Consider the following 56,308-nt stretch of genomic DNA (forward strand, 5'->3'; position numbering starts at 1 on the left):
CCGCCTGTTCCGGCTCATCCCGGACCGTGCCGTCGTGAACCGGATGGGCTTCAACAACGCCGGAGCCGAGGCCGCCGAGAAGCGGCTGTGGAAGCTGCGCCGCCGCAGGCCTTCCGCCGTGATCGGCGTGAACATCGGCAAGAGCCGCGTGGTCGCCGTCGAGGACGCGACCGCCGACTACGTCGCCTCTGCCGTGCGCCTCGCTCCGCTCGCGGACTACCTCGCGATCAACGTCTCCTCGCCGAACACACCGGGGCTGCGCGGGCTGCAGGCCGTGGAGACCCTCGCGCCGCTGCTGCGCGCTGTGAAGGCCGCGGCCGGTTCGACCCCGCTTCTGGTGAAGATCGCCCCTGATCTTCCGGATGACGAGGTCACCGCGATCGCGGAGCTCGCGGTCGCCGAGGGGCTGGACGGACTCATCGCGACGAACACGACGATCTCGCGGGAAGGACTGACCACGGACCCCGCGAAGGTCGCCGCGGCGGGGGAGGGCGGCCTCTCCGGCGCCCCGCTCAAGGAGCGCTCGCTCGCGGTCCTGCGCCTCGTGCGCGCCGCCGTTCCCGCCGATTTCTGCGTCATCTCCGTAGGAGGTGTCGAGACCGGTGCGGAGGTGCGGGAGCGGCTCGAGGCCGGCGCCACCCTTGTCCAGGGCTACACCGCGTTCCTCTACCGCGGGCCGTTCTGGGCCCGCCAGATCCGCGCCGGGCTGCGCTCGCGCTGACCCGCAGACGACGAAGAAGGTCCCGGGCGCTCGCTGCGCACCGGGACCTTCTCGTCCTTCAGGGGATCCGGTTCAGTCCGGGTACTGCCCGCGCTTGACCTGGGGCTTCGGCAGGCGCATGAAGCGCATCTGCAGCGACCGCATGGCGGCGTACCAGGCGAGGCCGCGCTCGCGCTTGTCCTTGCCGTACTTGTCCGCGATGCGGCGGTTCACCCGGATGCCGAGGAACACCATGTCGATGATCGCGATCGCGATGAAGCCCCAGAGGCCAATGAAGGCCCAGTACGCGACCAGCGTGTTCGGGATCAGCGAGACGACGATCACGACGACCATGAGGGCCATGATCCACTCGCTGACGTGCCATCCGGCGTCGACGTAGTCGCGCACCCAGCGGCGCTGAGGGCCGCGGTCGCGGACGGGCAGGTACTTCTCCTCGCCGTTGGCCATGCCGACGCGCTGCCGCTCCTGGCGGACGCGCAGCTCGGCGCGCGCCTGCGCCTTGGCCTCCTTGGTGTCCGGCACGAGCGGCCGACGCCGGGCGGCCTCCTGCTCCGCGCGCGTCGGCGTACGGCGTCCCTTGCCGCTCGCGTCGGCCGAGGAGTCCTCTGGTGCGGGGGTGGGAGTGCTGGGCACGAAGGCTCCTGAAGTCGAGAGAAGGGGAAACGGGTGTTCTCTAAGATTACCTGCATGACTTCTCCCTCCTCCTCGGTCACCGCCCCCGGTGACGTCGAAGCCGCCGTCACCGCCGCCGTGAGCACCGGGATCCCCGCCGCGCTCAGCGATCTCGGCGCCCTCGTGCGCATCCCGGGGATCGCGTGGCCGGCCTTCGATCAGACCCAGCTCGTGCGCAGCGCCGCCGCGGTCGCCGAGCTCGCCGAGGGCACGGGCGTGTTCGACAGCGTGCGCGTGCTGCGGGCGGCCGTCCCCGGCACCGACGAGGTCGGGCAGCCCGCGATCCTGGCGCGCCGGGCCGCGCGCAACGGCAAGCCCACGATCCTGCTCTACGCGCACCACGACGTGCAGCCCCCGGGGGGCGATGAGCTGTGGGAGACCCCGCCGTTCGAGCCGACCGTTCGCGATGGACGCCTGTACGGCCGCGGGGCCGCCGACGACAAGGCCGGGATCATGGCGCACATCGCGTCCATCCGCGCGGTCGCGGAGGCGCTGGGCGACGACCTGGACCTCGGCATCGCGATGTTCGTCGAAGGCGAGGAGGAGTACGGATCCCGTTCCTTCGCGCAGTTCCTCACCGACAACGAGGAGGCGCTGCGCGCCGACGCGATCGTCGTCGCGGACTCGGGGAACTGGGACTCGGACACGCCGGGGCTCACGGTCTCCCTGCGCGGCGCAGTGCGCTTCACGCTCACGGTGCGCACGCTCGATCACGCCTCGCACTCCGGCATGTTCGGGGGAGCGGTGCCCGACGCCATGCTCGCGACCATCCGGCTGCTGAACACCCTGTGGGACGAGAACGGATCCGTCGCGGTCGAGGGGCTGACCGTGCGCGACGCCACCACGCCCGAGTACAGCGAGGAGACGCTGCGCGACGAGACGGGGCTGCTGCCCGGCGTCTCGCCCATCGGCGACGGCACGATCCTCAGCCGCATCTGGAACAAGCCGTCCGTCACGGTGATCGGTGTCGACGCCACGTCCGTCGCGGCCGCATCGAACACGCTCTCACCCGAGACCACGGTCGTGCTCAGCTGCCGCATCGCGCCGGGGCAGAGCGCCGACGACGCCTACGCCGCGCTGCAGGCGCACCTGCGGGCGCACGCACCGTTCGGGGCCGAGCTCTCCTTCTCCGACGTCGACCTCGGCAATCCGTTCCTGGTGGACACCAGCGGCTGGGCCGTGGGCCTCGTGCGCGGCGCGATGGCGGACGGCTACGGCACCGCGCCGGTCGACCTCGGCATCGGCGGGTCCATCCCGTTCATCGCGGACCTGGTGGAGAGATTCCCCGGCGCCGAGATCCTCGTGACCGGGGTCGAGGACCCGCACTCGCGGGCGCACAGCCCCAACGAATCGCTGCACCTGGACACGTTCCGCCACGCCGTGGCGACCGAGGCGCTGCTGCTCACGCGGATGAACGAGATCACCCTCTGACGACGCCGAGCGCATCGAGACGCGGTCGTGATCGGCCGCGATCGATGCCCTGCGCGTGCGCGGCGGTAGACTCGTGTGACGGAAACCGTGCCTGGCCACGGCCGATCCAAGGAGCGACATGAGCGACATCACCCTCACCCCCGAGACCACCGCCGCGCACGGCGTGAAGCTCACCGACGCCGCAGCGGCGAAGGTGAAGAGCCTGCTGGAGCAGGAGGGCCGCGACGACCTGCGCCTGCGCGTCGCCGTGCAGCCCGGAGGCTGCTCGGGCCTGATCTACCAGCTCTACTTCGACGAGCGCTACCTCGAAGGCGACGAGACCGTCGATTTCGACGGCGTCGAGGTGATCATCGACAACATGAGCGTGCCCTATCTCGACGGTGCGGCGATCGACTTCAAGGACACGATCTCGGAGCAGGGATTCACGATCGACAACCCCAATGCGCAGGGCTCCTGCGCGTGCGGCGACAGCTTCCACTGACCCGCAGAATTCCCCTCTCCCATCCCTGCGCCATCCACGCTGAACCTGCGTGGATGGCGTGAATCGGGTGTGAGGTTGCCCTAGACTGGGGGAGCCCACGTCCGTGATCTGAAAGGTGCATCGTGCCCTCGAAACGCCGCCTTCGTTGGGCCGCACTCCCCTTGGGAGTTGCGGCAGCCGTGGCCCTCGCGGGATGCTCTCCCACCGAGCTCCACGGATTCCTCCCAGGCTTCATCGAGGACGGTACGCCGGCCACCAACCAGACCGATCGCGTCGCCGCGCTCTGGGTCAACTCGTGGATCGTCCTGCTCATCGTCGGCCTCATCACCTGGGGTCTGATGGGCTGGGCCGCGATCGCCTACCGCCGCCGCAAGGGTCAGACCGGCCTCCCGGTGCAGCTGCGCTACAACATGCCGCTCGAGATCTTCTACACGATCGTTCCGCTGATCCTGATCTTCGGCATGTTCGCCTTCACGGCGCGCGATCAGACGATCATCGAGACGCAGTACGAGAAGCCCGATGTGGCGGTCACCGCGATCGGAAAGCAGTGGGCCTGGGACTTCCAGTACGACGGCAAGGAGAAGGACAACTCCGACGCCGTGTGGACCATGGGCGTCCAGGCTCAGCCCGACAAGGCGGGCAACATCGATCAGGCGGCTCTGCCCACGCTGTACCTGCCGGTCAACAAGACGGTCAAGATCACTCTGCAGTCGCGCGACGTGATCCACTCGTTCTGGATCATCGACTTCCTGTACAAGAAGGACATGTACATCGGCAAGGACAACTCGTGGTCCTTCACGCCGACCCGCGAGGGCACCTACCAGGGCAAGTGCGCCGAGCTCTGCGGCGAGTACCACTCGATGATGCTCTTCAACGTGAAGGTCGTCAGCGAGGCCGACTACCAGACGTACCTCGCCAAGCTCAAGGACGAGGGCAACACGGGTGACATCACCGATGCCTACGACCGTCTGACCAACTACCCCGGCACCGGCAAGCCCACGACCGACTCGGAAGCGAAGTAAGCAGAATGACGAGCACTCTTCCCGACACGTCTGAGGCCGGCGCGCGTCCGACGACGATCCCGCCGCGCCAGGCGGCTCTGCTCAGCTCGACCCGCGTCGAGCAGAAGGGCAACATCGTCGTCAAGTGGATCACCTCCACCGACCACAAGACGATCGGATACATGTATCTGATCGCCTCGGTGCTGTTCTTCCTCCTCGGCGGCGTGATGGCTCTCATCATCCGCGCCGAGCTCTTCGCGCCGGGCATGCAGATCATCCCGACGAAGGAGCAGTACAACCAGCTGTTCACGATGCACGGCACGATCATGCTGCTGATGTTCGCGACTCCGCTGTTCGCGGGCTTCGCGAACGCGATCCTCCCGCTGCAGATCGGCGCCCCCGACGTCGCGTTCCCGCGTCTGAACGCCTTCGCATTCTGGCTGTTCCTGTTCGGCTCCACGATCGCGGTCGCCGGCTTCCTCACCCCGCAGGGCGCCGCCTCGTTCGGATGGTTCGCCTATCAGCCGCTCGCGAGCGCGTCCTTCACCCCGGGCGCCGGCGGCAACCTGTGGATGCTCGGCCTCGGCATGTCCGGTTTCGGAACGATCCTGGGTGCCGTCAACTTCATCACCACGATCATCACGATGCGCGCTCCCGGCATGACCATGTGGCGCATGCCGATCTTCTCGTGGAACACCCTGATCACGAGCCTGCTGATCCTGATGGCGTTCCCGGTGCTGGCCGCCGCCATGCTGGCCGCCGCCGCCGACCGCGTGCTCGGCGCGCACATCTACGACCCGGCCAACGGCGGCGTGCTCCTCTGGCAGCACCTCTTCTGGTTCTTCGGGCACCCCGAGGTCTACATCATCGCGCTGCCGTTCTTCGGCATCGTCTCGGAGATCTTCCCGGTTTTCAGCCGCAAGCCGATCTTCGGTTACAAGACGCTCGTCTACGCGACGATCGCGATCGCGGCCCTGTCCGTCGCCGTGTGGGCGCACCACATGTACGTGACCGGCGGTGTGCTGCTGCCGTTCTTCGCGCTGATGACCATGCTCATCGCGGTTCCGACCGGCGTGAAGATCTTCAACTGGATCGGCACGCTCTGGCGAGGATCCGTGACGTTCGAGACGCCCATGGTGTTCGCGCTGGGCTTCCTGGTCTCCTTCGTCTTCGGTGGCCTGACCGGCGTCATCCTGGCCTCCCCGCCGTTGGACTTCTTCCTCTCCGACTCGTACTTCGTCGTGGCGCACTTCCACTACGTGGTGTTCGGCACGGTCGTGTTCGCCATGTTCGCCGGCTTCTACTTCTGGTGGCCGAAGTGGACCGGCCGGATGCTCAACGAGCGCCTCGGCTACGTGCACTTCTGGATGCTGTTCATCGGCTTCCACATGACGTTCCTCATCCAGCACTGGCTGGGCGTCGACGGCATGCCGCGTCGTTACGCCGACTACTCGGCGTACGACAACTGGGCCTGGGAGAACCAGGTGTCCACGATCGGCTCCATCATCCTGGGCGCGTCGATGCTGCCGTTCTTCCTGAACGTGTGGCTGACCGCGCGCAAGGCGCCGAAGGTTACCGTGAACGACCCGTGGGGCTACGGGGCTTCGCTCGAGTGGGCGACCTCCTGCCCGCCGCCGCGGCACAACTTCACGTCGATCCCGAGGATCCGCAGCGAGCGTCCGGCGTTCGATCTCAACCACCCGGAGGCCGCAGAGCACCCGGTTGCCGCGGCCGCTGACGGAAAGGCCCACTGACCCATGCGCGACAACATCGTTCTCTGGTGGATCCTCACCGCCTTCTTCGCCCTCGTGGGCGTGATCTACACGGTCTGGAACCTGGTCGCACACGCCGGTGAGCCGCCCGTGAGGGCGATCGAGTGGGTCGGCACCGTTGCGCTGTTCTTCTCCGCCTTCATGGGCGCGATGATCGCGTTCTATCTCGATCGCACGCACAAGGCCCAGGGGGGAAGCCTCCCCGAGGACATCCTCACGAGCGACATCGATGACGGCGATCCCGAACTCGGCGAGTTCAGCCCGTGGTCCTGGTGGCCGATCGTGCTCGCGGGAGCGGCCGCGGTCGGGATGATCGCGCTGGCCGTGGGAGTGTTCCTCTTCCCTGTCGCGCTGGCCATCTTCGTGGTCGCGATCGTCGGCTGGGTATATGAGTACTACCGCGGTCACTTCGCCCGCTGAGTCCTTCTTCATGAGGCCCCTGGAGCTCCTGCTCCGGGGGCCTCATTCTTTTGTGCTCGGGGCATGACGTTGCGGGCGTCGTGCCCAGCGGCCGTGCTCGACAGCGTCGCGTGCCGGCGATCGACGAATCGTCGAGGTGGCGTGCTGCGGGGCGATGCCGCCGCGAAGACGAGCCGGGGGAGAGCGTCCTCGTCTCAGGCACCGGTGCGGATGCGCGGGACGCCGGTGAGGGGATCGACCGGACGACGATGCACCCCGTCGGCGTTCTCGACGGGGTAGCCCTCACGGACCCAGTACTCGAAGCCGCCGATCATGAGCTTCACGTCATAGCCGAGTCTGGCGAACTCCAGGGCCCCCTTGTCGCCGGCGTTGCATCCGGGACTCCAGCAATAGACGACCACAGGCGTGCTCAGGGGGATCTCCTGCGGCGCCCTCGCGGCGATCTCGCTGTAGTGCATGTGGATCGCGTCGGCGATGCGCCCCTGGGCCCATGCCCCGTCGCTGCGGACGTCGACGACGGCGATCTGCTGGCCGGTCCTGCGGGCGGCGTGCACGTCGCTCGCATCGGTTTCGTGAGCGAGCTTGGCGGAGAAGTGGTCCACGGCAGAGGTCATGTGGACAGGCTACTCCGGCGCGGTGCGCGCGAACGACGAAGGCCCCGTCGGGTGACGGGGCCTTCGGTCGAACCGGGGGAGCGGACTACTCGCCGCTCTCCTTCGCAGGCAGCGACTCCGGCGCGAGCGCGGAGCTCGGCGTGTTCGGGGTCTCGCTGACACGCGAGTTGTCGGCGGGCACGATCTCGTCCTCGCTCACACCGGCGCGGGCGTGGGACGCCACGATCTCCTCGTGCGCGGACTCGTTCGTGTCGTGCAGCGTGTGACGCTGGTGCGCGTCTGCTGCGGCGATCTCGGCCTGCGTGAGCGGGGAGAGACGGTCCTCGAAGAACCAGCGCGACATCGAGGAACGCAGGTTCTGCGTCCACGGGATGCGGCCCTTGGCGTTCGGACGGACCACGAGCGGCTCGTACACCTCGGTGTCGATGAGCTTCCAGCGGTCGTACACGTCGACCGGCTTGTGGACCTCGATGTACTCGCCGCCGGGAAGGCGGACGATGCGACCGGACTCGTAGCCGTGCAGGACGATCTCGCGGTCCTTCTTCTGCAGGGCGATGCAGATGCGCTTCGTGATGAAGTAGCCGAGGACCGGGCCGACGAACAGCAGCGCCTGGAGCGTGTGGATCACGCCCTCCATCGTGAGCGAGAAGTGCGTCGCGATCAGGTCGGACGAAGCAGCCGCCCACAGGGTTGCGTAGAAGATGACGCCGGCGACGCCGATCGCGGTGCGGGTCGCGGAGGTGCGCGGACGCTGTGCGATGTGGTGCTCGCGCTTGTCGCCGGTCAGCCACGCCTCGATGAAGGGGTAGATGGCGACGAGGACGATGAACAGGCCCAGCACCAGCACCGGGATGATGATCCCGAACGACCAGGTGTGGTCGAGGAACACGATGTCGAGGTTCGACGGCGCCAGACGCAGAGCGCCGTCGGCGAAGCCGATGTACCAGTCCGGCTGCGTGCCGGCGGACACGGGGGACGGATCGTACGGTCCGTAGTTCCAGATCGGGTTGATCTGGAACAGCGAAGCGATCAGCACGATCACGCCGAACGTGATGAACAGGAAGCCGCCCATCTTCGACATGTAGATCGGCATCATCGGGTAGCCGACGACGTTCTCGTCCGTGCGGCCGGGGCCGGCGAACTGCGTGTGCTTGTTGATCACCATGAGCATGAGGTGCAGCACGACCAGGCCGATCACCAGGAGCGGCAGGATCAGGATGTGCAGCGTGTACAGGCGTCCCACGATCTGGTCGCCCGGGAACTCGCCGCCGAACAGCATGAACGAGGTCCAGGTGCCGATCAGGGGGAGGCCCTTGATCATGCCGTCGATGATGCGAAGGCCGTTGCCCGAGAGCAGGTCGTCGGGGAGCGAGTAGCCGGTGAAGCCCTCTGCCATCGCGAGGACGAACAGCACGAAGCCGATCACCCAGTTCAGCTCACGCGGCTTGCGGAACGCACCCGTGAAGAACACGCGCAGCATGTGCACGCCGATGCCGGCGACGAAGGTGAGCGCGGCCCAGTGGTGGATCTGGCGGACGAGGAGCCCGCCGCGCAGGTCGAAGGAGATGCGCAGCGTCGAGTCGAGCGCCGCGGACATCTCCACACCGCGCATCGGCGCGTACGCGCCGGCGTAGTGGGTGGGCACCATCGACGCCTGGAAGAAGAACGTCAGGAACGTGCCGGAGAGCAGCACGACGACGAAGCTCCACAGCGCGATCTCGCCGAGCATGAACGACCAGTGATCGGGGAAGATCTTGCGGCCGAGCTCCTTGACGAAGCCGGAGAGGCTCGTCCGCTCATCGATGTAGTTGGAGAGGCCGCCGACGAATCGGCCGCCCAGCGGCGCCTCCGAGGGCTTCTCCGAGGATTTCTGCTCGGTAACAGTTGCGGTGCTCAATGACGCTCCCAGAAGCTCGGACCGACGGGTTCGTGGAAATCGCTCTGCGCGACGAGGTAGCCCTCGTCGTCGACGGTGATGGGCAGCTGCGGCAGCGGCCGCGCGGCCGGGCCGAAGATGACCTTGGCGTGCTCGGTGACGTCGAACTGCGACTGGTGGCACGGGCAGAGCAGGTGGTGGGTCTGCTGCTCGTACAGCGCGACGGGGCAGCCGACGTGCGTGCAGACCTTGGAGTAGGCGACGATGCCGTCGTAGGACCAGGTCTTGCGGTCCTCGGCCTCGATGAGCTGCTCGGGGAGCAGACGCATCAGCAGGACGATCGCCTTGGCCTTCTCCTCGAGGTAGCCGTCCTCATGGCCGACCTTGCTGAGGGGCTCGGGGATCACGTGCACGGCCGAGCCGATCGTGATGTCGGCGGCGCGGATCGGGGTGCCGTCGGGGTCGTGCGCCAGGCGCATGCCCTTCTCCCACATGGTGTGCTTGAGCAGCTGCACCGGGTCGCCCGCGATCGGGTTCTCGGCGGTGCTGTGCGGGGCGAGACCGCGGAAGAGCGCGAGGCCGGGGACCACGGAGGCGACGACCGCGGCGATGAGCGAGTTGCGGATCATCACGCGGCGGCCGAAGCCGGACTCCTCGTTCGCGTCGGCGAACGCCTGGATCGCGGCCTCACGGGTCGAGTCGCGGCCCCGGGTGGGGTGCCGGTACTCGATGTGCTCCTTGTCGGCCATGATGGCCTTCGACCAGTGGATCGCACCGATGCCGAGCGCGAGCAGGGCGAGGGCGATTCCGAGGCCGATGAACAGGTTGTTGTAGCGCACATCGATGAGCGAGCCGCTCTCGATCGGGAACAGCATGTAGGCGGCCACCGCCCAGATGCTGCCCGCGAGGGAGAGGTAGAAGAGCGTGTAGACGGTGCGGACGGCATTCTTCATCGCCGTCGGGTCCTGGTCCGTGACGCGCTCGCGGTGCGCGGGCAGCCCCGGGTTCTGCGCAGGGTCGCTGACGTCGACGCTCAGCCCGACCGGTGCCTGATAGGTCCGGTCAAGAGCGTGCGGGTCGTCGTGTGCCATGGTTCTCCTCGTACGTTCTTCGATATGCCGGCGTCAGTTGGACTTCGCCGTGATCCACACGGTGATGGCGACGAGTGCGCCGATGCCGAAGATCCAGATGAACAAGCCTTCCGAGACGGGGCCGAGGGATCCGAGATCCATGCCGCCGACCTGGGTCGCCTTCTGCTGGAAGAGCAGGGCGGAGATGATGTCGCGCTTGTCCTCCGCCGAAAGGTTCATGTCGCCGAAGACCGGCATGTTCTGCGGGCCGGTGACCATGGCCGCGTACATGTGCAAGGCGCTGGTCTTCATCAGGCCGGGCGCGTACTTGCCCTCGGTCAGCGCACCACCGGCGCCGGCCACGTTGTGGCACATGGCGCAGTTGATGCGGAACAGCTCGGCGCCGTGCGCGACGTCGCCCTTGCCGTCGAGGATCTTCTCCTCGGGGTAGGTCGGGCCGGGGGCGACCGACTGCACCCATGCGGCGACGTTCTTGATCTGCTCCTCGGAGAACTGCGGGTGCTTCTGCGGCGCCTGCGGGCCCTGCATCTGCAGCGGCATGCGGCCGGTCGACATCTGGAACTCGACCGCGAGCTCGCCGACGCCGTAGAGGCTCGGTCCGGTGGCGGTGCCCTGCAGGTTCATGCCGTGGCAGGTGGCGCAGTTCGCCTGGAACAGCTTCTGCCCGTCCTCGGTCGAGACCGCGGCGGTGACGGACGCCGGCTCGGTCGCGGCGAACGCCGCACTCGCACCGGCGTAGACGCCGCCGGTGATCATCAGGCCTGCGCCGATCAGCGCCGCGGCAGCCAGGGGGCTGCGGCGGCCGGTACGGCGCTTCTTCTCACGTGCCATGTCGGGAATCCGCTCCGCTTCTTACTTGAGGAAATAGATGACGAAGAACAGCACGATCCAGACGACGTCGACGAAGTGCCAGTAATAGGACACCACGATGGCGGTCGTCGCCTCCTTGTGCGTGAAGTTCTTGACGGCGAAGGCGCGGCCGAGGGTCAGCAGGAACGCGACCAGACCGCCGGTGACGTGCAGGGCGTGGAAGCCGGTGGTGATGTAGAACGCCGAGGCGTAGGAATCGGCCGAGATCGGCATGCCCTCGGCGATCAGCTGCGAGTACTCCCACACCTGACCGGACACGAAGAACGCGCCCATGATGAAGGTCAGCCAGAACCACGGGACCATGCCCCAGCGCTTGCGTCCCTTGTCGTTCACCGAGGTGTAGGGCTGCATGCGCTCCGCGGCGAACACACCCATCTGGCAGGTGAACGAGGACGCCACCAGGACCAGGGTGTTGATCGCGGCGAATGGCACGTTCAGGCTCTCTGTGCGTGATGCCCAGAGCTCCGGAGAGGTGCTGCGCAGGGTGAAGTAGATCGCGAAGAGTCCCGCGAAGAACATCACTTCACTGCCGAGCCAGACAATGGTTCCCACAGCCACCGGGTTGGGGCGCTTGATCGTTCTCGCCACCGGGGCATACGTCGCTGAGGTCGTCACCTGTCCATTATGGCCGATCCTGGACGCCGATTGTCGCACCGGGGGCGGCGGTTCAGCTCGCCCGCGCCTCGGTGCAACCTCGGAACCAGCCGCGAATCCCCTGGGAGACGCGTGGTTGCGGGCGGGGTGGGAGCCGTCTCGGCGGGGATCACGACTGGATCACATCGCTAGGATCGCTGGCATGGCGGAAGCTCTGACCTGGCCCGATGTCCTCTCCACACTCCTCGCCGGACGCGATCTGAGCGTCTACGAGTCGACCTGGGCGATGCGCCAGGTGATGCGCGGCCAGGCGACCGAGGCGCAGCTCGCGGGATTCCTCGTCGGTCTGCGCGCGAAGGGCGAGACGATCGACGAGGTCGTCGGCTTCCGCGACGCGATCCTCGAGGCGGCCGTGCCGCTCCCGGTGTCCTCGGACGTTCTCGACATCGTCGGCACGGGCGGGGACCGCATCGGCACCGTGAACGTGTCGACCACGGCGGCCATCATCATCGGCGCGACGGGGATCCCTGTCGTCAAGCACGGCAACCGTGCGGCGAGCTCGGCGTCCGGATCCTCCGACGTCCTCGGAGCGCTGGGCCTCCAGCTCACCCTCGACCCGCAGGCCGTGGCCGAGATCCTCGACCGCACCGGCATCACGTTCGCCTGGGCGGGGGCCTTCCACCCCGGTTTCAAGAACGCGGGCGCCGTGCGGGCGGAGCTCGGCGTGCCGACCGTGTTCAATATGCTCGGCCCTCTCTGCAACCCGGCCCGTGCGGAGGCGAACGCCGTCGGCGTCGCCCAGCTGGACCGCGTGCCGCTCATCACCGGCGTGTTCCGCACCCGCGGCGCCACCGCGCTGGTGTTCCGAGGAGACGACGGGCTGGACGAGCTCACGACCACCGGTCACAGCCGCATCTGGGAGGTCACCCGCGGCGACATCCATGAGCACGACCTGGATCCGCGCGATCTGGGCATTCCGCTCGCGGAGCTCGCGGACCTCATCGGCGGCTCGCCCGCACACAACGCGGGTGTGCTGCGCCGCACGCTGGAGGGTGAGCGCGGCGCCGTGCGCGACATCGTGCTGCTGAACGCCGCGGCCGGCATCGTCGCCTACGAGCTCTCGCACGACCCGGCCCAGGCGCAGGTGCCGATCGTGGAGCGGCTGCGCGCGGCCCTGTCGCTTGCCGAGGCCGCGGTCGACGACGGGCGCGCCCTCGCGAAGCTGGACGCGTGGGTCGCGGCGTCCAAGGAGCTCGCCGCGGACTGAGCGGCGCAGACGGAAGGACGGGCATGGATCCGCAGGAGGCGCTGCTCGAGATCGCCCGGCTGCTCGAGCGCGAGCGGGCGTCGCGCTATCGGGCCAAGGCGTTCCGCACCGCCGCGGCGACGTATGCCGAGCTCCCCGACGACGCGAGGTCGGATCTGAACCGGATCCAGCAGGCGAAGGGGATCGGATCCTCGACCTTCGAGGTCATCCGGCAGGCGCTCGAAGGGCGTACGCCGTCCTATCTCGTGGAGCTGCGCGGCGAGGTCGAGCCGGAGATCGCCTCCGAGCTGCGCTCCCGGCTGCGCGGCGATCTGCACGCGCACACCGAGTGGTCGGACGGGACGACGCCGATCGAGGCGATGGCGGATGCGGCCCGGGCCCTGGGTCACGAGTACCTCGCGATCACCGACCACTCGCCGCGACTGCGCGTCGCACGCGGCCTCACGGCCGAGCGGCTGCGCACCCAGCTGCCGCAGGTGCGCGCGCTCAGCGGGGGCGGGCTCACGATGCTCACCGGGATCGAGGTCGACATCCTCGATGACGGGCGGCTGGACCAGGAGGACCGGCTGCTCGGCGAGCTGGACGTCGTGGTCGCCTCCGTGCATTCCAAGCTCGCCATGGAACCGGGCCCGATGACGCGGCGCATGGTCGCCGCGGTGTCGAACCCGCGCGTGAGCGTGCTCGGGCACGTCACGGGACGGCTCGTGCAGGGGGAGCGGGGCACGAGGCCGCCTTCGCGGTTCGACGCGCGCGCCGTCTTCGAGGCGTGCGCGGAGCACGGCGTGGCCGTGGAGATCAACTCGCGTCCGGAACGGCAGGATCCGCCGGACGGGCTCCTGGCGCTCGCGCTCGAGATCGGCTGCCTGTTCTCGATCGACTCCGACGCGCATGCGCCGGGACAGCTCTCGCTGCTGGATCACGGCGCCGTGCGCGCCGAGCGCGCGGGCGTCCCCGCGGAGCGGATCGTGACGACCTGGGGGCTCGACCGGCTGCTGCGCTGGGCCGGTTGAGGTCAGGCCGTGCGGCCGAGCGCCTCCAGTGCGCGCGCCATCGACGTGCCGAGGTTCCAGCGCTCCGCGACGCCGACCGCGGCCGCGGTTTCGGCGGCGTCGAGCGGTCGCAGCGGCTCGGCAGGGACCGTGATCGGCAGCGCGGTCGCGACGCGCACCACGGTGGGGGCGACGTCGAGATAGTCCGACGCGGCGAGGATCTTCTTCGCCACGCCCGCCGACATGCCCTCCGCCCCCTCTGCGGCAGCACGGATCGCCATGAGGTCGCCGTGCACGGCGAGGAGGTTCGCGGCGGTCTTCTCGCCGACCCCCGCCACGCCGGGAAGCCCGTCGGAGGCGTCTCCGCGCATCGTGGCGAAGTCGGTGTACTGGCTCGGAAGCACGCCGTACTTGCGCACCACCGCCTCCTCGGTGAGGTCTTCCAGGTTGCTCATGCCGCGACCCGTGTAGATCACCCTGACTCCACGGGCGTCGTCCACGAGCTGGAACAGATCCCGGTCGCCGGTGATGATGTCGACGGGCATGCCCGCCACGGTCGCGAGCGTGCCGATGACATCGTCCGCCTCGTGCTCCGCGACGCCGATGACCGGGATCCGCAGCGCCGCGAGCGCCTCGCGGATGATCGGGATCTGCACCTCGAGCGGATCCGGGACCTCCTCGACGTCGGCGCCGCCGGGGACGACCTCGACGACGCGGTGCGCCTTGTAGCTCGGGATGAGGTCGACCCGCCATTGTGGGCGCCAGTCGTCGTCCCAGCACGCGACGAGATGCGTGGGGCGGTAGGCCGTCACGAGCCGCGCGATCATGTCGAGCAGCCCTCTGGCCGCGTTCACCGAGGTGCCGTCCGGCGCCTTGACCGCGTCCGGCACGCCGTAGAAGGCGCGGAAGTAGAGGCTGGCGGTGTCCAGAAGGAGGAGCTTCGGCGCGGCGTCGGTCATGTCCACAGTCTGCCAGGCCCGCTGTCGCCGGCCGGGTGAGCGCGGACACGGATCCTCGGGAACACCGCTGCAGGAAGCGGTGTTGTGCCCATGGTGCAGACGGGCGGATGCTCGGAGGGCCGCGGGGAAACGCGATCACCGGAGCGCTCAGCGACCTGATAGCATGAGGTGTCACCCGTGGGGGTTTCCTCCCGCGTGCGTGACGAACAACAAACATCCACTTCGCCGCGGCGCGATCCTGTGCTCTGCTGAGAGCGCGCGCCGCAGCCCGAGTATCCATCAACAAGGACAACCCACTACATGACTACCGCAACGGCCGCTCCGGCCACCAAGCAGGTCGCGATCAACGACATCGGATCTGCCGAGGACTTCCTGGCTGCGGTCGAGAAGACCCTGAAGTTCTTCAACGACGGCGACATCATCGAGGGCACGATCGTCAAGATCGACCGCGACGAGGTCCTCCTCGACGTCGGCTACAAGACCGAGGGCGTCATCCCCTCGCGCGAGCTGAGCATCAAGCACGATGTCGACCCCAACGAGGTCGTCTCCGTCGGCGACCTGGTCGAGGCCCTCGTCCTCCAGAAGGAGGACAAGGAAGGCCGTCTGATCCTGTCCAAGAAGCGCGCCCAGTACGAGCGCGCCTGGGGCGACGTGGAGAAGATCAAGGAGAACGACGGCGTCGTCACCGGTCAGGTCATCGAGGTCGTCAAGGGTGGACTCATCGTCGACATCGGCCTCCGCGGCTTCCTGCCGGCCTCGCTCATCGAGCTGCGCCGCGTCCGCGACCTCACGCCGTACCTCGGTCAGGAGCTCGAGGCCAAGATCCTCGAGCTCGACAAGAACCGCAACAACGTGGTCCTCTCGCGCCGCGCGCTGCTCGAGCAGACGCAGTCCGAGTCGCGCACCACGTTCCTCAACAACCTGCACAAGGGCCAGGTCCGCAAGGGCGTCGTGTCGTCGATCGTGAACTTCGGTGCGTTCGTCGACCTCGGCGGTGTGGACGGCCTCGTGCACGTCTCCGAGCTCTCCTGGAAGCACATCGAGCACGCCTCCGAGGTCGTCGAGGTGGGCCAGGAGGTCACCGTCGAGATCCTCGAGGTCGACCTCGACCGCGAGCGCGTCTCCCTGTCGCTGAAGGCGACGCAGGAGGACCCGTGGCAGGTCTTCGCCCGCACCCACGCCATCGGCCAGGTCACCCCGGGCAAGGTCACGAAGCTCGTCCCGTTCGGCGCGTTCGTGCGCGTCGCGGACGGCATCGAGGGCCTCGTGCACATCTCCGAGCTCTCCAGCAAGCACGTCGAGCTGGCCGAGCAGGTCGTCTCGGTGGGCGAAGAGGTCTTCGTCAAGGTCATCGACATCGACCTCGAGCGTCGCCGCATCTCGCTGTCGCTGAAGCAGGCCAACGAGTCGGTCGACCCGTACGGCACCGAGTTCGACCCGGCCCTGTACGGCATGCTCGCCGAGTACGACGAGAACGGCGAGTACAAGTACCCCGAGGGCTTCGACGCCGAGACCGGCGCCTGGAAGGACGGCTTCGACGCCCAGCGCGAGGCATGGGAGCAGGAGTACGCCGCTGCCCAGTCTCGCTGGGAGGCGCACAAGGCCCAGGTCATCAAGGCCGCCGAGGCCGAGGCAGCTGCCGGCGACGACTTCGCCGCGAGCGCCCAGACGTTCTCGAGCGACTCCGCCGGTGCCGGCACGCTGGCCGACGATGAGGCTCTCGCGGCTCTGCGCGAGAAGCTCTCGGGCGGCAACGCGTAAGCATCACCCTTCAGAACGGGCCGTCACCTCGCCTTCGGGCGAGTGGCGGCCCGTTCCGCGTCCGCGGGCGGATCCTCGCTCGGGCGACACCCCGCCGGAGGGACGGCGCGGACGTGTGAGGATGGAGGACATGGATCCGATCGCTCCCCGTCCCGGCATCGCGCGACGGCGGATCCGTCTCCGGTGAGCTTCCCCGGTCACACTCCCGGTTCGCGTGCGTACCGGCGGCTCATCCTCGGGCTGTTCTTCGCCGGAATCGCCACGTTCGCGCAGCTGTACGCCCCGCAGGCCGTGCTGCCGCTGCTGGCGCGCGATCTCGCCGTCGACCCGGCGACCGCCGCCCTGAGCGTCTCCGCGGCCACGCTGGGGCTCGCCGCATCGGTGATCGGCTGGTCCGTCGTCGCCGATCGGATCGGGCGCGTGCCGGCGATGGCGGTCGGGGTGATCGCGGCCACGGCGCTGGGCCTGCTCGCTCCTTTCGCCGGCGACATCGGCATGCTTCTTGCACTGCGGTGCGCCGAGGGGATCGCGCTGGGCGCGGTGCCCGCCGTCGCACTCGCCTACCTGGCAGAGGAGATCGGGCCCCGTCATGCGGCCGCCGCGGCCGGCAGCTACATCGCGGGAACCACGGTCGGAGGGCTGGCGGGCCGGATCGTCTCCGGCCTCGTCGCCGAGGTCGCGGGCTGGCAGGCGGGCGTATGGACGGCGACCGCACTCTGCGCCGTCGCGGCGGCGCTCTTCCTCTGGCTCGCGCCGAGATCGCAGGGCTTCGTGCCGCTGCGGCTGCGCGCCGAACGCGGTGACGGCGTGCTGACGCGACTCCTGCGGCTGCTGCATTCGCCCCGCCAGCTCGCGCTGTACGCGCAGGCCTTCCTGCTGATGGGTGCCTTCGTGGCGGTGTACAACTACCTCGGCTTCCATCTCGCCGCACCGCCGTTCGCGCTGCCCGCGTGGCTCGTGACCCTGCTGTTCCTCGCGTATCTCGCGGGCACGGCGTCGTCGCCCTGGGCGGGCGTGCTCGCGTCGCGGGCGGGAAGATATCCCGTGCTGCTGGGGTCGGTCGCGGTGATGGCCTGCGGCGCCGCGCTCATGCTCGCACCGCTCACGATCATCGTGCTGGTCGGCCTGCTGCTCTTCACCGCGGGATTCTTCGGCGCGCACGCCGTCGCGTCGGGCTGGACACCGGTCGCCGCCCCCGCCGAGAGCCGCGCGCAGGCGTCCTCGCTGTACTACTTCGCCTATTACGCGGGCTCGAGCCTGTTCGGGTGGGCGCTCGGCATCGCTTTCGGCGCCTGGGGCTGGGCCTGGTTCGCGGGGATCGTGATCGGCATGTGCGTGCTGGCGGCTCTCGCCGCGGCGGTCGCGCTGCGCACCCCGGATCCGCTGCGGTCCTGACCGAAGCGGATCCGGTCCGGAGGTCCCCTCGGGGCTCGAAGAGGGAGTCCCGTGCGAGACTGGCAGCATGCCCCTCATCGCGCTCACCGGCGGCATCGCGTCGGGCAAGTCCACGATCGCGGCCCGGCTCGCCGAGCACGGCGCCGTCGTCATCGATGCGGATCGGATCGTCCGTGACGTGCAGGCGCCGGGATCGCCCGTGCTCGCGCGCCTCGCGACCGAGTTCGGCGCGGAGATGATCCAGCCCGACGGCGCCCTCGATCGCGCTCGGCTCGGGGCGCGGGTCTTCGGCGACGCGGAGGCGCTCGGCCGGCTCAACGCCATCGTGCACCCCGCGGTCAAAGCGGAGTCGCAGCGCAGGTTCGCTGCGGCACTGGCCGCGGACCCGTCCGCGGTCGTCGTCTACGACGTCCCGCTCCTGGTCGAGGCGCGGGTCGACGACCCCTGGGATCTGACCGTCGTCGCCGATGCGCCCGCCGCGGTGCGCGAGGAGCGGCTCGTGCACGACAGGGGCCTCGAACGCGCCGAGGCGCGGAAGCGGATCGCCTCGCAGGCGCCGGACGAGCGGCGGCGGGAGATCGCAGACGTGCTCATCGACACCGCAGGGTCGCTCGACGACACCCTTCGCCAGACCGACGCGCTGTGGGCGCGGCTGCGGGCAGGGGTGACGGCGTGACGGACTTCCTGGCCGCATACGACGCGCAGCTGCGCGGAGCGGCGGAGCTGGCGGGCGCCGAGGGAGTGCGCCGGATCGGTCCTGCGTTCGTCGGGGTGTTCCCCGGCGGCACCGGCTTCGCCAGCTACGTCGATCTCGCCGGGCTGGGGGAGCGGCGCATCCGGTCGCTGGTCCGAGAGGTGCACGCGCACTTCGAGGCGCTGCCGGATGTCGGCTCTGCGGAGTGGAAGACGCGCGGGCACGACGTCGCCCCCGGTCTCGAGGACGCGCTGCGCGACGCGGGGTTCGTCCCCGAGGAGGCGGAGTCGGTGATGCTCGGGGAGGCGGCGGCCCTCGCGGCCGATGTGCCGATCCCGGAGGGAGTGGCGCTGCGCGAGGTCCGCGACGAGGTCGACATCGTGGCGATGGAGCGGATGCAGGCGGACGTGTTCGGCCACGGCGACGGCGACGCGAGAGCGCAGCGCACGATCGCCCGCGTCGCCGCCGGCGACGACGTCGTGCTGTGGATCGCGGAGGCGGAGGGGCACGTGATCAGCGCGGGCCGCCTCGAGCCCGTCGCCGGCACCGAGTTCGCGGGCGTATGGGGCGGCGCGACCGTCCCGGAATGGCGTGGACGCGGCGTGTACCGTGCTCTGACGGCGAAGCGGGCGCAGGCCGCGCTGGGCAGGGGGCTGCGGTATCTGCACTCCGATTCCACGGAGTTCTCCCGTCCGATCCTGGAGCGCTCCGGAATGCGCAAGGTCACGACCACGACCCCGTACGTCTGGACGCGCGGGGGCTGAGGCTACTCGGCGACCGGGCGCGCCCGGCGGCGCCGGGAGCGCCGCCGCACCGCGACCACGATCGTGACGAGCAGGCCGATCAGCAGGACCGCCGCGACGAGAGGCACGATGATCGCGGCCGCGCTCAGGACGAACGCGGCGATGTCCTCCGCCGTGCTGAGCACCGGGGCGGCGACGCCGGCGGTGGCCGCGTTGGCGGCGACTCTCCCCGTGGCCTTGGCCGCGTGCACGGCGAGCGCGATGACGATCCCGGCGACGACAGGGATCCAGGTGTGTTCGGAGAAGAACGAGCCGGGGTCGTCGACCGCGACGGTCTGCGCGCTCGCACCGGCGCCGAAGGCGATTCCGCCCGCCGCCGGGCGGATGATGCTGTGCACGATGTCGTTCAGGGAGTCCAGCGCGGGGATCTTGTCCGCCACGATCTCCAGCACCAGCAGCGCGCCGATGATCCAGAGCGCGATGTCACTGCCGAGCCATGACCAGCCCGAGGGGAGCACGACCGCGGGCAGGAGCTTCGACGCCAGGCCGAGGAGGAACAGCGGGATCCACGCGTTCAGGCCCGCCGCCGCGGCGAGGCTGGAGCCGATCACGAATTCGAGCACGGGACCACTGTAGGGGAGCTTCGGCGATATGCCGCATATTGCCCTCTGAACTGGGCGAAACATCTGTCGGCGCTGGGGGAGACCGGCCGATCGGACAGTTTGTTCGTACGGTTTGCAATATTCATCAGAATGATATATCTTCACTCGTGGGGCAGCGCCGGGAAGCGCTGTGGGGACACGGGGAAAAGCTCTGGGGAACTTCTGGGTGCTGGACGCGTGACGTCTCCGTCGTGCGCGTCGACCCTGAGACGTGCGCGATCTCGGTTTCCGAGCCATGGGCTCAACCGATATCTGGAGTGCAACAACATGACCGACATCAAGAGCGGCCTGTCGCGCCGTACCGTGATCAAGGGTGCAGCGTGGTCGGTGCCCGTCATCGCCGCCGCTGTCGCCGCACCGGTGGCCGCAGCGAGCACGAAAACCGATCCGAAGAGCGTCGGATCGCTCGTCGAGTCCTCGCCGAACGTGAAGGACAGCGTGCTGTCGGCGTCCTCGTCGCGGGTCGAGGCCTGTTTCCCGAGCGACACGTTCTCCACGCCTTTCAACCTGATCGCCACGGTCACCTTCGACAACAGCGACCCCGCGTTCTCCCTCGCCGGGGCCACCGTCACGTCGGCGGGGAGCGTCTGGACCGTTGCCGGCCGCACCGCGACGTCGGTCACGCTGGCGGCGACGCAGACGGTGACCTGCTTCGTCGGGATCACCGGCTTCGACCTGGCGTACAACGCCGGTTCTGCCGTGCCCCCGTTGAACTCGCTGACCCTGGACATCTCGGGAGTGAGCACGGACGGCACCCGCAAGGTCGACGGTCTCATCTCGTCCCTCGATGGCGGCCGGGTGGTCGGACCGAAGGTGCACGACGCCTGATCCGCTGCCGCATCCGAGGGGCCTCCGACGCCAACGTCGGTGGCCCCTCGTAGTGTTAAGGGATGCAACCCACACGTTCGGTCCGGCCGTTCGAAGTCGTCTCGGAGTACGTCCCCGCCGGTGATCAGCCGCAGGCCATCGCCGAGCTCGCGACGCGCATCAACGCGGGGGAGACCGACGTGGTGCTGCTCGGCGCGACCGGAACCGGCAAGTCCGCGACGACGGCGTGGCTCATCGAGCAGGTGCAGCGCCCCACTCTCGTGCTTGCGCACAACAAGACGCTCGCGGCGCAGCTCGCGAACGAGTTCCGCGATCTCATGCCGAACAACGCGGTCGAGTACTTCGTGTCGTACTACGACTACTACCAGCCGGAGGCCTACGTCCCGCAGACGGACACCTTCATCGAGAAGGATTCCTCGGTCAACGCCGAGGTCGAGCGGCTGCGCCACTCCACGACGAACTCGCTGCTCAGCCGTCGCGACGTGGTGGTCGTCTCCACGGTCTCCTGCATCTACGGCCTCGGCGCCCCCGAGGAATATCTGCGTGCGATGGTCGCCCTGCAGGTGGGGGAGCGCTACGACCGTGACGCGCTGATCCGGCAGTTCATCGCCATGCAGTACAACCGCAACGACGTGGACTTCTCCCGCGGCAACTTCCGCGTGCGCGGCGACACGATCGAGATCATCCCGGTCTACGAGGAGCACGCGATCCGCATCGAGCTGTTCGGCGATGAGATCGAGGCGCTGTACTCGCTCCATCCGCTCACGGGCGAGGTGATCGCCAAGCTCGATTCCGTGCCGATCTTCCCGGCTTCTCACTACGTGGCGGGCACCGATGTCGTGCAGAGGGCGATCGGGCAGATCGAGGACGAGCTCACCGAGCGCCTCGCCGAACTCGAGCGGCAGGGCAAGCTGCTCGAGGCGCAGCGGCTGCGCATGCGCACCAGCTTCGACCTGGAGATGCTGCAGCAGCTCGGCTTCTGCTCCGGTATCGAGAACTACTCGCGGCACATGGACGGGCGCGAGGCGGGCGAGCCGCCGCACACGCTGCTGGACTTCTTCCCCGACGACTTCCTCCTCGTGATCGACGAGTCGCACGTGACGGTGCCGCAGATCGGCGCGATGTACGAGGGAGACGCGTCGCGCAAGCGCACGCTGGTCGATCACGGGTTCCGGCTGCCGAGCGCTCTCGACAACCGCCCGCTGCGCTGGGACGAGTTCAAGAACAGGATCGGTCAGACCGTCTACCTCTCCGCGACGCCCGGCAAATACGAGATGGGGATCGCGGACGGCATCGTCGAGCAGATCATCCGCCCCACCGGTCTCCTGGATCCGCAGATCGTCGTGAAGCCCTCCAAGGGGCAGATCGACGATCTGCTCGAGGAGATCCGTCTCCGTGTCGAGCGCGACGAGCGCGTGCTCGTCACCACGCTCACGAAGAAGATGGCGGAGGAGCTCACGGACTTCCTCGGCGAGCACGGCGTCCGGGTGCGCTATCTGCACTCGGACGTGGACACGCTGCGCCGCGTCGAACTCCTCACCGAGCTGCGGGCCGGCGTCTACGACGTGCTCGTCGGCATCAACCTGCTCCGTGAGGGACTCGACCTGCCCGAGGTGTCCCTCGTCGCGATCCTCGATGCCGACAAGGAGGGTTTCCTCCGCAGCGGCACCTCCCTCATCCAGACCATCGGTCGCGCGGCGCGCAACGTCTCGGGCGAGGTGCACATGTACGCCGACAACATGACGGACTCGATGCGCAACGCGATCGACGAGACCGAGCGGCGGCGCGAGAAGCAGATCGCGTACAACACCGCCAACGGCATCGATCCGCAGCCGCTCCGCAAGCGCATCGCCGACATCACCGACGTGCTCGCCCGTGAGGGTGCGGACACGGCCGAGATGCTCGCGAAGCGCACCCGGTCCGGGCGAGGCAAGTCGCCCACGCCTAACCTGCGCCGCGAGGGCATCGCCGCGGAGGGCGCCGAACAGCTCGAGGACACGATCGCCGATCTGTCCGCACAGATGCTCGCGGCGGCCGGGGAGCTCAAGTTCGAGCTCGCCGCCCGCCTCCGCGACGAAGTGCAGGACCTGAAGAAGGAGCTGCGCGCGATGGAGCGGGCCGGGCACGCCTGACGCGTGTCGGCGCGGAACGACGGGCGGAGGAGACGACATGGTGGATGCGGCGGTTGTCGAGCTGGCCGACCGGATCCGCGCCCTGCTGGGCGGCGCGGGCGAGATCGAGGAGCGTGCGATGTTCGGAAGTCGCGCGTTCCTCAGCCGCGGCCGGATCCTGGTCGGCGCGCGCAAGGGCGGGGTGCTGCTGGTGCGCGTCGAGGCGGAGCGCGCCGCGGCGCTGCTGACCGAGTGCGGGGTGTCCCGTGCGGTCATGGGGGCGCGCACGATGAGCGACAACTGGCTCGACGTGTCTCCCGATGCGATCGTCGACGATTCCGCGCTCATGCAGTGGATCGACGTCGCGCGGGAGGACGCCGCCGCGACCTGACGCCGGGCGGCGCCGATCGCGGGCGCACCGCGGGGCGAACTCCGGCCCGGGTGGGGCGCGAGACGGTCAGGGGCAGTGCATGAGCGGCTTCGGGCCGCTGCGATCGATCTCGTGGGCCGTCATCGGTTCGCCGCACAGCGGGCACGCGCGCTGCGCCCTCTCCGCCGCGGACGGGGGCGGCGTCGCCTCGTAGGGGCCGACGGAGGCAGGGCCGGCGAAACGGATCAGGTTCGTGTTGATCCATGCGTACAGTCCGCCCGCCTCACGGATGCGCTGCCGGAGCGGCGGGCGCTCCGCGGGAGTGTTCGTCATGATGCTTAGTGTACTAATGATTAGGGCAGTTGATAACATCGCGAGGTGACCGACTCCACCCCCGACGACCTGCTCCGCCTGGAGAACCAGCTGTGCTTCGCGCTCGTGACGGCCGCGCGCAACGTGGTCGGCGTCTACCGCCCGATCCTCGAACCGCTCGGTCTCACGCATCCCCAGTACCTGGCGATGCTGGCGCTGTGGGAGCGGTCGCCGCGGTCGCTCGGCGACCTCGCGACCGCCTTGGCGATGGATCCGGCGACGGCCTCGCCGCTCGTGAAGCGGCTCGAGTCCGACGGGCTGATCGAGCGGCACCGCAGCGCCGCCGACGAACGAAGGCTCGACATCGCCCTCACCGTGAAGGGAGCGGCGCTGCGAGCCCGGGCGCTGGACGTGCCGCGGCAGGTGATGGCGAGGCTCGGGATGACGGTGCCCGAGGTCGAGTCGGTGCGCGATGGGCTGACCCGATTCGCCGGCGCCGTCGAGCTCTGAGGACGTCGGCGAGGGTGCTCCTCCACCGGACGACGCCGCCGTCGAGCGCGGTACGAGGTCCCTGAGGACGCTCCCGGATCCAATGTCGGTGGCCGCTCCTAGACTTGTCGGGTGCCGATCGTACCCGTAACCAGCCCCGGAAGACTCAGCGTCCGAGGCGCTCGTGTCCACAATCTCCGCAACGTCGACCTCGAGATCCCGCGCGACTCCCTGGTCGTGTTCACCGGCCTCTCCGGGTCCGGGAAGTCGAGCCTCGCCTTCGACACGATCTTCGCCGAGGGGCAGCGCCGCTACGTCGAATCGCTCAGCGCGTACGCCCGGCAGTTCCTCGGTCAGGTCGACCGTCCCGACGTCGACTTCATCGAGGGGCTGAGCCCCGCTGTGTCGATCGATCAGAAGTCGACCAACCGCAACCCGCGGTCGACGGTCGGCACGATCACCGAGATCTACGACTACATGCGCCTGCTCTGGGCGCGCATCGGGATTCCGCACTGCCCGCAGTGCGGTGAGCGGATCCAGCGTCAGACCGTGCAGCAGATCGCCGATCAGCTCATGGAGCTGCCAGAACGCACCCGGTACCAGATCGTCGCACCGGTCGTGAGCCAGAAGAAGGGCGAGTTCGTCGACCTGTTCCGCGAGCTCGGGGCCAAGGGCTATGCGCGAGCGATCGTGGACGGCGAGCTCGTGCAGCTCGCCGAGCCTCCCGTGCTGAAGAAGAGTTACAAGCACGACATCGGCGTGGTCGTGGACCGCCTCGTCGCCGCCCCGGACATCCTGGGCCGGGTCACCGACTCCGTGGAGACGGCGCTGGGCCTTGCCGGCGGCGTCATCCAGGTGAACTTCGTGGACGGGGAGGGGGACGACGCCTGGCAGTCGTTCTCCGAGAAGCTGGCCTGCCCCAACGGGCACGCGATCACGCTCACCGAGATCGAGCCTCGCACGTTCTCCTTCAACGCGCCGTTCGGCGCGTGCCCCGCCTGCTCGGGACTCGGCACCCGGATGTCGGTCGACTCCGACCTCATGCTCGGCGACGAGTCGCTGTCGATCCGCGAGGGTGCGATCATCCCCTGGACGACCCAGGGCAAGGGCCTGTTCCAGTACTACGAGCGCCTGCTCGAGGGGCTCGCCGTCGACCTCGACTTCTCACTCGACACCCCTTGGCAGGATCTGCACTCCGATGTGAAGGAGGCGGTGCTGCACGGCGAGAACTACAAGGTCACGGTGAAGTGGAAGAACCGGTACGGCCGCGAGATGCGGTACTCGTCGGGTTTCGAAGGCGTGGTGCCGTACATCGAGCGCCAGTACCAGCAGGCGGAGAGCGACACCCAGCGCAGCCGCTGGGGCGAATACCTGCGCGAAGTTCCCTGCCCGGTCTGCGACGGCGACCGGCTCAAGCCCGAGGTGCTCGCCGTGCAGGTGCACGGACACTCGATCGCCGAGGTCTCGCACAAGAGCCTCGCCGAGGCGCAGGAGTTCATGCAGCGCCTCGAGCTGACCCCGCGCGAGGCGAAGATCGCGGCGCAGGTGCTGCGTGAGATCCGCCTCAGGCTCGACTTCCTGCTGCAGGTCGGCCTGTCCTACCTGAACCTGAGTCGCTCCGCCGGATCCCTCTCCGGCGGGGAGGCGCAGCGCATCCGTCTCGCGACGCAGATCGGATCCGGACTCACCGGCGTGCTCTACGTGCTCGACGAGCCGTCGATCGGCCTGCACCAGCGCGACAACCGGCGGCTCATCGAGACGCTGCTGACGCTCCGCGACCTCGGCAACACGCTCATCGTGGTCGAGCACGATGAGGAGACGATCGAAGCGGCGGACTGGGTGGTCGACATCGGCCCCGGCGCCGGCGTGAACGGCGGCCTGGTGGTGCACTCCGGTCCCTACGAGGCGCTGCTGCGCGAGAAGGGCTCGATGACCAGCGACTATCTCGCGGGTCGCCGAGAGATCGTCACGCCGAAGAAGCGCCGCCGGATCGACCGCAAGCGCATGCTCAGCGTGGTCGGGGCGAAGGAGAACAACCTCCGCAACGTCACGGCGGACTTCCCGCTCGGGGTGCTCACCGCGGTCACCGGCGTCAGCGGATCGGGGAAGTCGTCCCTCGTGAACGACATCCTCTACCGCGTGCTCGCATCGCGGCTGAACGGGGCGCGCACGGTTCCCGGCAAGCACGTCAGAGTCACCGGACTCGACAACCTGGACAAGGTGGTGCACGTCGACCAGGCGCCGATCGGTCGCACCCCGCGGTCGAACCCGGCGACCTACACGGGCGTGTTCGACCGTATCCGCACGCTCTTCAGCGAGACGCCCGAGGCGAAGGTGCGCGGCTACCAGCCGGGCCGGTTCAGCTTCAACGTCAAGGGCGGGCGCTGCGAGGCGTGCTCCGGCGACGGCACGATCAAGATCGAGATGAACTTCCTGCCCGACGTCTACGTCGACTGCGAGGTCTGCCACGGCAAGCGGTACAACCGCGACACCCTGGCCGTGCACTACAAGGGCAAGAACATCGCCGAGGTGCTCGAGATGCCCATCGAGGAGGCCGCGGAGTTCTTCGAGCCGATCCAGGCGATCCACCGCTACATGAAGACGCTCGTCGACGTGGGCCTCGGGTATGTGCGGCTGGGCCAGTCGGCGACGACGCTCTCCGGCGGCGAGGCGCAGCGCGTCAAGCTCGCCACCGAGCTCCAGCGCCGCAGCAACGGCCGCTCGATCTACGTGCTCGACGAGCCGACGACGGGTCTGCACTTCGAAGACGTGCGCAAGCTCCTCGAGGTGCTGAACGGGCTCGTGGACAAGGGCAACACGGTGATCGTGATCGAGCACAACCTCGACGTCATCAAGTCGGCCGACTGGGTCATCGACCTCGGCCCCGAAGGCGGATCCGGCGGCGGGCAGATCATCGCCACCGGCACGCCGGAACAGGTCGCGCGCAACGCCGACAGCCACACGGGCGCGTTCCTCGCGGAGGTCCTCGACGGCGCCATCGCCGCGGGCCGCCCCGGAGCGCGGCGGGTGCTCGAGCGCAAGGCGGGTTGATGGCAGAACAGCTCCCGTACAAGCCGAGACCGGGCGAGATCCCGACCGACCCCGGCGTGTACCGGTTCCGCGACGCACAGGGGCGGGTGCTCTACGTCGGCAAGGCGAAGAACCTCCGGCAGCGGCTGTCGAACTACTTCGCCCCGCTGCGCACGCTGCACGAGCGCACCCGGCGGATGGTCACGACGGCTGCGTCCGTGGAGTGGACCGTCGTGCCCACGGACGTCGATTCGCTGCAGCTCGAGTACATGTGGATCAAGGAGTTCGATCCGCCGTTCAACGTGCGCTACAAGGATGACAAGTCCTACCCGTTCATGGCGATCACGCTCGCCGATGAGGCGCCGCGGGTGATCGTCACCCGCAACCGGCGGATCCCCGGGGCCAAGTACTTCGGGCCGTATCCCAAGGTGTGGGCGGTGCACGACACCATCGACCTGATGATCAAGGTGTTCCCGATCCGCACCTGCAGCGACGCCAGCTACCGCAAGGCGATGCAGACCGGGCGTCCGTGCTTCCCCGGCCAGATCGGGAAGTGCGGCGGACCGTGCTCCATGACCGTGTCGATCGCCGAGCACCGCGCCATGGTCGACGACTTCATCGCGTTCATGGAGGGCGGGGACGAGCGGTTCACCCGCGATCTGACCCGGCGCATGCACGAGGCGTCGGCGGCGATGGACTACGAGAGCGCGGCGAAGTACCGCGACCAGCTTGCGTCGATCGACGCGGTGCTCGGCCGAAGCGCCCTGGTGCTCCCGCAGGACGAGGACGCGGATCTGTTCGGCATCGCGGAGGACGAGCTGTCCGCAGCGATCCAGCATTTCGTGATCCGCGGAGGACGCGTGCGCGGCGTGAGGGCGTCAACGCTCGACAAGGAGATCGACATCTCGGGCGCCGAGCTCGTGGACCAGATCCTGCAGCGCACGTACGGCGAGGCGAGCGGGGAGCAGGTGCCCCGGCGGGTGCTGGTGCCGGCGCTGCCGGACGACGCCGCGGAGCTCGAGGAGTGGCTGCGCGCACGACGCGGCAAGAGGGTCGAGATCGCGGTCGCCCAGCGCGGTCAGCGCGCAGAGCTCATGCGCAACGCCACGCTGAATGCGCAGCAGGCGCTGATCCGCCACAAGACCCGCCGCTCCAGCGACTACTCGACGCGCACGCAGGCGCTCACCGATCTTCAGGACGCGCTCGGCCTCGACGACGCGCCGCTGCGGATCGAGTGCTTCGACATCTCGCATCTCGGGGGTACGAACGTGGTGGCCTCGATGGTCGTGTTCGAGGACGGCCTGCCGCGCAAGGACCAGTACCGGTCGTTCAACATCGCCGAGACCACCGACGACACCGACTCCATGTACCAGGTGCTGCGTCGCCGCCTCGCCCACATCGACGCGCCGGAGGAGGTCGAGGCGACGGCGGTGATCGCCGATGCCGGCGACGCTCTCGGAGACGCGGAGGAGCTGGTCGTCACCGAGCGCCGCAAGCCGCGCTTCGCGTACCCGCCGCAGCTGCTCATCGTCGACGGAGGCAAGCCGCAGGTCGAGGCGGCGGCACGCGCACTGCGCGATGCCGGCCGCACCGAGATCGGCCTGTGCGGCATCGCCAAGCGGCTGGAGGAGCTGTGGCTGCCGGGGGAGGAGTACCCCGTCATCCTGCCGCGCACGAGTGAGGCGCTCTACCTCGTCCAGCGCCTGCGCGACGAGGCGCATCGCTTCGCGATCACCCATCAGCGCAAGCGCCGCAAACGCGACATCGCCTCGATCCTCGGTGAGGTGCCCGGCCTCGGCGCGGCACGGATCAAGGCGCTGCTGCGGCACTTCGGATCCGTCGCCGCCCTGCGACGTGCGGGCTCCACGGAGATCCAGGAGGTGCAGGGGATCGGACCGGCCCTCGCAGAGGCGATCCGCGCCCACCTTGCGGGATCCTCGCCGGCGCCCGAGACCAGGGACGACGTCGAATCCGTGCTCGTCGGCGCCGGATCCGATTCCGATGCCTCGGAGACCCCGCCTACTGGCTAGGCTGGACGCGAGCGAGGAGGAGAGCAGATGAGCGCCGACCAGGGTGAGTTCCTGATCGTCACCGGGATGTCGGGCGCGGGGCGCTCGACCGTCGCGAACGCTCTCGAGGACCTGGGCTGGTACGTGGTGGACAACCTGCCGCCGCAGATGCTCCGCCCGCTGCTCGATCTCGCCAACCTCGGCGGCGCGGCCCTGCCCAAGGTGGCCGCCGTGGTGGACGTGCGCGGGCGCGATCTCTTCGACGGCTTCCCCGGCGTGGCGCGTGCGCTCCGCGAGCACGGATCCGTGCAGGTGGTGTTCCTCGACGCCGTCGACGACGTGCTCGTGCGGCGCTTCGAGTCCGTCCGGCGCCCGCACCCGCTGCAGGGCGACGGCACCCTGCTCGACGGCATCCGCACCGAGCGGACCAGGGTCGCGCCTCTGCGCGAGGCCGCCGACATCATCATCGACACGTCGAACCTGAACGTGCACCAGCTGGCCACCAAGGTCAACGAGGTCTTCGCGGAGGAGGGCGCCGCGCGCCACAAGCTCACGGTCATGAGCTTCGGCTTCAAGTACGGTCTGCCCTCGGATGCGGACCTCGTGGCCGATATGCGCTTCCTGCCCAACCCGTTCTGGATCGACGAGCTGCGCGGCTCCACGGGGCTCGACTCCGAGGTCCGCGACTACGTCCTCACCCGAGACGGCGCGCAGGAGTTCCTGGACGCCTACACGGCCGCACTGCGCCCGGTGCTGGAGGGCTACCAGCGCGAGAACAAGAGCCACTCGATGGTCGCCATCGGCTGCACGGGCGGAAAGCATCGCTCGGTCGCGATGGTCGAAGAGCTCGCGGCGCGTCTGGGACAGATCCCGGGCATCGCAGTGACCGTACGACACCGCGATCTCGGGCGAGAGTGAGGCGGGCCGGGCCGGTGGTGAGCGCCTCGGCCGGGTAAGCTGATCCCTTGTGCCGAGATCCGGCGCCGCCCGTGAGAAGGAGACCCGTGGCACTCACCACCGACGTCAAGGCCGAGCTCGTCAGCATCCGGAACGCACCTCCCTCGGTGCGCGTCGCGGAGGTGACGGCGGTGCTGAGGTTCGCCGGGGGGCTGCACCAGATCGCCAACCGCATCGCGGTCGAGGCCGAGGTGGATGCGGAGCTGCTGGCGCGTCGCGTCGCGCGGGACCTCGCCGAGCTGTTCGGGGTCCGTCCCGAGATCGCCCCCATCCAGGGTGCGTCCAGCCACGACGGCGCCAAGTTCGCGGTGCGCGTGATCGCGGCCGGTGAGACCCTCGCCCGCCAGACCGGTCTGCTCGACCAGCGCCGCCGCCCCGTGCGCGGCCTGCCGAACCGTCTCACGACCGGATCCAGGGAAGAGCTCGCCGGCCTGTGGCGTGGCGCCTTCCTCGCCGCCGGTTCGCTCAGCGAACCCGGCCGCTCCGCCGTGCTCGAGGTGGCCTGCCCGTCGTCCGAGGCCGCCATGGCCCTCGTCGGGGCCGCGCACCGGATCGGCATCGCCGCGAAGGCGCGCGAGGTCCGCGGCATGCCGCGCGTCGTGGTCCGCGAGCCCGAAGGCATCCGTGCCGTGCTCGCCCTGATGGGCGCGTCCAAGACCGCCGCCGCGTGGGAGGAGATGCGCCAGCGTCGCGAGGTGCGCGCGGGCGTCAACCGTCTCGTGAACTTCGACGACGCCAACCTGCGCCGCTCCGCGCAGGCCGCGGTCGCCGCCTGCGCGCGCGTCGAGCGCGCGCTGGAGATCCTCGGCGAGGACGTGCCGGAGCACCTGCGCACGGCGGGTGCCCTGCGCCTCGCGCACCGTGACGCGAGCCTCGACGAACTCGGCCACCACGCCGACCCGCCCCTCACGAAGGACGCCGTCGCGGGCCGCATCCGCCGCCTTCTCGCGATGGCCGACAAGCGCGCGCAGACCGAGGGGATCCCCGGCACCGAGGCCGCAGTGCCCGCCGGTCTCGACGTCTGAGACGCCGTATCGAGGGCCTGCGTTCCGGTCTGTGGAAACACGCCCGGACGCAGGCCCTCGATGCCGTCACATCCGGAAGGTTCCGGACAATCCGCGCGTTGCCGTCATTAGGATGAAAGACGTCCGCCCCGTGCGCACCACCGCGTTCCGGGGGACCGGCAAGCGCCGCGAGCGCGGCGCGGATTGGATGAAATCGACATGGCGATCTACACGCTGCCCGACCTTCCGTACGATTTCGCGGCCCTCGAGCCGCACATCAGCGGCAAGATCATGGAGCTGCACCATGACAAGCACCACGCTGCCTACGTCGCCGGAGCGAACGCGGCGCTGGAGCAGCTGGCGGAGGCCCGTGAGAGCGGCAGCTTCGCCAACGTGAACCGGCTCGAGAAGGACCTCGCTTTCCACCTCGGCGGCCACGTCAACCACTCGATCTTCTGGACCAACCTGTCGCCGAACGGCGGCGGTCAGCCCGAGGGCGAGCTGAAGGCGGCCATCGAGGAGTTCTTCGGCTCGTTCGAGAAGTTCCAGGCGCACTTCACCGCCGCGGCCATGGGCATCCAGGGCTCCGGGTGGGCGGTGCTGAGCTGGGACCCGATCGGGGCCCGCCTGATCATCCAGCAGCTGTTCGACCAGCAGGGCAACACCGCGCAGGGCACGGTGCCGCTGTTCCAGCTGGACATGTGGGAGCACGCCTTCTACCTGGACTACCTCAACGTCAAGGCGGATTACGTCAAGGCGGCGTGGAACATCGCGAACTGGGAGAACGTCGCCCAGCGCTTCGCCGCCGCGCGTGAGAAGACCAACGGACTGCTGGTACTGTCGTAAAAGATGGGCGTCCTGATGGGCGAAAATCCCATCAGGACGCCGTTGTCCGTGTAATCCGCAAGAATCACGCCCTTCCTTGAGTAAGAACCAGGAGACTTTCGTGTCTGTCAAGATCGGTATCAACGGCTTCGGCCGAATCGGACGCAACTACTTCCGCGCAGCCCTCGAGCAGGGTGCCGACCTCGAGATCGTCGCGGTCAACGACCTCACCGACAACAAGACCCTCGCGCACCTGCTGAAGTACGACTCCGTCGGCGGCGTGCTCAAGGCGGACGTGAGCTACGACGACGAGAGCATCACCGTCGACGGCCACCACATCAAGGCGTTCGCCGAGCGCGACCCCGCGAACCTGCCGTGGGGCGAGCTGGGCGTGGACATCGTCATCGAGTCGACCGGGTTCTTCACCAAGGCCGAGCTCGCGAAGAAGCACATCGAGGCCGGCGCCAAGAAGGTGCTGATCTCCGCTCCCGCGACCGGCGACGACGCGACGATCGTCATGGGCGTCAACGAGGAGACCTACAACCCGGAGACGGACCACATCATCTCCAACGCCTCCTGCACGACGAACTGCCTCGCACCGCTGGCCAAGGTGTTCAACGACGAGTTCGGCATCGTCCGCGGCTTCATGATGACCGCGCACGCGTACACGGCCGACCAGAACCTGCAGGACGGCCCGCACGGCGACCTGCGCCGCGCCCGCGCCGCCGCGATCAACATCGTCCCGGCCTCGACCGGTGCCGCCAAGGCCATCGGCCTCGTGCTGCCGGAGCTCAACGGCAAGCTCAGCGGATCCTCCTACCGCGTGCCCGTCCCCACCGGCTCGATCGTCGACCTGACGCTCATCACGGACCGCGAGGACCTGACGGCCGACGAGGTCAACGCGGCGTACGCGAAGGCCGCCGCCGAGGGTCGCCTCAACGGCTACCTGCAGTACAACGAGGACCAGATCGTCTCGAGCGACATCCAGGGCAACCCCTTCTCGTCGATCTTCGACTCGACCCTCACCAACGTCTCCGGCAACCTGGTGAAGGTCTCCAGCTGGTACGACAACGAGTGGGGCTACTCGAACCGTCTGGTCGACCTCACCGAGTACGTGGCCGAGCGGCTCTAAGCTCATATCCATGACTCTGCGCACCCTCGAATCCCTGAAGGAATCGGTCGGTTCGCTCGACGGAACACGCGTCATCGTCCGTTGTGACCTCAATGTCCCCCTGCGGGACGCGGTCATCACGGACGATGGCCGTGTTCGGGCGTCGGTGCCGACCCTCAAAGCCCTCATCGACCAGGGGGCCCGCGTGATCGTGTGCTCCCACCTCGGTCGTCCTGACGGCGCCCCCGACCCGCGGTACAGCCTGGCGCCCGTCGCGGAGCGCCTGGGCGAGCTGCTCGGCCAGGCGGTCGCGTTCGCGGCCGACACCGTTGGCGCCTCGGCGCAGGACGCCGTCGCGGCCTTGCAGCCGGGTGGTGTGGTGGTGCTGGAGAACCTCCGCTTCAACCCGGGGGAGACCTCGAAGGACGACGCAGAGCGCCGCGCCTTCGCGGAGCAGCTCGCTGCCCTCGGCGACGCGCTCGTCTCGGACGGCTTCGGCGTCGTGCACCGCAAGCAGGCCAGCGTCTACGACCTCGCGCAGATCCTGCCGTCCGCGGCCGGCCTGCTCATCGAGGCCGAGCTGACCGTGCTCGACCGCCTCACCGAGAACCCCGAGCGGCCCTACACGGTCGTGCTCGGTGGATCCAAGGTCTCCGACAAGCTCGGCGTGATCTCGCACCTGCTGCCGCGGGTCGATCGTCTGCTCGTCGGCGGCGGCATGCTGTTCACGTTCCTCGCAGCCCAGGGCCACGCGGTCGCCGCCAGCCTGCTGGAGAAGGATCAGCTCGACACCGTGCGGGGTTACATCGCAGAGGCGGCCGAGCGCGGCGTGGAGCTCGTGCTCCCCACCGATGTGGTCGTCGCGGCATCGTTCTCCGCCGATGCGGCGCACGAGGTCGCCGCGGCCGACGCGATCGAGGCGACGTCCTTCGGGGCCTCGGGCATCGGGCTCGACATCGGGCCCGACAGTGCCGCACGCTTCGCGGAGGCGATCCGCGGATCCAAGACCGTGTTCTGGAACGGGCCCATGGGCGTGTTCGAGTTCCCCGCGTTCGCCGCGGGCACCAAGGCCGTCGCGCAGGCGCTGACCGAGACCGACGGCCTCAGCGTCGTGGGTGGCGGCGACTCCGCCGCAGCCGTGCGCCAGCTCGGTTTCGCGGACGACCAGTTCGGTCACATCTCGACAGGCGGGGGCGCGAGCCTCGAGTTCCTCGAAGGCAAGAAACTTCCCGGACTGGAGGTCCTCGGATGGCAGTGAACACCCGTATCCCGCTGATCGCGGGCAACTGGAAGATGAACCTCGACCACTTGCAGGCGGTCGCGTTCGTGCAGAAGCTGCACTGGACGCTCAAGGACGCGAAGCACGAGGACGGAACGGTCGAGGTGGCGGTGTTCCCGCCGTTCACCGATCTGCGCAGCGTGCAGACGCTGATCGACGCGGACAAGATCCCGTTCGCCTTCGGCGCGCAGGACCTGTCGCAGCATGACTCGGGCGCGTACACCGGCGAGATCTCCGGCGCGTTCCTGGCCAAGCTCGACGCGAGCTACGTCATCATCGGCCACTCGGAGCGGCGCGAGTACCACGCCGAGAGCGACGAGATCGTGGCAGCCAAGACCAAGGCTGCCCTCACGCACGGCCTGGTGCCGGTCATCTGCGTCGGCGAGACGGCGGAGGACCTGGAGAAGTTCGGCGCGAGCGCCGTTCCCGCCGGTCAGCTCGAGACGGCACTGCAGGGTCTCGACGCGAAGGCGGACATCGTCGTCGCGTACGAGCCGGTCTGGGCCATCGGCTCGGGCCAGGCTGCGACCCCGCAGCAGGCGCAGGACGTCTGTGCGGTCCTGCGCGGCGTGATCGCCAAGGTCCTCGGCGACGAGGCGGCGGCGCGCACCCGGATCCTCTACGGCGGATCGGTGAAGTCGGCGAACATCGCCGGCTTCATGCGCGAGCCCGACGTGGACGGCGCGCTGGTCGGCGGGGCGAGCCTGGTCGTCGACGAGTTCGCCGCGATCGTGCGCTATCAGAAGCACGTCGGAGTGTGACACGCGTCCCCGCCCGAAGGGGCGGGGACGTCTCGACGTATAATTGACCGTTACCCGGGATCCCGCACGCCCGTGCGGGCCCGAGCGAAAGGCCGATCCGTGGATATTCTCCAGTTCATCCTGCAGGTGCTGCTGGGCATCACCAGCGTCCTGCTGACCCTTCTGATCCTGCTCCACAAGGGGCGCGGCGGAGGCCTCTCCGACATGTTCGGCGGTGGCATGTCCTCCGCCGTCGGGTCCAGCGGTCTCGCCGAGCGGAACCTCAACCGGTTCACGGTCGTGCTCGCGCTGGTCTGGTTCGTCGCGGTCGTGGGCCTCGGCCTGATCACGAAGTTCGAGGCGATCTGATGGCGACCGGCGGCAACGCGATCCGAGGAACGAGGGTCGGATCCGGCCCGATGGGCGAGCAGGACCACGGCTACCACGCCGACCGCATCGCGATCTCGTACTGGGACGGACTCGGCAACGAGACCGTGCGGTACTTCGCGGCGGGCCTTCCTGAGGAGGAGATCCCGGACATCATCGACCACCCGCACTCCGGCCTGCCGGCCGGGCGCGACAAGGAGAACCCGCCGGAGATCGCGAAGGCGGAGCCCTACAAGACTCACCTCGCGTACGTGAAGGAGCGCCGCACCGACGAGGAGGCCGAGCAGCTGCTCGGCGACGCCCTCGCACAGCTGCGCGAGCGTCGCGGCCAGGCCTGACGCCTCCCGCCACGACCGACGACGAGAGCCCCCGCTTCGGCGGGGGCTCTCGTCGTATCCGGGGTCGTGATGAACGATGCAGGAGCGGTCGGCGCGGGCCGTCGGCTCAGCGGCAGCCCGCGGCGGTCTGCACGAGAGTGTCAGGGGGAGCGCCGTAGGCGGAGGTTCCGTTCGCCTCGTCGGTGAAGCCCATGCTGATCGCCCACGCCGTCGCCCAGGCCTCCGCGGTCTGATCGTTCGACGTGTCGTACATCGTCCGGCAGCGGATGGTGATCGCGTGGCCGACCTCGTGCGCGACGATCGCACGCGCGGAATCGTCCGGCCACTCCTGCGCGATCGAGTTCGACAGCCGGATCGTGGCGTGGCCGCCGCGGTCGTACCACCACGAGGTCTCGCCCGACAGGTAGCCGTTCGACTCGCCCATGCCGTTGATCAGATCTGCCCATTCGAAGTCCATCAGGATCCCGGGCGCCAGGGAGCGCGCGAAGGCTTCGAGGTCGAGGCGGGACGGTGCGAGCGGACCGGATTCGGCGGCGAGGGTCGCCGCGTGAGAGTCCTGCAGCCTCTGCACGGCCTGAGCGAGGGCGCCGTAGTCGGCGGACACCCGGGGCTGGAACGGCGACGCACGCTGCGTGACCTCGGCAGCGGCGGCGCGGACCTCGAGTACGGCGTCGTTGTCCGCCGGCACGTTCGCGGCCTCCGTTCCGGTGGCGCGGTCGGCGGCGGCGGAAAGCGCGGTCGACGCCGTGGTGCGCAAGGCGTCGGTGGCGGTGCGCAGCGGGCCTTCGATCGCCGTGAGGCTCTTGGTGCGGGCGCGCGCACCCGCGGCGAGATCCTCCAGCCGTGCGGTGTCGGCGTTCACGTCCCAGAACCAGAATCTGCGGGCCCCGACGCGCGGCCGCTCGCCCGGGATCAGCGTCGTCGCGGTGTCGATCTGCTTCGCATTCTGTTCCCCGGCGGTCGCGAGCACGGTGCGGTCCGCGGCGGCGAGGAGGCCGCCGTCCGACACAGCGAGGACCGCGGTCGTCGCGTCGCCTACGCTGCGTGCGCCCGTGATGGCCGCCTCCACCTGGCGCGCGGCGTCGTCCTGATCGTCGAGCGTGCGGCTCAGAGTCGTGCCGGCATCGTCGAAGCTCTTCCAGGCGGTGAGCTCCAACCCGGTGAGCGCTCCCAGCACGAGGACGGCGATCGCCGTCGGGAGCAGCCAGGCGAGGGTGCGTCGCCGAGGACGGGATGTTGCGGAGGACGGTGCCGGCACCGAGGCGGTCTCGGCATCGGGCGTCGTCGCATGCGGCTCTTCCATCGAGGTCCTGTCGCTGGGGCCAGAGGCCAGGGCTGACTTCGGGCGGACCCGGGCCCGCCACCGGACATGCTCTCACGCGGATCCGGTCGGGGGAGCGACCTGCGCCATGCGGACTGCGGGGCGGGGAGAAACGTGGAGGGGCTGACGAGAATCGAACTCGCGTCATCTGTTTGGAAGACAGAGGCTTTACCATTAAGCTACAGCCCCGGGACCCGCCGCTGAGCGAGGGTGCCGGACCACGATGGAACACCGCGGGACTTCCACGAGCATACCTGACTGGCGAGGGTGCTCTGTTCCGTTAGACTCGTGAAGGCCGTTCCCGCGCGCGCGGGTTCCTACCCGGGGCGTAGCTCAGCTTGGTAGAGCGCCCGCTTTGGGAGCGGGAGGTCGCAGGTTCAAATCCTGTCGCCCCGACAGCAGTGACGAGAACGATCCGACGGATCGCTCGCGTCACTGCTCGAGGTCGACAGGCGAGGCTCCGACAGATCCGACAGAGAAGTGTCCGGAGATGCGCCCCCGTGCGAAGGCCGACCCGCAGGGTCGGCCGAGCCCCCAGACCTCACAACCGCGTCGCGATACACGCGGGACATTCACAAGGAGAGCACACCAGCATGGCGAACAGCACCGTCGAGAAGCTTGCCCCGACCCGGGTCAAGCTGCACATCACGGTCACCCCCGAGGACCTCAAGCCCAGCATCGCGCACGCGTACGAGCACATCGCGCAGGACGTGCAGATCCCCGGCTTCCGCAAGGGCAAGGTGCCCGCGCCGATCATCGACCAGCGCGTCGGCCGCGGCGCCGTCATCGAGCACGCGGTCAACGAGGGTCTGGACACCTTCTTCCGCGAGGCGTCGCTCGAGCACAACCTCCGCATCGTCGGCCGCCCGTCGGCCGAGGTCATCGAGTGGCCGAACGAGAAGGACTTCTCCGGCGACCTCAAGGTCGAGGTCGAGGTCGACGTCCGCCCCGAGATCGAGGTCCCGTCGCTCGAGGGCATCACCGTGACCGTCGACGCCATTGAGGCCGATGAGGCAGCTCTCGACGCGGAGCTCGACCGCCTGCGCGCCCGCTTCGGCACGCTGGTCCCCGTCGACCGTCCCGCGAAGGCCGGCGACTTCGTTGAGCTCGACCTCGTCGCCGCCATCGACGGCGCAGAGATCGACCGTGCGGAGGGCGTCTCCTACGAGGTCGGCTCCGGCGAGCTGCTCGAAGGCATCGACGACGCGATCGACTCGCTCACCGCCGGGGAGGACACCACGTTCCGCTCGAAGCTGGTCGGCGGCGACCACGCGGGCGAGGACGCCGAGGTCTCCGTCACGGTCAAGGCCGTCAAGGAGCGCGAGCTGCCCGAGGCGGACGACGACTTCGCGCAGATCGCGAGCGAGTTCGACACGATCGCCGAGCTGCGCGACAGCCTGCGCGAGTCGGTCGATCAGCAGGGCGTGTTCACCCAGGCCTCCTCGGCGCGCGACAAGCTCATCGAGACCCTGCTCGAGAAGATCGAGATCCCGGTTCCGCCGCAGCTCATCGAGGACGAGGTGCACAACCACCTCGAGGGCGAGGGCCGTCTGGAGGACGACGAGCACCGCGCCGAGGTCACCGAGGCGAGCACCAAGCAGTTCCGCACCCAGGTGCTGCTCGACTCGATCGCTGAGGATGCGAACGTTCAGGTCTCGCAGGACGAGCTCAGCCAGTACCTGATCCAGTCCGCTGCGCAGTACGGCATGGCTCCGCAGGAGTTCGTCGAGGCTCTGCAGTCCCAGAACCAGCTGCCGGCCCTCGTCGGCGAGGTCGCCCGCAACAAGGCCCTCGCGGTCGCGCTGGGCAAGGTCACCGTGGTCGACTCCAACGGCAAGGCCGTTGACCTGACCGGTTTCGTCGCGACCGACGACGAGGCCGAGGACGCTGCCGAGGCTCCGGCCGAGGAGAAGCCCGCGAAGAAGGCCCCGGCCAAGAAGGCTCCCGCCAAGAAGGCCCCGGCCAAGAAGGCTGCGGAGGCCGACGAGGCTCCCGCTGCGGAGGCCCCCGCCGAGGAGAAGCCCGCCGCCAAGCGCCGCACTGAGCGAGCGGAGCGAGACGAAGTGAAGCCGGCTGCGCGCAAGGCCCCGGCCAAGAAGGCCGCCGACAAGGCCGCTGACGCCGAGTAAGCATCGGATCCATGATCCGGAAGAGGGCGGGTGCACCATGCACCCGCCCTCTTCGCATCCGTCGAGCACGAGAACGAGGACAGACATGAACGACTGGCAGGAACGGATCGACGCCGTCTGGGAGGCAGCCGCAGGGGGGCTCGTCGACGACGAGGTGATCACGCGGATCGATGCGATCGCGGCGGAGCGGGGTTCTGACGACGCCGGAGCCGCCTTCGAGCGTGCCGGCGCCCGCGACTCCGCGGGACGGCCCGACGAGGCGGTGCCGCTCTATCGTCGCGCGCTCGACCTCGGTCTCGACGACGACCGCCGCGCCCAGGCGACGATCCAGCTGGCGAGCTCGCTGCGCAATCTCGGCGACGTGCAGGGCGCGCTCGAGCTCATCGAGGCCGAGCACACCGCCCACCCCGACTCGGTCTACCGCGACGCGATCGCGGCGATGCACGCTCTCGCGCTGGCCAGCGCCGGTCACCCCGAGCGCGGGCTCGGCGTCGCGATTCTGGCCCTGGTGCCGCACATGCCCCGCTATCACCGGTCCATGACCGCGTACGCCCACGAGATCGCGGGCGACGGCGCCTGATATGCCGACGGCGAACACGGCCGGGCGCGTGCGTTGTCGCCGGTAGATTCGAAACACCGAACACGGAAACAGGAGCTGAAATGGCTGAACCCCTGGTCGCGACGAGCGTCTTTGACAGGCTGCTCAAGGATCGCATCATCTGGCTGGGATCCGAGGTGCGGGACGAGAACGCCAACGAGATCTGCGCCAAGATCCTCCTTCTCGCCGCAGAGGACCCCGAGAAGGACATCTACCTCTACATCAACTCGCCCGGCGGGTCCATCACCGCGGGCATGGCGATCTACGACACGATGCAGTTCGTGCCGAACGACATCGTCACGGTCGGCATCGGCATGGCGGCCTCGATGGGACAGCTGCTGCTGACCAGCGGCACCAAGGGCAAGCGCTACATCACGCCGAACGCGCGCGTGCTGCTGCACCAGCCGCACGGCGGCTTCGGCGGCACGTCCAGCGACATCCAGACGCAGGCGCAGCTCATCCTGTCGATGAAGCAGCGCCTCGCCGAGATCACCGCCTCGCAGACCGGCAAGACGGTGGAGCAGATCAACGAGGACGGCGACCGGGACCGCTGGTTCACCGCCACAGAGGCTCTCGAATACGGCTTCGTCGACCACATGCGCGAGCACGCCAGTGACGTGCACGGCGGCGGCGGCACGGGCGCGGACAAGTAAGGGCTGGAGAGGACACCCATGTACACACCCACGTTCCGGTCCGCCGGCGACCTGCCCTCGAGCCGCTACGTCCTTCCTCAGTTCGAGGAGCGCACCGCCTACGGCTTCAAGCGTCAGGACCCGTACAACAAGCTGTTCGAAGATCGCGTGATCTTCCTCGGCGTGCAGGTCGACGACGCATCCGCCGATGACGTGATGGCGCAGCTGCTGGTCCTGGAGAGCCAGGACTCCGAGCGCGACATCACGATGTACATCAACTCGCCCGGCGGATCCTTCACGGCGATGACCGCGATCTACGACACGATGCAGTACGTCGCGCCGCAGATCCAGACGGTCGTGCTCGGCCAGGCGGCCTCGGCCGCCTCGGTCCTGCTCGCCGCGGGTGCGCCCGGCAAGCGTCTCGCGCTGCCGAACGCGCGCGTGCTGATGCACCAGCCCGCGATGGGCGAGGCCGGTCAGGGCCAGGCCTCCGACATCGAGATCCAGGCCGCCGAGATCCTGCGCATGCGCACCTGGCTCGAGGAGACGATGGCCAAGCACACCGGGCAGCCGGTGGCGAAGGTCAACCGCGACATCGATCGCGACAACATCCTCTCCGCGGCGCAGGCCAAGGACTACGGCATCGTCGACCAGGTGCTGACGAGCCGCAAGCGTCAGTCGCTCAGCTGACCTGCTGACATCCCGCGAGAGGGCGGTCCGGATCCGACTCCGGGCCGCCCTCTCGCGTCCCCGCTCCTGTTGCGCGGGTGAGCGAGGACGATTGCTCATATGAGCAGATGCATGCGCGTGCGTGTGGCGAAGGGTATTCTCGGAGCATGCCCCGATCCGCCATCGATGACGACGAGCTGCTCGCCGTCCGTGTGGCGGAGCTGTACTACGACGAGGACAAGACCCAGGACGAGATCGGCGGCCTGCTGGGCATCTCGCGCTGGAAGGTCGGCCGGCTCCTGCAGCAGGCCCGCATCGACGGGATCGTGCGGATCGAGATCGTGCACCCGCGTGCCCGCAAGCTCGGCATCGAACGAGAGCTGCGCGAGCGCTTCGGGCTCGCCGACGCGGTCGTGGTGCCGAACGGGCCGAGCGACACCGAGACCCTCGGCAGGGTCGCGCAGGGCGCCGCGGATCACCTCGCAGCCCTCCGCCCGGTGCCGAAGACCCTTGCCGTGAGCTGGGGCCGCACGCTCACCGCGATCGCCGACCGGATGGCCGAGGGATGGGCGCGCGGAGTCACCGTGGTGCAGATGAACGGCGGTGTGAGCGTGAACCGCCGTCCAGGAGGCGCCGCCTCGCTGGCGGCCACCATCGCGCAGCGCGCCGCGGGGCACGTCGCGCTGCTGCCCAGCCCCGCGATCCTGGAGCGGCTCGAGACCAAGCAGGCGATCGAACGGGACCGCACCGTCGCGGGCGTGCTCGATCAGGCCGCGCAGGCCGACGCCTACCTCTTCACGGCGGGCGTCTGCGATGCCGGATCCGCGCACGTCGACAACGGCTATCTGAGCGTCCGCGACATCGACGAGCTCGCCCGCCGCGGCGCGGTCGGCGACGTGCTGGGCCGCTACATCGACGCCGACGGCAACATCGTGGATCCCGAGCTCGACGCCCGCACGGTCGGGCTGAGTCTCGAGCGGTTGCGCGAGGCGCGCACCGCCGTCTTCGTCACGGCCGGAGAGGCGAAGCACGACATCGCCCGCACGGTCGTGACCGCGAACCTGTGCACGATGGTGGTCACCGACGAGGCGACCGCCCGGACCCTCTTGGAGGACCAGTGACGACGACCGAACTCGCACGGCGCACCGCGCTGGAGGTGCTCGGCGGCGAACCCGACGACCTCACCCTGCGCCGATTCCTGCACGGCCTCCCCGGCGTGGACGCGGTGGGCCTGGAGCAGCGCTCCGCCGCGCTCGGCACGCGCTCGATCAAGACGACGTCGAAGGCCTGGGCCCTCGACACGATCGTGCGCCTCATCGACCTCACGACGCTGGAGGGCGCCGACACCCCCGGCAAGGTGCGCTCGCTGGTGTCCAAGGCCAAACTGCCCGACGCCTCCGATGCATCCTGCCCCTCGGTCGCCGCGGTGTGCGTGTACGGCGACATGGTGCCGTATGCCGTCGAGGCGCTCGGCGCCCGGCACGGCGACCCCGACGACGGCGGCATCTCCGTCGCCGCCGTCGCGACCGCGTTCCCGAGCGGGCGCGCTTCGCTGGCCGTGAAGCTCGCGGACACCCGTGACGCGGTGGAGGCCGGTGCCGACGAGATCGACATGGTGATCGACCGCGGCGCGTTCCTCTCCGGGCGCTACGGCCAGGTGTTCGAGCAGATCGTCGCGGTCAAGGACGCCTGCCGCCGGGGGGACGGCACGTCCGCCTCGCTCAAGATCATCCTGGAGACGGGTGAGCTGAACACCTACGACAACATCAAGCGCGCGTCCTGGCTCGGCATGCTGGCGGGAGGCGACTTCATCAAGACGTCCACCGGCAAGGTCGCGCCCGCGGCCACGCTGCCGGTCACGCTGCTCATGCTCGAGGCCGTGCGCGACTGGCACCGGCTCACCGGCGAGAAGATCGGCGTGAAGCCGGCCGGCGGGATCCGGTCCTCGAAGGACGCGGTCAAGTATCTCGTGCACGTCGCCGAGACGGTCGGGGAGGAGTGGCTGCAGCCGCACCTGTTCCGGTTCGGCGCGTCCAGCCTGCTCAACGACGTGCTGCTGCAGCGGCAGAAGCTGACCACCGGCCACTACTCCGGCCCCGACTACGTCACGATCGACTGACGGAGGACCACGCATGGGATTCCTGGATTACGCACCCGCGCCCGAGTCGCGGAGCATCCTCAACCTGAAGGACGAGTACGGCCTGTTCATCGACGGCGAGTTCGTCGAGGGCCGCGGCGCCTCGTTCGGCACGATCTCGCCCGCGGACGAGTCGCGCATCGCCACGATCGCGCACGCATCGGATGAGGACGTCGATCTCGCCGTGGCCGCCGCGCGCCGCGCCTACACCAGGGTGTGGTCGAAGATGAGCGGCCGCGACCGCGGCAAGTACCTGTTCCGGATCGCGCGCCTCGTGCAGGAGCGCGCCCGCGAACTCGCCGTGGCGGAGAGCCTCGACAACGGCAAGCCGATCAAGGAAGCCCGCGACGTGGACGTGCCTCTCGTCGCGTCGTGGTTCTTCTACTACGCAGGCTGGGCGGACAAGCTCGACTACGCCGGCGCCGGACCGAACCCGTCGGCGCACGGCGTCGCGGGGCAGGTCATCCCGTGGAACTTCCCGCTGCTCATGCTCGCGTGGAAGGTCGCGCCGGCGCTCGCCGCAGGCAACACGGTCGTCCTGAAGCCCGCGGAGACCACCTCGCTCACGGCGCTGATCTTCGCCGAGATCCTGCAGCAGGCCGACCTTCCGGCCGGCGTGGTGAACATCATCACGGGCGCCGGGGCCACCGGCGCGGCGCTGGTGCGCCACCCCGACGTCGACAAGGTCGCCTTCACCGGGTCCACCGCGGTGGGTCGCGAGATCGCGCGTACCGTCGCCGGCACCGGCAAGGCGCTCACCCTGGAGCTCGGCGGCAAGGCCGCGAACATCGTCTTCGACGACGCCCCGATCGACCAGGCCGTCGAGGGCATCGTCAACGGCATCTTCTTCAACCAGGGGCACGTCTGCTGCGCCGGCAGCCGCCTGCTCGTGCAGGAATCGATCCACGACGAGGTCATCGACCGGCTGAAGTCGCGTCTGTCGACCCTGCGCCTCGGCGACCCGCTCGACAAGAACACGGACATCGGCGCGATCAACTCCGCCGAGCAGCTGGCGCGGATCCGCGAGCTCAGCCAGGTCGGCGAGGACGAGGGCGCACAGCGCTGGACCGCCGACTGCGTGATCCCGGAGAAGGGGTTCTGGTTCGCCCCGACGATCTTCACCGGCGTCGAAGCGTCGCACCGGATCGCCCGCGAGGAGGTGTTCGGCCCCGTGCTGTCGGTGCTGACCTTCCGCACCCCGGCCGAGGCGATCGCGAAGGCGAACAACACGCCCTACGGCCTCTCCGCAGGAGTGTGGAGCGACAAGGGATCCCGGATCCTCGCCGTCGCCGACCGCCTGCGCGCGGGGGTCGTGTGGGCCAACACGTTCAACCGGTTCGATCCGTCCAGCCCGTTCGGCGGCTACAAGGAGTCCGGCTACGGCCGCGAAGGCGGAAAGCAGGGCCTGGCCGCCTATCTGCGCCCGGCGGCGGTCGCCCCGCGCGCGCTGGACCGGCAGAACGAGACCAAGAGCGAAGCCAAGGCGCTGAAGAAGGGATCCGCGGCATGAGCGCGCGTCTGACCGTTCCCAAGACCTACAAGCTCGCGATCGGCGGCGCGTTCCCGCGCAGCGAATCGGGACGCACCTACGAGGTCACCACCCCGAAGGGCGCGTTCCTCGCGAACGCCGCCCAGGCGTCGCGCAAGGACGCCCGCGATGCGGTCAAGGCCGCGCGCACCGCGCAGGCCGGCTGGGCCAAGGCGACCGCCTACAACCGCGGCCAGGTGCTGTACCGCGTGGCCGAGGTGCTCGAGGGGCGTCGTGCCCAGTTCGTCGACGAGATCGTGGCCCAGCAGGGCGTCTCGGCGGCTGTCGCCGGCGCGCAGGTCGACGAGGCGATCGATCTGTGGGTCTGGTACGCGGGCTGGTGCGACAAGTACGCCCAGATCGCCGGCAACCTGAACCCGGTCGCGGGCGCCTACTTCAACATCTCCGCTCCGGAGCCGACCGGCGTCGTCGCGATCGTCGCGCCGCAGGAGTCCGCGCTGCTGGGCCTCGTCTCGGTCGTGGCCCCGGCGCTCGTCGCCGGCAATGCGGTGGTCGTCGTGGCGAGCGAGCAGTACCCGCTCTCCGCGATCAGCCTCGCCGAGGTGCTCGCCACGAGCGATGTGCCCGGCGGCGTGGTGAACGTGCTGACCGGTTCCCCGGCCGAGCTCGCGCCGTGGCTCGCGGCGCACGCCGACGTCAACGCGCTGGACCTGGCAGGGGCGGGCGGGATCGACTGGGTCGACCTGCAGATCGCGGCCGCCGACACGCTCAAGCGCGTGCTCGCTCCGGGTGAGGTCGTCGCCTCGCCGCAGCGGATCGCCGCGTTCACCGAGGTGAAGACGGTCTGGCACCCGAAGAGCATGGTCTGATCGCGGTCCCTGAGACCGTCGAAGCCTCGAACGGCCCGCCCCCGCACCCGCGGGAGGCGGGCCGTTCGTCATGAATGCCCGGTTCCGGCGCGTGTTCGCCGTGCGCGGAGCGACGCGTCGCGGGGGATCCGTGGCGATGCGGCCGGATGTCGGACGCAGCGGTTAGGCTCGAACAGCGGCAACGCCGCACGGTGTTCCCACGCCGTGATCGCCGATGTGACAACACGGAGGCGACCGCGGACCAGGTCTCGAAGGAGGACGCACATGGCACGCATCGGTGAGAGCGCCGACCTGTTCAAGTGCTCGTTCTGCGGCAAGAGTCAGAAGCAGGTCCAGCAGCTCATCGCAGGGCCCGGCGTCTACATCTGCGACGAGTGCGTCGAGCTCTGCAACGAGATCATCGAAGAGCGCATGGCGGAGTCCGCCAACGGCGAGGTCGCCGAGTTCGATCTGCCCAAGCCTCGCGAGATCTTCTCCTTCCTCGAGGAGTACGTGGTCGGCCAGGAGCCGGCCAAGAAGGCGCTCGCGGTCGCGGTCTACAACCACTACAAGCGGGTTCGCGCCCGCGGCACCCTGCAGCCGGCCGAGCAGAAGGCCGAGGACATCGAGATCGCGAAGAGCAACATCCTGATGATCGGCCCCACCGGGTGCGGCAAGACCTACCTCGCCCAGACGCTCGCGAAGCGCCTGAACGTGCCGTTCGCCGTGGCGGACGCCACCGCGCTCACCGAGGCGGGTTACGTCGGCGAGGACGTGGAGAACATCCTCCTCAAGCTCATCCAGGCCGCCGACTACGACGTCAAGCGCGCCGAGCAGGGCATCATCTACATCGATGAGATCGACAAGATCGCCCGCAAGGCGGAGAACCCGTCGATCACCCGCGACGTCTCCGGGGAGGGCGTGCAGCAGGCGCTGCTGAAGATCCTCGAGGGCACGGTCGCCTCGGTGCCCCCGCAGGGCGGTCGCAAGCACCCGCACCAGGAGTTCCTGCAGATCGACACCACGAACGTGCTGTTCATCGTGGCCGGCGCCTTCGCGGGCCTCGAGGACATCGTCTCCTCCCGCGTCGGCAAGCACGGCGTCGGTTTCGGCGCACCGCTGCACGACAAGGGCAAGGACCTGGATCTGTTCAGCGAGGTGCTCCCGGAGGATCTGCACAAGTTCGGCCTCATCCCCGAGTTCATCGGCCGGCTTCCCGTCGTGGCCTCGGTCTCGCCGCTCGATCAGGCCGCTCTCATCGACATCCTCACCGGGCCGCGCAACGCACTGGTCAAGCAGTACCAGCGCATGTTCCAGCTCGACGGCGTGGAGTTGGAGTTCGAGGACGACGCCCTGCAGTCGATCGCCGACCTCGCCGTGCTCCGCAAGACCGGCGCACGCGGACTCCGGGCGATCCTGGAGGACGTGCTGGGCCCGATCATGTTCGAGATCCCGTCCGCGGAGGACGTGCAGAAGGTGGTCGTCACGCGCGCCGCGGTCGACGAGGGCGCGCCGCCCACCCTGGTGCTGGCGCGCAAGCGCAAGAGCGCCTGAGCGGCGCCCTCAGCGGTCCAGGCCCCGCCGCTTCAGCAGAGGGGCGATCTCGGCATCGCGTCCGCGAAAGTCGCGGTAGGCCTCGAGCGGATCCTTGGATCCGCCCACGCCCAGCAGGCGCCGGCGGAAACGCTCGCCGTTGGACCGCTGGGCGCCGCCGTTCTCTTGGAACCACTCCACGGTGTCGGCATCGAGGACCTCGCTCCAGATGTACGAGTAGTAGCCCGCGCTGTAGCCGCCGGAGAACACGTGCGCGAAGTAGGCCGAGGAGTATCGCGTGGGCACCGCGGGATCGTCCAGTCCGATGTCCGCGAGTGCCGCGGCCTCGAACGCCGCGACGTCATCGATCGACTCTCCTGCCGGCAGCGCGTGCAGAGCCTGGTCGAGCCACGCCGCCGCGAGGTACTCGCTGGTCTCGAAGCCCTGATTGAACGTCTCCGTCGACCGCAGGCGCTCGACGAGGCCCGCCGGAAGCGGGTCGCCGGAGTCATGATGCTGTGCGTATGCGTCGACGATCTCGGGCCAGAGCATCCACATCTCGTTGACCTGACTGGGGAACTCGACGAAGTCGCGGAACACATTGGTGCCGGAGAAGTGCGGATACGTCACGTCGGAGAACAGCCCGTGCAGCGCGTGCCCGAACTCGTGGAAGAGCGTGTTCACCTCATCGAGTGTGAGCAGCGTCGGCTCGCCGTCGGCGGGCTTCGAGACGTTCAGGTTATTGGCGACGACCGGGAGCGTGCCGCGCAGCGCGGACTGGCTCACGACTGGGTTCATCCACGCCCCGCCGCGCTTGCTGTCGCGCGTGTACAGATCCAGCACGTACAGGCCGAGCGCGGATCCATCCTCCTGGAACACCTCGAAGGTCCGGGCGCCCGGGTGGTAGACGGGCAAGTCGGAGCGCTCCGCGAAGGAGAGCCCGTACAGCCGGGCTGCCGCGGCAAACACGCCGTCACGCAGCACGCGCTCCGCTTCGAACCACGGGCGCAGAGCCGCGGTGTCGATGTCGTACTGCGCGGTGCGCAGCTTCTCCGTGTAGAACGCCCAATCGTGCGCCTCCAGCGGGAACGGTTCCGGCTCGGTGTCGTCGATGAGGCGCTGCAGGGCCGCGCGCTCCGCGGCGGCGTTGCGCGCGGCGGGCGCGGCGAGGTCGCGCAGCATGCGCTCTACGGCTTCGGGTGTGCCTGCCGTCTCATCGGCCGTCACCGCGGCCGCGTGGGACCCGTAGCCGAGCAGCGCCGCACGTTCGGCGCGGAGGGTCGCGATCTCGGCGAGGACGCCCCGATTATCGTGCGCGCCGCCGCGTGCTCCGCGAGAGCGCGACGCCTCCATGACGCGACGACGACTCTCCCGATTCGTGAGCGCTGCGAGCGCCGGGTGGCCGGTGAACAGGGGGAGTGAGAGCAGATGCTTGCCCTCGAGTCCGCGCTCCGAGGCCGCGCGGGCGGCGGACGACAGCTCGCCGGCGCTCAGGCCGTCGAGGTCGGCCGCGTCGTCGAACACGACGGCCAGCTCGTTCGTGTCGGCGAGCAGGTTCTTCTCGAACGTCGTGCTGAGCGAGGAGATCCGCTGGTTCAGCGCCGTGAGCCGGGCCTTGGCCGATTCGTCGAGCGCCGCTCCGGCGAGGGTCATCTCGCGATGCCAGCGCTCGACGAGACGTCGCTGCTCCGGGTCCAGCGTCAGGCCGTCGAGCTGATCGCGGAGCTGCGAGATCCGCCAGTAGAGAGCCGAGTCGAGCAGGATCGCATCCTGGTGCGCCGCCATCAGCGGGGCGAGCTCCTCATCGATCGCCTGGATCTCGGCGGTGGCGTCCGCGGAGGCCACCGTGTAGAACGCGTGCGACGCCCGGTCCAGCAGTTCTCCGCTGCGCTCCAGGGCCGCCATGGTGTTCTCGAAGGTCGGCATCGAGCGCACCATCGTGATCCGGCGGATCTCGGCGAGCTGCTCCTCGAACCCCAGCCGGAACGCGGGGAGGTAGTGCTCCGCGCGGATGCGGCCGTAGTCAGGGAGCGCGTAGGGGAGGGCGGAGGGCGTGAGCAGCGGGTTGGTCTCGACCGTCATCCTCCGAGCCTAGAAGATCGCCCCGATCCGAGGGGCGAGGCGGTAGGGCGGCGCTAGCCGGTCAGATCCGCCATGACCCTGCTCAGCGCATCGGAGACGAGGCGCACGGAGCGCCGGCGCAGGTTCTCCGGGCGGGCGAGCACATCGATCATCCGGTTGGTGCTGACGTACTGCAGCGGGCGGCGCACGACCGTGTCGGTGCCCGGTGAGGTGTAGCGGGGGAGCACGCCGATCACATCCCCCGTCGCGATCACGGAGGCGGCGACGCCGTAGTCGTTGATCCGGTGCACGATCTCGGCCGGCCGGTTCGTGATGGCGGAGATCGTGCGCAGCACGTCATCCGGGGAGTAGCCGGCGCGGCTCGTGACCCAGCGCTCGCCCACCACATCGGCCGGGCGCAGCGACGCGCGCTGTGCGAGCGGATGCTCGGGGGAGAGCGCCACATCGAGCGGCTCGGCGGCGAGGGTGAGCACGCGGATCCCGGTCTTCGGCCACGGCGGGCTGTGCTCCATGCGATGCGCGAGCACGAGGTCGTAGCGCGCGGTGAGGGCGGGGAAGTCGCTCTGCGCGACATCCTCGTCGGTGAAGCGGATCGCGGGAACGTCGGGGCCGGATCCGAGGGCGCGGATAAGAGGGCCGAACAGGGCCTGGGCCGCGCTGAGGAACCCGCTCACCGTGACGACGCCGCCCTCCGCGCCCTCGAACTCGTCCACGGCGGATCGCGCCGCGGCCATCGCGTCGAGCGCGGCTGCGCCCGCCTCGGCGAGCGCTTCTCCGGCCAGCGTCAGCACGAGCGTGCGGCCCTGCTTGCGCGTCAGCGGCGCGCGCACGCCGCGCTGCAGCGCCGCGAGCTGCTGGGAGACGGCGGAGGGTGTGACGCGCAGGGCTTCCGCGACGGCCGTCACGCTGCCGAGCGCGCCGAGTTCGCGGAGGATCTGAAGCTGCTGCAGTTGCATATGTCCAGTCAAGCATGTAGCGATGCTTAAAGCTCTGTCCAGACGGTGGGGATTGATCTACAGGGTTGTTCGCGATGGGATCGAAGCATGAAGGCTCTCTACAAGGACGGCCCGCACGCGGGCCTCGAGCTCGTCGACCGCCCCGACCCCGTGGCCGGCCCCGACGAGGTCGTCATCCGCGTGCTGCGCACCGGCATCTGCGGCACCGACCTGCATATCCAGCGCTGGGACGACTGGGCCGCCTCCGCCGTGAAGTCGCCGCTCATCCCGGGGCACGAGTTCTACGGCGAGGTCGTCGAGGTCGGCCCTCTGGTGCACGACATCGCGGTCGGCGACCGGGTCTCCGGCGAGGGGCACATCGTGTGCGGCATGTGCCGCAACTGTCGTGCCGGTCGCCGGCAGATGTGCATCAGGACGATCGGTCTCGGCCTGCAGCGCGACGGCGCGTACGCGGAGTACCTCACCCTGCCCGCGACGAACGTCTGGGTGCATCACGCGGATGTGACGCCCGAACTCGGCGCGATCTTCGACCCGCTGGGCAACGCCGTGCACACCGCGCTCGCCTTCCCGCTCGTCGGTGAGGACGTGCTGGTCACCGGCTGCGGCCCGATCGGGCTCATGGCCATTGCGATCGCCCGTCATGTGGGTGCTCGCTTCATCACGGCGACCGACGTGAGCGCCCCGCGACTCGATCTCGCCCGCGAGATGGGCGCCGACGCGGTCGTCGACGTCTCCCGTGAGGACATCGCGGATGCGCAGCGCGCCCTGGGCATGCGCGAAGGGTTCGACATCGGCTTCGAGATGAGCGGGGCGCCGAGCGCGCTGCCCGCGATGATCGACAACATGAACCATGGCGGACGGATCGCGATGCTCGGCCTGCCGACCGGGCCGTTCAGCGTGGACTGGGGCAAGATCGTCACGCACATGCTCACCGTGAAGGGCATCTACGGCCGCGAGATGTTCGAGACCTGGAACGCGATGGGAGCCATGCTGCAGACCAGCCCGGTGCTGCGCGACTCCATCACCCGCATCATCGCCGAGGTCCTTCCCGCGCGCGACTGGGAGAAGGGCTTCGCGGCCGCCGCCTCGGCGGGCACGGGCAAGATCATCCTCGACTGGACCGAACTTTAATCTTCAACGACAGAGGAGACGACGATGTACGGATCATTCCAGCAGCACCTCGCCGGCGAGCTCACCGGGATCGACGAGGCGGGCCTCACCAAGCACGAGCGCGGGATCCGCGGCCCGCAGCGCGCGGAGATCGTCGCGGACGGCGCCGAGGTCCTGAACTTCTGCGCCAACAACTACCTGGGCCTCGCCGATGACGAGCGTCTCGTGGAGGCGGCCAAGGGCGCCCTCGACGAGTGGGGCTACGGCCTGGCGAGCGTGCGTTTCATCTGCGGCACGCAGGAGCAGCACCTCGAGCTCGAGCGGCGGCTGTCGTCGTTCCTCGGCACCGAGGACGCGATCCTGTTCTCGTCCTGCTTCGACGCGAACGGCGGCGTCTTCGAGACGCTGTTCTCGGCCGAAGACGCGATCATCTCGGATGAGCTCAACCACGCGTCGATCATCGATGGGATCCGGTTGTCCAAGGCGCGCCGGCTGCGCTATCGCAACCGTGACATGGCTGACCTCGAGGAGCAGCTGAAGGCCGCGGCCGACGCCCGCTTCCGGGTGATCGTCACGGATGGCGTGTTCTCCATGGACGGCTACATAGCCCCGCTCGCCGACATCTGCGACCTCGCCGAGCGATACGACGCCCTGGTCTTCGTGGACGACTCCCACGCGGTCGGCTTCATCGGCGAGCACGGACGCGGCACGCCCGAGCTGTGCGGCGTGGAGGGCCGCGTGGACATCTATACCGGCACCTTCGGCAAGGCGCTCGGCGGCGCGAGCGGCGGTTACGTCGCGGGCCATCGCGACATCGTGGCCCTGCTGCGCCAGCGCGCGCGTCCGTACCTGTTCTCCAACACGCTCGCCCCGTCGATCGTCGCGGGCACCCTGCGTGCGCTCGACCTCGTCGAGGGATCCGGATCCCTGCGCGCGCAGCTGCAGGAGAACGCCGCACTGTTCCGCCGCCGCATGACCGAGGAGGGCTTCGACCTGCTCCCGGGCGAGCACGCGATCGTGCCCGTCATGTTCGGCGACGCCGCGCTGACCGCGCGGGTCGCCGCCCAGATGCAGAAGCAGGGCGTGTACGTGACGGCGTTCAGCTTCCCGGTGGTGCCGCGCGGACGCGCGCGCATCCGTGTGCAGCTCTCCGCCGCGCACACTCCGGAGCAGGTCGAGCGCTGTGTCGCGGCGTTCGTCGCCGCCCGCGCCGCCGCCTGACCCCCTCCTCGACGCCCCCTCGCAGCGCCCACGCCCCCTCTGAGCGGCGCTCCTGCGAGGGGGCGTCGGCGTTCAGAGGGGGGCGTCGATGAGAAGTGTTGCAAAGAAGTCCTTGCAAAGAATCACTTGCAAAGGTAGTTTTGCATGCATGACGGAGAACGAAGGACCCCGACGGGACGGGCGGCCCGAGGAGCGCACGCTCGACGCGGGTGCCCTGAAGGCGCTCGCGCATCCGCTGCGGGTGCGGATCCTGGATCTGCTCGCGGAGCGCGGCCCGCAGACGGCGAGCTCGCTGGCGGCGCTGATCGGGGAGAGCTCGGGCGTCACCAGCTATCACCTGCGCGCACTCGCCGCGCGTGACCTCATCCAGGAGGTCGCCGGGCGCGGCACGGCGCGCGAGCGGTGGTGGGAGCGCCCTCGCGGACGGATGTCGTTCTCCGGCCCGAACGACGCGATGACGCCGTCGGGTCGGGCCGCCGCGCAGATCGTGGAGGACGAGTTCTTCCGCAACCGGCACCAGCGTCTGATGGAGCATCTGCACCGCCCGCAGGCCGAGGTCCCGCAGGAATGGCGCGACGCCGCGCACCACATGACGACGATGATCGACATGACCGCGCCGCAGCTGCAGGAGCTCGCGCAGCAGATCGACGAGCTCGTCGAGGCGGCCGTGCAGCGCTACCGGGGCCAGACCGGTCCAGGGGTGCGCCGCGTCACGGTCCGCGCCGACCTGTTCGACCTTCCCGACGGCCGCCCGCAGGGCGCCGTGGAGCACCGCACCGCCGAGACCGAGGAGCTGTCATGACCGCCGCCACGCTGCACATCGCCGCGCCCACGTTCGCCGAGCGCACGGGACTCCGGATCGCCGATGCGATCACCGGGCACGTCCGCCGGCGCATGGAGCGCCGTGCGGAGCGGCGCGCGCTCGCCATCGACCTGCTCCGCGAGCAGCAGGCGCGCAAGACGACGGATCCGTACGTCCTCGAGAAGGCTCTGCAGATGATCGGATCCCGGTCGCGCTGAGGTCGACGCCGGGGCGCGCCCCGCGAGAGGCCCGGTCGGTCAGTCCTCGAACGGACGGACCACGACCTCGCCAGAGGCGGTGCGCGAGACCTCCCAGCCGGTGTCGAGTTCGGCGATCGGGCGGCCCTCCAGCCAGGTGAGCGTCCACGTGCCGCGGAGCAGGTTCACGGCGCCGGTCTGCAGGCTCAGCGTGCCGCCGGCAACGCTCCGGGCCTCCGCGTCGGCGATGCCGGGGCGCAGGGCCGCGGGCACCGAAGCGGGCGGCTCGGATCCGGCGGCCCAGCGCGTCCCGAGCTGCATCATGCCTCCACGGCCGGCGCCAGCTCGATGGCGGTGACGACGAGCTCCGAGGCCTCGACGAAGCCGAGCTCCGCGATCCGGCCCACGGCGCGGAGATCGTCGGCCGCGGCCTGGAGCGCAGCGATGTCGGCGGCGGGTGCGGCGATCGTCGCGGACGACACCGGGGTCTTCTGAGAGGCCTTGGCCTCGGTCTTCGCCCGGCGGATGCCGATCAGCGCCTTGCTCGATGTCGCGAGGATCGCGGGGTCGCCCTCGCCGCCGCGCGGCTCCGGCCAGGCGGCGGTGTGCACCGAGCCGTCCTCGAACCAGCTCCACGCCTCCTCGGTCGCGAACGACACGACGGGCGCGAGCAGGCGCAGCAGGGTCGACAGCGCGAGGCGCAGGGCGAGCGCGGCGGAGGCCTGGCCTACGTTCGTGCGGTCGTAGGCGCGCTCCTTGACGAGCTCGAGGTAGTCGTCGCAGAACGTCCAGAAGAACGCCTCGGTGATCTCGAGCGCGCGGGCCTGGTCGTAGTTCTCGAACGCGGCCGTCGCATCGCGGACCACGCCGTCCAGAGTGGCGAGCATGGACGCGTCCAGCGCGTGCGTGATCTCGGCGTCCTCGGGGACGGGGAAGGAGAGCACGAACTTCGCCGCGTTGAGGATCTTGATCGCGAGACGGCGGCCGATCTTCACCTGCGTCGGGTTCTGCGGGTCGAAGGCGGCGTCGGCGCCCAGGCGGCTGGAGGCCGACCAGTACCGCACCGCGTCGGATCCGTGCGTGTCGAGGATGTCGGCCGGGGTGACCACATTGCCCTTGGACTTGGACATCTTCTTGCGGTCGGGGTCGACGATGAATCCGCTGATCGCGGCGTTGCGCCACGGGGTGCGGCCGTCCTCGAGCGTCGAGCGCAGCATGGTCGAGAACAGCCAGGTGCGGATGATGTCCTGGCCCTGCGGGCGCAGGTCCATCGGGGAGACCAGGTCCCACAGTTCGGCGTCGCGCTCCCAGCCGCCCGCGAGCTGCGGGGTGAGCGACGAGGTCGCCCAGGTGTCGAGGATGTCCGCCTCGGCGTCGAAACCCCCCGGCACGCCGCGCTGCTCGGCGGTGTAGCCGGCCGGCACGTCGCTCGTCGGATCGATCGGCAGGCTTGCGTGATCGGGCGTCAGCACGCGGTCGTAGTCGCGCTCGCCGTTCTCGTCCAGGGCGTACCAGAGCGGGATCGGCACGCCGAAGAAGCGCTGCCGGGAGACCAGCCAGTCGCCGGTCAGGCCGCCCACCCAGTTCTCGTAGCGCACGCGCATGAACTCGGGGTGCCAGTTCAGCTCCGTGCCGTGGGCGAGCAGCTGCTCGCGGAGGTCCGTGTCGCGGGCGCCGTTGCGGATGTACCACTGGCGCGTCGAGACGATCTCGAGCGGGCGGTCGCCCTTCTCGAAGAACTTCACCGCGTGGTTGAACGGCTTGCCGACCGCGGTCATCGCCCCGGTCTCCTGGAGCTTCTCCACAAGCGCCTTGCGGGCGGAGAAGACGGTCTTGCCTGCCATGTTCTCCACGTACCAGGAGGCCGCGTCCGCGTCGCCCACCGAGGCGGGCGCGTCGGGCAGGAAGCGGCCGTCGAGGCCGATCGTGGTCATGTTCGGCAGGTCGCGTCCGTCGGCGGTGCGCAGCTCGCGCCACCACACGATGTCGGTCACGTCGCCGAACGTGCAGACCATCGCCGCTCCCGTGCCCTTGTCGGGCTGGGCGAGATGATGGCCGTGGATCTCGATGTCGGCGTCGAAGAAGGGCGTGCGCACCTTCGTGCCGATGAGGTGCTTGTGCGGACCCTCGGGGTGGGTCACGATCGCGACGCACGCGGGGAGCAGCTCGGGACGGGTGGTCTCGATCGTGATGTGACCGGATCCGTCCGCGAAGGGGAAGTCGACGGTGTGGTACGAGGCCTGCTGGTCGCGGTCCTCGAGCTCGGCCTGTGCGATCGCGGAGCGGAAGTCCACGTCCCACAGGGTCGGCGCGAGGGACTGGTAGGCCTCGCCGCGCTCGATGTTGCGCAGGAACGCCAGCTGGCTCTGGCGGATCGACTCGTTCGAGATGGTGCGGTAGGTCTGGGTCCAGTCGACGCTCAGGCCCAGCTGACGGAACAGCGCCTCGAAGTGCTTCTCATCCTCCTCCGTGAGCTTCTCGCAGAGCTCGATGAAGTTGCGGCGGCTGATGGGCAGCTGGTCGGCCGCGCGGGAGGACTTGTTGTCTCCGCCCTCGAACGGGGGAGTGAAGTCGGGGTCGTAGCCCAGGGACGGGTCGCAGCGCACGCCGTAGTAGTTCTGCACGCGGCGCTCGGTCGGCAGGCCGTTGTCGTCCCAGCCCATCGGGTAGAACACGTTCTTGCCGCGCATGCGCTCGAAGCGCGCCTTGATGTCGGTGTGCGTGTAGGAGAAGACGTGGCCGATGTGCAGGCTGCCGCTCGCGGTGGGCGGCGGGGTGTCG

General features: G+C 69.3%; 53 protein-coding genes and 2 tRNA genes (2 of these 55 cut by a window edge). 40 read left to right on the top strand and 15 right to left on the bottom strand.

All coding sequences use genetic code 11. The annotated features are described in order from the left end of the window. A protein-coding gene (locus ACFC1J_RS00560) for a quinone-dependent dihydroorotate dehydrogenase (RefSeq protein WP_375901552.1) crosses the window boundary here: on the top strand, positions 1-721 show its 3' portion. Its footprint begins 302 nt before the window's first position; 721 of the gene's 1,023 nt are visible here — the last part of the coding sequence; its start codon lies beyond the left edge, outside the window; the stop codon is at positions 719-721. Between the two features lie 72 nt (positions 722-793). On the opposite strand, the gene ACFC1J_RS00565 is transcribed toward ACFC1J_RS00560, so the two are convergent. Next, positions 794-1,354, bottom strand: a complete 561-nt coding sequence (locus ACFC1J_RS00565; RefSeq protein WP_375901554.1) for a DUF3043 domain-containing protein — start codon at positions 1,352-1,354, stop codon at positions 794-796. A gap of 54 nt (positions 1,355-1,408) precedes the next feature. Here ACFC1J_RS00565 and ACFC1J_RS00570 point away from each other — a divergent pair, with 54 nt between their 5' ends. The 5 genes from ACFC1J_RS00570 to ACFC1J_RS00590 all read left to right on the top strand — a co-directional run bounded on the left by ACFC1J_RS00570 (position 1,409) and on the right by ACFC1J_RS00590 (position 6,498). Beyond that, positions 1,409-2,824: a dipeptidase gene (locus tag ACFC1J_RS00570; RefSeq protein WP_375901555.1), complete on the top strand. Its 1,416-nt coding sequence runs from the start codon at positions 1,409-1,411 to the stop codon at positions 2,822-2,824. Positions 2,825-2,942: 118 nt separating this feature from the next. Beyond that, positions 2,943-3,305 (top strand): iron-sulfur cluster insertion protein ErpA, encoded by a 363-nt coding sequence (gene erpA, locus ACFC1J_RS00575; RefSeq protein ID WP_045272493.1) that lies wholly within the window; start codon positions 2,943-2,945, stop codon positions 3,303-3,305. Positions 3,306-3,427: 122 nt separating this feature from the next. Then, positions 3,428-4,327, top strand: coding sequence for a cytochrome c oxidase subunit II (gene coxB, locus ACFC1J_RS00580; RefSeq protein ID WP_375901557.1), 900 nt, complete (start codon positions 3,428-3,430; stop codon positions 4,325-4,327). Positions 4,328-4,332: 5 nt separating this feature from the next. Further along, positions 4,333-6,060 carry a cytochrome c oxidase subunit I gene (gene ctaD, locus ACFC1J_RS00585; protein ID WP_375901559.1) on the top strand — a complete coding sequence of 576 codons (1,728 nt, stop codon included), beginning with the start codon at positions 4,333-4,335 and terminating at the stop codon, positions 6,058-6,060. Between the two features lie 3 nt (positions 6,061-6,063). Further along, positions 6,064-6,498 carry a cytochrome c oxidase subunit 4 gene (locus ACFC1J_RS00590; RefSeq protein ID WP_375901561.1) on the top strand — a complete coding sequence of 145 codons (435 nt, stop codon included), beginning with the start codon at positions 6,064-6,066 and terminating at the stop codon, positions 6,496-6,498. 194 nt (positions 6,499-6,692) lie between these two features. Here the strand turns inward: ACFC1J_RS00590 and ACFC1J_RS00595 are convergent, their stop codons facing one another. From ACFC1J_RS00595 to ACFC1J_RS00615, 5 genes are all read right to left on the bottom strand, one after another. Further along, the gene (locus ACFC1J_RS00595) at positions 6,693-7,112 is read right to left on the bottom strand and encodes a rhodanese-like domain-containing protein (RefSeq protein ID WP_375901562.1); all 420 of its coding nucleotides are present in this window, start codon (positions 7,110-7,112) and stop codon (positions 6,693-6,695) included. Between the two features lie 85 nt (positions 7,113-7,197). After that, on the bottom strand, positions 7,198-9,009 hold the full coding sequence (locus ACFC1J_RS00600) for a cytochrome bc complex cytochrome b subunit (RefSeq protein WP_375901564.1): 1,812 nt from the start codon (positions 9,007-9,009) through the stop codon (positions 7,198-7,200). Beyond that, positions 9,006-10,079 (bottom strand): ubiquinol-cytochrome c reductase iron-sulfur subunit, encoded by a 1,074-nt coding sequence (locus ACFC1J_RS00605; protein WP_375901565.1) that lies wholly within the window; start codon positions 10,077-10,079, stop codon positions 9,006-9,008. Before ACFC1J_RS00605 ends, ACFC1J_RS00600 begins: the two co-directional genes overlap by 4 nt. Positions 10,080-10,112: 33 nt before the next feature. Further along, complete coding sequence (locus ACFC1J_RS00610; RefSeq protein WP_375901567.1) at positions 10,113-10,910, bottom strand: cytochrome c; 798 nt, start codon at positions 10,908-10,910, stop codon at positions 10,113-10,115. A gap of 21 nt (positions 10,911-10,931) precedes the next feature. Beyond that, positions 10,932-11,564 (bottom strand): heme-copper oxidase subunit III, encoded by a 633-nt coding sequence (locus ACFC1J_RS00615; protein ID WP_375901569.1) that lies wholly within the window; start codon positions 11,562-11,564, stop codon positions 10,932-10,934. Positions 11,565-11,745: 181 nt separating this feature from the next. Here ACFC1J_RS00615 and trpD point away from each other — a divergent pair, with 181 nt between their 5' ends. Together trpD and ACFC1J_RS00625 are read left to right on the top strand one after the other, a co-directional pair. After that, complete coding sequence (gene trpD / locus ACFC1J_RS00620; protein WP_375901571.1) at positions 11,746-12,810, top strand: anthranilate phosphoribosyltransferase; 1,065 nt, start codon at positions 11,746-11,748, stop codon at positions 12,808-12,810. Between the two features lie 23 nt (positions 12,811-12,833). Continuing rightward, positions 12,834-13,820: a PHP domain-containing protein gene (locus ACFC1J_RS00625; RefSeq protein ID WP_375901572.1), complete on the top strand. Its 987-nt coding sequence runs from the start codon at positions 12,834-12,836 to the stop codon at positions 13,818-13,820. Between the two features lie 2 nt (positions 13,821-13,822). Here the strand turns inward: ACFC1J_RS00625 and ACFC1J_RS00630 are convergent, their stop codons facing one another. Beyond that, positions 13,823-14,758 carry a 5'-3' exonuclease H3TH domain-containing protein gene (locus ACFC1J_RS00630; RefSeq protein WP_375901574.1) on the bottom strand — a complete coding sequence of 312 codons (936 nt, stop codon included), beginning with the start codon at positions 14,756-14,758 and terminating at the stop codon, positions 13,823-13,825. Between the two features lie 300 nt (positions 14,759-15,058). Here ACFC1J_RS00630 and rpsA point away from each other — a divergent pair, with 300 nt between their 5' ends. From rpsA to ACFC1J_RS00650, 4 genes are all read left to right on the top strand, one after another. Then, positions 15,059-16,519 (top strand): 30S ribosomal protein S1, encoded by a 1,461-nt coding sequence (gene rpsA / locus ACFC1J_RS00635; protein ID WP_375901576.1) that lies wholly within the window; start codon positions 15,059-15,061, stop codon positions 16,517-16,519. Between the two features lie 183 nt (positions 16,520-16,702). Then, the gene (locus ACFC1J_RS00640) at positions 16,703-17,914 is read left to right on the top strand and encodes an MFS transporter (protein ID WP_375901578.1); all 1,212 of its coding nucleotides are present in this window, start codon (positions 16,703-16,705) and stop codon (positions 17,912-17,914) included. Positions 17,915-17,981: 67 nt separating this feature from the next. Beyond that, positions 17,982-18,590 (top strand): dephospho-CoA kinase, encoded by a 609-nt coding sequence (gene coaE / locus ACFC1J_RS00645; RefSeq protein WP_375901580.1) that lies wholly within the window; start codon positions 17,982-17,984, stop codon positions 18,588-18,590. Further along, positions 18,587-19,372, top strand: coding sequence for a GNAT family N-acetyltransferase (locus ACFC1J_RS00650; RefSeq protein ID WP_375901581.1), 786 nt, complete (start codon positions 18,587-18,589; stop codon positions 19,370-19,372). The genes coaE and ACFC1J_RS00650 overlap by 4 nt, the downstream gene beginning before the upstream one ends. 2 nt (positions 19,373-19,374) lie before the next feature. On the opposite strand, the gene ACFC1J_RS00655 is transcribed toward ACFC1J_RS00650, so the two are convergent. Next, positions 19,375-19,974 (bottom strand): DUF4126 domain-containing protein, encoded by a 600-nt coding sequence (locus ACFC1J_RS00655; RefSeq protein WP_375901583.1) that lies wholly within the window; start codon positions 19,972-19,974, stop codon positions 19,375-19,377. Positions 19,975-20,280: 306 nt separating this feature from the next. Between ACFC1J_RS00655 and ACFC1J_RS00660 the strand changes: the two genes are divergently transcribed. From ACFC1J_RS00660 to ACFC1J_RS00670, 3 genes are all read left to right on the top strand, one after another. After that, positions 20,281-20,841 (top strand): hypothetical protein, encoded by a 561-nt coding sequence (locus ACFC1J_RS00660; RefSeq protein WP_375901585.1) that lies wholly within the window; start codon positions 20,281-20,283, stop codon positions 20,839-20,841. Between the two features lie 62 nt (positions 20,842-20,903). Then, positions 20,904-22,973, top strand: coding sequence for an excinuclease ABC subunit UvrB (gene uvrB / locus ACFC1J_RS00665; protein ID WP_375901586.1), 2,070 nt, complete (start codon positions 20,904-20,906; stop codon positions 22,971-22,973). Positions 22,974-23,010: 37 nt separating this feature from the next. Continuing rightward, entirely contained in the window at positions 23,011-23,343 is a 333-nt protein-coding gene (locus ACFC1J_RS00670) for a TfoX/Sxy family protein (RefSeq protein WP_375901588.1), read from the top strand. 66 nt (positions 23,344-23,409) lie between these two features. Here ACFC1J_RS00670 and ACFC1J_RS00675 read toward each other — a convergent pair whose 3' ends face one another. Continuing rightward, a complete protein-coding gene (locus ACFC1J_RS00675; RefSeq protein WP_045272513.1) occupies positions 23,410-23,655 on the bottom strand; it encodes a hypothetical protein in 246 nt (81 codons plus the stop codon). Between the two features lie 45 nt (positions 23,656-23,700). Between ACFC1J_RS00675 and ACFC1J_RS00680 the strand changes: the two genes are divergently transcribed. From ACFC1J_RS00680 to ACFC1J_RS00730, 11 genes are all read left to right on the top strand, one after another. Then, positions 23,701-24,144 carry a MarR family winged helix-turn-helix transcriptional regulator gene (locus tag ACFC1J_RS00680; protein WP_375901590.1) on the top strand — a complete coding sequence of 148 codons (444 nt, stop codon included), beginning with the start codon at positions 23,701-23,703 and terminating at the stop codon, positions 24,142-24,144. A gap of 111 nt (positions 24,145-24,255) precedes the next feature. Then, the gene (gene uvrA, locus ACFC1J_RS00685) at positions 24,256-27,174 is read left to right on the top strand and encodes an excinuclease ABC subunit UvrA (RefSeq protein ID WP_375901592.1); all 2,919 of its coding nucleotides are present in this window, start codon (positions 24,256-24,258) and stop codon (positions 27,172-27,174) included. Continuing rightward, positions 27,174-29,183, top strand: coding sequence for an excinuclease ABC subunit UvrC (uvrC, locus tag ACFC1J_RS00690; RefSeq protein ID WP_375901593.1), 2,010 nt, complete (start codon positions 27,174-27,176; stop codon positions 29,181-29,183). The genes uvrA and uvrC overlap by 1 nt, the downstream gene beginning before the upstream one ends. A gap of 27 nt (positions 29,184-29,210) precedes the next feature. Then, positions 29,211-30,080 (top strand): RNase adapter RapZ, encoded by an 870-nt coding sequence (rapZ, locus tag ACFC1J_RS00695; RefSeq protein WP_292715649.1) that lies wholly within the window; start codon positions 29,211-29,213, stop codon positions 30,078-30,080. An 86-nt stretch (positions 30,081-30,166) separates the two neighbouring features. After that, positions 30,167-31,144 carry a DNA-binding protein WhiA gene (whiA, locus tag ACFC1J_RS00700; protein WP_375901595.1) on the top strand — a complete coding sequence of 326 codons (978 nt, stop codon included), beginning with the start codon at positions 30,167-30,169 and terminating at the stop codon, positions 31,142-31,144. A gap of 198 nt (positions 31,145-31,342) precedes the next feature. Beyond that, a complete protein-coding gene (locus tag ACFC1J_RS00705; RefSeq protein ID WP_375901596.1) occupies positions 31,343-31,969 on the top strand; it encodes a superoxide dismutase in 627 nt (208 codons plus the stop codon). Between the two features lie 100 nt (positions 31,970-32,069). Then, a complete protein-coding gene (gap, locus tag ACFC1J_RS00710) occupies positions 32,070-33,080 on the top strand; it encodes a type I glyceraldehyde-3-phosphate dehydrogenase (protein WP_045272523.1) in 1,011 nt (336 codons plus the stop codon). A 10-nt stretch (positions 33,081-33,090) separates the two neighbouring features. Further along, on the top strand, positions 33,091-34,317 hold the full coding sequence (locus ACFC1J_RS00715; RefSeq protein WP_375901598.1) for a phosphoglycerate kinase: 1,227 nt from the start codon (positions 33,091-33,093) through the stop codon (positions 34,315-34,317). After that, positions 34,308-35,099 (top strand): triose-phosphate isomerase, encoded by a 792-nt coding sequence (tpiA, locus tag ACFC1J_RS00720; protein ID WP_375901600.1) that lies wholly within the window; start codon positions 34,308-34,310, stop codon positions 35,097-35,099. The genes ACFC1J_RS00715 and tpiA overlap by 10 nt, the downstream gene beginning before the upstream one ends. A 99-nt stretch (positions 35,100-35,198) precedes the next feature. Beyond that, positions 35,199-35,447 carry a preprotein translocase subunit SecG gene (secG, locus tag ACFC1J_RS00725; protein ID WP_251441808.1) on the top strand — a complete coding sequence of 83 codons (249 nt, stop codon included), beginning with the start codon at positions 35,199-35,201 and terminating at the stop codon, positions 35,445-35,447. After that, positions 35,447-35,803, top strand: a complete 357-nt coding sequence (locus tag ACFC1J_RS00730; protein ID WP_292715667.1) for an RNA polymerase-binding protein RbpA — start codon at positions 35,447-35,449, stop codon at positions 35,801-35,803. Before secG ends, ACFC1J_RS00730 begins: the two co-directional genes overlap by 1 nt. A 106-nt stretch (positions 35,804-35,909) precedes the next feature. On the opposite strand, the gene ACFC1J_RS00735 is transcribed toward ACFC1J_RS00730, so the two are convergent. Both ACFC1J_RS00735 and ACFC1J_RS00740 read right to left on the bottom strand, forming a co-directional pair. Continuing rightward, a complete protein-coding gene (locus ACFC1J_RS00735; RefSeq protein WP_375901602.1) occupies positions 35,910-37,106 on the bottom strand; it encodes a hypothetical protein in 1,197 nt (398 codons plus the stop codon). A 133-nt stretch (positions 37,107-37,239) separates the two neighbouring features. Further along, positions 37,240-37,313: transfer RNA gene (locus ACFC1J_RS00740), tRNA-Gly, on the bottom strand. 133 nt (positions 37,314-37,446) lie between these two features. Between ACFC1J_RS00740 and ACFC1J_RS00745 the strand changes: the two genes are divergently transcribed. The 10 genes from ACFC1J_RS00745 (at position 37,447) to clpX (ending at position 47,180) form a co-directional block, all read left to right on the top strand. Beyond that, a tRNA-Pro gene (locus ACFC1J_RS00745) sits at positions 37,447-37,520 on the top strand. A 197-nt stretch (positions 37,521-37,717) separates the two neighbouring features. Continuing rightward, positions 37,718-39,253 (top strand): trigger factor, encoded by a 1,536-nt coding sequence (tig, locus tag ACFC1J_RS00750; RefSeq protein ID WP_375901603.1) that lies wholly within the window; start codon positions 37,718-37,720, stop codon positions 39,251-39,253. An 85-nt stretch (positions 39,254-39,338) separates the two neighbouring features. Then, entirely contained in the window at positions 39,339-39,833 is a 495-nt protein-coding gene (locus ACFC1J_RS00755; protein WP_375901605.1) for a tetratricopeptide repeat protein, read from the top strand. 80 nt (positions 39,834-39,913) lie between these two features. After that, positions 39,914-40,504: an ATP-dependent Clp protease proteolytic subunit gene (locus ACFC1J_RS00760; RefSeq protein WP_309337813.1), complete on the top strand. Its 591-nt coding sequence runs from the start codon at positions 39,914-39,916 to the stop codon at positions 40,502-40,504. A gap of 18 nt (positions 40,505-40,522) precedes the next feature. Further along, positions 40,523-41,173, top strand: coding sequence for an ATP-dependent Clp protease proteolytic subunit (locus ACFC1J_RS00765; RefSeq protein ID WP_375901607.1), 651 nt, complete (start codon positions 40,523-40,525; stop codon positions 41,171-41,173). Positions 41,174-41,319: 146 nt separating this feature from the next. Beyond that, the gene (locus ACFC1J_RS00770) at positions 41,320-42,273 is read left to right on the top strand and encodes a sugar-binding transcriptional regulator (RefSeq protein ID WP_375901609.1); all 954 of its coding nucleotides are present in this window, start codon (positions 41,320-41,322) and stop codon (positions 42,271-42,273) included. A 29-nt stretch (positions 42,274-42,302) separates the two neighbouring features. After that, positions 42,303-43,271, top strand: a complete 969-nt coding sequence (gene deoC / locus ACFC1J_RS00775; RefSeq protein WP_375902687.1) for a deoxyribose-phosphate aldolase — start codon at positions 42,303-42,305, stop codon at positions 43,269-43,271. A 13-nt stretch (positions 43,272-43,284) separates the two neighbouring features. Next, positions 43,285-44,799: an aldehyde dehydrogenase family protein gene (locus ACFC1J_RS00780; protein ID WP_375901611.1), complete on the top strand. Its 1,515-nt coding sequence runs from the start codon at positions 43,285-43,287 to the stop codon at positions 44,797-44,799. Beyond that, complete coding sequence (locus ACFC1J_RS00785; protein ID WP_375901613.1) at positions 44,796-45,647, top strand: aldehyde dehydrogenase family protein; 852 nt, start codon at positions 44,796-44,798, stop codon at positions 45,645-45,647. The genes ACFC1J_RS00780 and ACFC1J_RS00785 overlap by 4 nt, the downstream gene beginning before the upstream one ends. Positions 45,648-45,911: 264 nt before the next feature. Next, positions 45,912-47,180 (top strand): ATP-dependent Clp protease ATP-binding subunit ClpX, encoded by a 1,269-nt coding sequence (gene clpX / locus ACFC1J_RS00790; RefSeq protein WP_375901614.1) that lies wholly within the window; start codon positions 45,912-45,914, stop codon positions 47,178-47,180. A gap of 9 nt (positions 47,181-47,189) precedes the next feature. Here the strand turns inward: clpX and ACFC1J_RS00795 are convergent, their stop codons facing one another. Together ACFC1J_RS00795 and ACFC1J_RS00800 are read right to left on the bottom strand one after the other, a co-directional pair. Continuing rightward, positions 47,190-49,241 carry a M3 family metallopeptidase gene (locus ACFC1J_RS00795; RefSeq protein ID WP_375901616.1) on the bottom strand — a complete coding sequence of 684 codons (2,052 nt, stop codon included), beginning with the start codon at positions 49,239-49,241 and terminating at the stop codon, positions 47,190-47,192. A 53-nt stretch (positions 49,242-49,294) separates the two neighbouring features. Beyond that, a complete protein-coding gene (locus tag ACFC1J_RS00800) occupies positions 49,295-50,197 on the bottom strand; it encodes a LysR family transcriptional regulator (protein WP_375901617.1) in 903 nt (300 codons plus the stop codon). Between the two features lie 87 nt (positions 50,198-50,284). Here ACFC1J_RS00800 and tdh point away from each other — a divergent pair, with 87 nt between their 5' ends. The 4 genes from tdh to ACFC1J_RS00820 all read left to right on the top strand — a co-directional run bounded on the left by tdh (position 50,285) and on the right by ACFC1J_RS00820 (position 53,548). Beyond that, positions 50,285-51,328 carry an L-threonine 3-dehydrogenase gene (gene tdh, locus ACFC1J_RS00805; RefSeq protein ID WP_375901619.1) on the top strand — a complete coding sequence of 348 codons (1,044 nt, stop codon included), beginning with the start codon at positions 50,285-50,287 and terminating at the stop codon, positions 51,326-51,328. A 24-nt stretch (positions 51,329-51,352) separates the two neighbouring features. Beyond that, positions 51,353-52,528: a glycine C-acetyltransferase gene (locus ACFC1J_RS00810; RefSeq protein WP_375901621.1), complete on the top strand. Its 1,176-nt coding sequence runs from the start codon at positions 51,353-51,355 to the stop codon at positions 52,526-52,528. 148 nt (positions 52,529-52,676) lie between these two features. Beyond that, a complete protein-coding gene (locus ACFC1J_RS00815; RefSeq protein WP_375901623.1) occupies positions 52,677-53,330 on the top strand; it encodes a helix-turn-helix domain-containing protein in 654 nt (217 codons plus the stop codon). Further along, positions 53,327-53,548, top strand: coding sequence for a hypothetical protein (locus ACFC1J_RS00820; RefSeq protein ID WP_375901625.1), 222 nt, complete (start codon positions 53,327-53,329; stop codon positions 53,546-53,548). The genes ACFC1J_RS00815 and ACFC1J_RS00820 overlap by 4 nt, the downstream gene beginning before the upstream one ends. 39 nt (positions 53,549-53,587) lie before the next feature. Here ACFC1J_RS00820 and ACFC1J_RS00825 read toward each other — a convergent pair whose 3' ends face one another. Both ACFC1J_RS00825 and valS read right to left on the bottom strand, forming a co-directional pair. Further along, complete coding sequence (locus ACFC1J_RS00825; RefSeq protein WP_375901626.1) at positions 53,588-53,851, bottom strand: hypothetical protein; 264 nt, start codon at positions 53,849-53,851, stop codon at positions 53,588-53,590. Beyond that, a protein-coding gene (valS, locus tag ACFC1J_RS00830; protein ID WP_375901628.1) for a valine--tRNA ligase crosses the window boundary here: on the bottom strand, positions 53,848-56,308 show its 3' portion. It continues 143 nt past the right edge of the window; 2,461 of the gene's 2,604 nt are visible here — the last part of the coding sequence; its start codon lies beyond the right edge, outside the window; it ends in the stop codon at positions 53,848-53,850. The genes ACFC1J_RS00825 and valS overlap by 4 nt, the downstream gene beginning before the upstream one ends.

Source organism: Microbacterium sp. NPDC056052, assembly GCF_042266785.1.
In the GTDB taxonomy this organism is placed as follows: Bacteria; Actinomycetota; Actinomycetes; order Actinomycetales; family Microbacteriaceae; genus Microbacterium.

Excerpts from the sequence above, each read along its gene's own strand:
- ACFC1J_RS00815 (WP_375901623.1), top strand. The coding sequence starts at position 52,677 with ATGACGGAGAACGAAGGACCCCGACGGGACGGGCGGCCCGAGGAGCGC.
- ACFC1J_RS00760 (WP_309337813.1), top strand. The coding sequence starts at position 39,914 with ATGGCTGAACCCCTGGTCGCGACGAGCGTCTTTGACAGGCTGCTCAAG.
- ACFC1J_RS00610 (WP_375901567.1), bottom strand. The coding sequence starts at position 10,910 with ATGGCACGTGAGAAGAAGCGCCGTACCGGCCGCCGCAGCCCCCTGGCT.
- ACFC1J_RS00715 (WP_375901598.1), top strand. The coding sequence starts at position 33,091 with ATGACTCTGCGCACCCTCGAATCCCTGAAGGAATCGGTCGGTTCGCTC.
- coaE (WP_375901580.1), top strand. The coding sequence starts at position 17,982 with ATGCCCCTCATCGCGCTCACCGGCGGCATCGCGTCGGGCAAGTCCACG.
- erpA (WP_045272493.1), top strand. The coding sequence starts at position 2,943 with ATGAGCGACATCACCCTCACCCCCGAGACCACCGCCGCGCACGGCGTG.
- ACFC1J_RS00825 (WP_375901626.1), bottom strand. The coding sequence starts at position 53,851 with ATGATGCAGCTCGGGACGCGCTGGGCCGCCGGATCCGAGCCGCCCGCT.
- ACFC1J_RS00670 (WP_375901588.1), top strand. The coding sequence starts at position 23,011 with ATGGTGGATGCGGCGGTTGTCGAGCTGGCCGACCGGATCCGCGCCCTG.
- ACFC1J_RS00730 (WP_292715667.1), top strand. The coding sequence starts at position 35,447 with ATGGCGACCGGCGGCAACGCGATCCGAGGAACGAGGGTCGGATCCGGC.
- ACFC1J_RS00810 (WP_375901621.1), top strand. The coding sequence starts at position 51,353 with ATGTACGGATCATTCCAGCAGCACCTCGCCGGCGAGCTCACCGGGATC.
- ACFC1J_RS00755 (WP_375901605.1), top strand. The coding sequence starts at position 39,339 with ATGAACGACTGGCAGGAACGGATCGACGCCGTCTGGGAGGCAGCCGCA.
- ACFC1J_RS00765 (WP_375901607.1), top strand. The coding sequence starts at position 40,523 with ATGTACACACCCACGTTCCGGTCCGCCGGCGACCTGCCCTCGAGCCGC.
- ACFC1J_RS00630 (WP_375901574.1), bottom strand. The coding sequence starts at position 14,758 with ATGACCGACGCCGCGCCGAAGCTCCTCCTTCTGGACACCGCCAGCCTC.
- ACFC1J_RS00625 (WP_375901572.1), top strand. The coding sequence starts at position 12,834 with ATGGATCCGCAGGAGGCGCTGCTCGAGATCGCCCGGCTGCTCGAGCGC.
- rapZ (WP_292715649.1), top strand. The coding sequence starts at position 29,211 with ATGAGCGCCGACCAGGGTGAGTTCCTGATCGTCACCGGGATGTCGGGC.
- ACFC1J_RS00660 (WP_375901585.1), top strand. The coding sequence starts at position 20,281 with ATGACCGACATCAAGAGCGGCCTGTCGCGCCGTACCGTGATCAAGGGT.
- clpX (WP_375901614.1), top strand. The coding sequence starts at position 45,912 with ATGGCACGCATCGGTGAGAGCGCCGACCTGTTCAAGTGCTCGTTCTGC.
- ACFC1J_RS00570 (WP_375901555.1), top strand. The coding sequence starts at position 1,409 with ATGACTTCTCCCTCCTCCTCGGTCACCGCCCCCGGTGACGTCGAAGCC.
- ACFC1J_RS00595 (WP_375901562.1), bottom strand. The coding sequence starts at position 7,112 with ATGACCTCTGCCGTGGACCACTTCTCCGCCAAGCTCGCTCACGAAACC.
- ACFC1J_RS00785 (WP_375901613.1), top strand. The coding sequence starts at position 44,796 with ATGAGCGCGCGTCTGACCGTTCCCAAGACCTACAAGCTCGCGATCGGC.
- ACFC1J_RS00780 (WP_375901611.1), top strand. The coding sequence starts at position 43,285 with ATGGGATTCCTGGATTACGCACCCGCGCCCGAGTCGCGGAGCATCCTC.
- ACFC1J_RS00735 (WP_375901602.1), bottom strand. The coding sequence starts at position 37,106 with ATGGAAGAGCCGCATGCGACGACGCCCGATGCCGAGACCGCCTCGGTG.
- ACFC1J_RS00800 (WP_375901617.1), bottom strand. The coding sequence starts at position 50,197 with ATGCAACTGCAGCAGCTTCAGATCCTCCGCGAACTCGGCGCGCTCGGC.
- ACFC1J_RS00590 (WP_375901561.1), top strand. The coding sequence starts at position 6,064 with ATGCGCGACAACATCGTTCTCTGGTGGATCCTCACCGCCTTCTTCGCC.
- tdh (WP_375901619.1), top strand. The coding sequence starts at position 50,285 with ATGAAGGCTCTCTACAAGGACGGCCCGCACGCGGGCCTCGAGCTCGTC.
- ACFC1J_RS00770 (WP_375901609.1), top strand. The coding sequence starts at position 41,320 with ATGCCCCGATCCGCCATCGATGACGACGAGCTGCTCGCCGTCCGTGTG.
- ACFC1J_RS00820 (WP_375901625.1), top strand. The coding sequence starts at position 53,327 with ATGACCGCCGCCACGCTGCACATCGCCGCGCCCACGTTCGCCGAGCGC.
- trpD (WP_375901571.1), top strand. The coding sequence starts at position 11,746 with ATGGCGGAAGCTCTGACCTGGCCCGATGTCCTCTCCACACTCCTCGCC.
- uvrC (WP_375901593.1), top strand. The coding sequence starts at position 27,174 with ATGGCAGAACAGCTCCCGTACAAGCCGAGACCGGGCGAGATCCCGACC.
- ctaD (WP_375901559.1), top strand. The coding sequence starts at position 4,333 with ATGACGAGCACTCTTCCCGACACGTCTGAGGCCGGCGCGCGTCCGACG.
- uvrB (WP_375901586.1), top strand. The coding sequence starts at position 20,904 with ATGCAACCCACACGTTCGGTCCGGCCGTTCGAAGTCGTCTCGGAGTAC.
- tig (WP_375901603.1), top strand. The coding sequence starts at position 37,718 with ATGGCGAACAGCACCGTCGAGAAGCTTGCCCCGACCCGGGTCAAGCTG.
- rpsA (WP_375901576.1), top strand. The coding sequence starts at position 15,059 with ATGACTACCGCAACGGCCGCTCCGGCCACCAAGCAGGTCGCGATCAAC.
- ACFC1J_RS00675 (WP_045272513.1), bottom strand. The coding sequence starts at position 23,655 with ATGACGAACACTCCCGCGGAGCGCCCGCCGCTCCGGCAGCGCATCCGT.
- ACFC1J_RS00705 (WP_375901596.1), top strand. The coding sequence starts at position 31,343 with ATGGCGATCTACACGCTGCCCGACCTTCCGTACGATTTCGCGGCCCTC.
- tpiA (WP_375901600.1), top strand. The coding sequence starts at position 34,308 with ATGGCAGTGAACACCCGTATCCCGCTGATCGCGGGCAACTGGAAGATG.
- ACFC1J_RS00605 (WP_375901565.1), bottom strand. The coding sequence starts at position 10,079 with ATGGCACACGACGACCCGCACGCTCTTGACCGGACCTATCAGGCACCG.
- ACFC1J_RS00795 (WP_375901616.1), bottom strand. The coding sequence starts at position 49,241 with ATGACGGTCGAGACCAACCCGCTGCTCACGCCCTCCGCCCTCCCCTAC.